This window comes from Microcoleus sp. PH2017_24_DOB_U_A (assembly GCF_020738205.1).
Lineage (GTDB): Bacteria > Cyanobacteriota > Cyanobacteriia > Cyanobacteriales > Microcoleaceae > Microcoleus.
Genome location: NZ_JAEQCT010000110.1, coordinates 1 through 49,889 on the forward strand (window position 1 = coordinate 1; position 49,889 = coordinate 49,889).

The following is a 49,889-nucleotide window of genomic DNA, read 5'->3' on the forward strand; positions in this document are numbered from 1 at the left end:
AATGTCTTTATCTCCACATAAACTGCCTAATTATCAACAAGGCATAAGAGCTATGAGCCTTATTCTATCAGCGTTATAGGCGACTTGTCACCCCGACAGCGGATTGAGAAAGACTTTGCCTCGTCCAGAATCGTATTTTACTTCTGGCACATAGTTTTGAATAGCACCGCCTCCTACGGGTGTAATAGAGAAAGCTTCGCATTTTTGACTTGTTAGTGTCACAAGCAAAGGTGTTACAAATAAAAACAGGGAATATCTGGGTAATGACATTTTTTTATCCTCTATAAAGTAGATATCTAACATTTATCAACCTTTGTTGGAAGTATCTTATAATGGCAATCTTGCAGCAATTTATGTTCAAAGGTGGACTAAGCTGATATTCTTTGAGGGAGTAGTTCCCCGACCTACCCAGATTTTTTCTTCTGTCCTTGGTACTTGCGTTATTAGTTCGCAGAGTCGTACTATTGTGCTGCGGACATCATACTCTAAAGCAATCGAGTACACGCCAGGACTGAGAGGCTCATAAATCCAAGGGGCACCTTGAGCATTAGTACCTTCAAGCTGAAGCTGATTATTCTGCCACTGAAGTATCCAGTTCCAAACGAAAGTTTCACTTTTTCCAGGTTTGATTGACGGACAAAGGGGTTTGTTTAAGGTCGGTGGATCAGATGAAATTACCTTGTTGGCTATTTTTAATTCTTGACCATCCATTTTTATAATCTTTGGACCAAAGCTAAGCGCCAAGGGGACGCGAATAGACTCTGATGTTTTGTTGGTAATGCGGACACCAAATTGCACAGGGGTATTTGCACCGTGCAGATTGGCTGGAATTGGCCATATCGGGTTAAACACCACAGTTTCTAAATGGATACCATCTACTTCAACTACATTGCTATGTGTTGATTCAAAGGATGTCAATTCAGTTGCCCTCCCCAGTTGGGCATCAACACCCCCAGCTAACAATCTGGGTACATGGCCGAGCGCGATTACACCAGAAGTGTCAGGTTGTTTTTTGGGGAGGGTCAATACAGGCTCTGGCATTATGCTTTCAAAGCGGATGCCATCAATTTCAGCGGATTTCAACTCAGCCACCCTGGTTATTCCTATATCAGAGGGCGTTGTCCCTCCTGCGGACTTATGGCTCAGTTCGATTACACCCGAAAGGATTAAAGCCAATAAAAACAAGGCAAAATGCTTAATCACATGAATTAGCTCTGCTTTTTTAAAAGTGACTCATTACTATTTGACGATATATATTAGGACAAATCTATTAATCTTTTAAGCGTAAAAATACTGAACTTTTTTAGACCAATTTTCCCTACTACCAGCAGTAGAACGGCTCTCTCGAATGCTTAGTCCAAAAATTAGCGATCGATACAATTCACCGCAGTTTTTTACCATATTTCCCTAGAATCTGTAACGTTTTATTTAACTATTGGAAGCGCAACGAGGCTGCCGTTTTATTCGTAATCTGAAGAGCGAGTTTTACAAGAGTTGTAGCATAGGGCTTATTTGAGGGGATTGTCAAGACACGATCTGGCATGAAAATTTGAAAGTGAATGCCATCTACTTCAACTGTATTGCTGTTAATAGATACAGGTGTATAAATTTCCACGATCGACCAAATTGATTATTTAGGAGATACAGCAAACCATCTGTTTCTCTCTTCCTCCTCGTTTGACTCACTTTAAGGCGGAATCAGCCTAAACTCCACAAAAGGTGTATTCACCATTCCCATCCAGAGGTCTTCACATAAAAACTCTAATTTTTCTGTGAGGGATCTGTATGTTAAGTGAATCTGGTATGTACCGAAGGCGAGATCGTTAAACCTCGAACAGGATCTACCTCCACCTGAAACTATCAGGCTTAACAGATTATTTGCTTGCCTTGTAAGGCTAGCTTTGAGAAATAAAGTAATGCTTTCTCCTGGTTTCACAAGTTGTAAGTCGGATTCTTGAGGAATAACCCATCCCAGACTACCGCCACAGTCTAGGCGAGGTATCATACCATTTTATCCTATTAGTTGGGGAATCAATGTATCAAATAAGATAAAGCGAAAAGGAGTTGAGGTATTGTTGGTAATTTTCATCCCAATCTGTACGGGAATTTTCGCAGATGATGCGGTTAGTGGAACTCTTAAGCTTGGCTCAGGAACTAGCGTTTCAAAGCACATACTATCGACTTCTACTCGATTGTTGTGATGCGGCACAGGTTCAATAAATCGTAAATTAATCGCAGGACTTGCAAACAAACTTCTCTCACTTTCTTCTACTCTAATTATTTCCCCTGGTGAATTTTCTAATAAGAAATTATCGCCCGGAGTTAAGTAGATGAATCGAAGCTGGTAAGTTCCTAGTCGTAAAGGTTGAAACAAATAAATTTTCTCAGGCCCAATAATGGTTGTGGTAGTAGAAAAAAGACTCGTTTGGAGTTGCAGGCAGTTATTTTGCCAAAACAGCTTTGCCATAAAAGACCGCACTATAGCTCTATTTTGGGGAATTGCTATACCCTTGTAATAGTTAGTTGCTATTGGTCTATCGCTCGTTTTTTGAGGGCGTATTTCTTTACGGTCAACAGTAAAAAGTTCGGGCGTTAAAAATTTATCTATGAAAGGAAACAATCTTGGTATATTATTAGTAATTTCTATATGAATCTGTACAAATGTAGTTGCATTCGTACTGTTCTTCGGTACTGGCACGACTATAAATTCGGGTTCCCAGATTTCTATATCAATACCCTTTTGTTCCACTGTATTGTTGTCACTTCAATTAAAATCTGTCATATTTATTACCCTTTATATGCCCCAAGTTTTCATTAACAGTAACTATTTTCTGTACTTTATTTAATGCCAGGACTCTAAAAATGATGAAATTCAATATAAACTAGAAAAAATGCTTGCTCACATCAATTAGCATTGCTTGTTGAAAGTCACTTCTCAGCTATTTGAATATGTATTAGGAGGAATGCCTTCATATTGGAACCGTAAAAATACGGAATTTTTTCAACCAATTTTCTTTCCGAAGAGCAGTAAAAACACTAAATTGCACTCTCATGTTAATTTAACAACCGCAGATATATTGATAATGCGTTATGATTGATTAATTTAATAAATAGCACTTATTAAACTTGTTTATGCTTCCACCAAATATGTCGCATCATACCCAACTGCTGCAACATTACTTGTGTCCGCAGCAAAAAAAGATGGATAAACAGGCAATAAAAATATAGAGGTGCGATCGCCCGCGCCTCTATATTTTACTAAAAGTTAAAATTCCATACCAAAGTTTTGTCAAAACTTTGTCTACATTCGGAACTGTTCTACTTCAGGCGTATAGCCGATCGGCAAAATGTAATCGAGATTCTCGTGGGGACGAGCAATTATGTGATACGATAGCAACTTTCCGCCATCGACCTTTTTAACTGATTCAATTCCAGCAGCAACGGCTGCTTGCACTTCAGAGATATCTCCTCGAACTATAATTGTCCAGTAAGCACGGGTTATTTTTTCATAGCGAACTAAAGTAACTCGGGCTGCTTTCACCATTGAGTCTGCAACTTCTACGGCAGCGGGAAATCCTAAGACTTCAACCATTCCAACTGCAACACCCATTACAACATTCTCCTAAGTTTCACAAGATATCTGAGACTCATTGTATGTGAAAGTGTTGACAGAAATTGGTTCGGATGATTTTGGTCAGCTAGAAACCCGATCGCCCAAAATTAAAAAAACTCCAGAAGCTGTTGCGACATTTAAATCCCACAGCAGTCTTCGCGCCGGAAAGCCCGCCACATCAGAGTTTGAATAAAATAAACTGCAAAAATTAGCTGCGCGACAGCTTAGTTTCTCACCGCCAGCAAGTTGGCTGACAAATTTGCCTGACGATTTTTGGGACTTTCAACTTAAAAAATCCAGCCCCGCCCAGACACAAAACTTTACAAGCTGCGAAGGGGCGATCGACCGTTGTGGTTTCCCTTGCAGCGAGCAGAACGCTCGCACTCCGGTATCATTCGGATATGACTGATGACTGATGACTGATGACTATTGACTGATGACTAATGACTCAAAACTCGTCAAGCAACCACTCCGAGGCTCTTTCGCCCAAATCCAGGGGAATGCTGACAGCTTTGCCCAAGCGCGGACGATCGCGAGTAGTGACAATATATTCTCTCACCTGTTCGGTGCTGCCCCAGCCATTGAGGTAATTGGCCACCGCCTCCAAATGCTCGAAATAATCAGCCTCCGTCATCGGAAAAGACACCTGTTCCAAATATTTCCACATCACCTGCACAAAAATCTTGCCCCGCGTCCGCCGCAATCTGATATCGTAAGACTTTCCCCATTTTTGTAGGAGTAGCTGGTGTAAATCCTTGCCCGTCATGGTTGCTCCTGAGTGAATCTGTTAAACATTAAAAGACAAAGTTCAAAAAATGTAATAATACTCTAATAAAGGCTGGAAGGCGCATTCTTAAAAGGAATTTTCGCTGCCTCAAATTTGTGCGAGCAGATTAGCACCGATAGTCCGAGTTGTCTGCACGTACAAGTTGGCTCACAAACAAACGTAACTTAAAACCGTAAAGGCAGGTCATGGCTCAAACTTCTGCTGGAAATCCCGATGTTCCCGATATGGGGCGTCGCCAATTTATGAATTTGCTGACGTTCGGTACAGTCACAGGTGTGGCACTGGGCGCACTTTATCCCGTTGTCCAATATTTTGTTCCTCCGTCGAGTGGGGCTGTTGGCGGTGGCGTGACAGCTAAAGATGCCTTGGGTAACGACATCATCGTTAGCGAATATTTGACTTCGCACCCTGCGGGCGATCGCAGTTTGGCCCAAGGCCTCAAAGGCGACCCCACCTATCTCGTGGTGCAAAAAGACTTAACTCTCGCCGAATACGGCATCAACGCAGTCTGCACTCACTTAGGTTGCGTCGTGCCTTGGAATGCTAGCGAAAACAAGTTTATGTGTCCTTGTCATGGTTCTCAGTACAACAGTGAGGGCAAAGTGGTACGCGGCCCCGCACCTTTATCTCTCGCCTTGGCCCACGCCACTGTCGCAGATGACAAGGTGGCCTTTACCCCTTGGAAAGAAACAGATTTCCGCACCGGCGAAGCACCTACCTGGTCATAGTTATTAGTCATTAGTTAGCAGTTAGTAGTTAGTAGTTAGTCATTAGTCGTTAGTGGTTAGCAGTTAGTTTCAATAACCAATAACCAATAACCAATAACCAATAACCAATAACTAATAACTAATGACCAATGACCAATGACCAATGACTAATGACCAATGACTAATCACTAAATTGTCTGAACCTTTGAGATTGAATACTCTGATGCCACAAACTAACTTATCTGCGATATTTCGCCGCAGTGCCAGGACGATCGCCAAAACTGCCTTAATTGCGATCGCCGCCGCCGGATTTTTTCTTAGTAGCGACATCGCACTTCCCCAAGCAGCATTCGCTTACCCTTTCTGGGCCCAGCAAACAGCACCCGCTACTCCCCGCGAAGCAACTGGCAAAATTGTTTGCGCCAACTGTCACCTCGGTGCCAAACCGACTGAAGTAGAAGTCCCCCAATCTGTTTTACCTGACACAGTTTTTGAAGCAATTGTCAAAGTTCCCTACGATCAAAGCGTGCAGCAAGTTACCGGCGACGGTACTAAAGGCGGCTTGAACGTAGGCGCAGTTGTGATGTTACCCGAAGGTTTCAAGATTGCTCCCGCTGACAGAATTCCCGAAGAAATGAAGGAAAAAGTCGGCGATCTTTACTTCCAACCTTACAGCGAAACCCAAGAAAATATTGTGTTAGTGGGCCCGCTGCCTGGTGAACAATACAAAGAATTGGTATTCCCAGTTTTGTCGCCAAATCCCGCAACTGACAAGTCAGTTCACTACGGCAAATATCTAATTTATGTCGGTGGAAACCGCGGTCGCGGTCAGGTTTATCCTACTGGCGCCAAGAGCAACAATACTGTTTATAATGCCTCAGTAGCTGGCACTATTTCTAAAATTGCTCAACCCGAAGATGGTGGCTATGAAGTGACAATTCAACCAGCAGAAGGTGCAGCGGTTGTTGATACAATTCCCGCAGGCCCAGAACTGATTGTTACTGAAGGACAAACAGTTGCAGCCGCCGAACTTTTGACGAACAATCCTAATGTAGGCGGTTTCGGTCAAAAAGATGTAGAAATTGTGCTACAAAGTGCCAATCGAGTTACAGGATTGATGGCTTTCGTAGCTTTGACTATGTTGGCTCAAATTATGCTGGTTCTCAAGAAGAAACAGGTGGAAAAAGTTCAAGCTGCTGAAATGAATTTCTAAGCAGGACTTTCATGAGTTGGGTAAGGCGTTCAGTTATCATTGTCAACAAATACGTCTTGTGTAGTGCCAGACTGCTGCCTTACTATTAAGCCTAGATCCCCCCTAACCCCCCTTAAGAAGGGGGGAACAAGAGTATTCTTAAAGTCCCCCTTTTTAAGGGGGATTTAGGGGGATCGAGACTTAGATACAAACCTGAGATACAAAAGGTTTTAGGCAATTGTTGAGACTAATGGTGCTTTGTGCGTACCCAACTATTAAGTAAGTAAGGCGGGGAATACCCGCCTTATTCTTTGATAAATAACAAGTAAAATAATGCCAATTGATGAGAAAACAATTCAAGTAGGGTCACTGGAATGGTTTTATCGGGAAGCAAATCCGGTAAACGAAAGTGATAAATCACCAGTGTTGCTGCTGCACGGTATACCGTCCCAAAGCTTTACCTGGACTGCGATTATGCCGGATTTGGCGACCCAGGGATTTCGATCGATCGCGCCGGATTGGGTGGGCTACGGGCGATCGACAAAACCAGACAAACGCGACTTTGCTTATACTCCCGATGCCTTTGTAGACGCCCTCACAGGCTTTATTCAAACCCTAGAAGTAGACCGAGTTTCCCTAGTCGTCCAAGGATTTTTAGCATCTGCCGGCATTCAATACGCTTTACGAAACCCCGATAAGATCGATCGTTTAGTCATTATAAATACACCAATTTCAGCAGATATCAAATTGCCTTGGAAAATGCAGCAGTTGGGACTGCCATTTATTGGCGATATGCTGACGCAAGACCCACTTTTGGTGGACAGAACCCTCGAAGGCGGAAGTCGCATCAGGGTATTAGACAAGGATTTAGATGTTTACCGACGCCCGTTTTTGAAGAGCTCGGATGCAGGGCGATCGCTAATGAACACCATCCGCAACATTCAACTGCCAAAGTCAATGGCAGAAATTGAATCCGGCTTACAAGGATGGACAAGCCCAACCTTATTTGTGTGGGGTTTAACCGACCCTTGGCTGAGTGTTGAACCAGCTAAAAAATTAGTCAATTCCATGAAAAATGCCGAGTTAGTCACCCTAGAAGAAGTCTCCCATTATCCTCAAGAACATTGGTCAGAAAAAGTTGGCGGTGCTCTGATAACTTTTCTGCGCCAAAAGGAGGTAAAATAATATTTTGTACCTAACTCTCGGTGCAAAGTAGGGGCGGTGTCCCGGTGCCGGCCCGCAACGAGAAATCTAAAATCTAAAGTCTAAAATCGCTATGACTCGTCCCCGTTCCTTTTTTGCCTTGATGATGGCATTTTTGATGGCATTTCTGGTTAGTTGCAGCAGTGTCGAAGCAAAAGTTCCCACGACTTACACAGCAGCCCAGATCCAACAGATTCAGCGCTATGTTCCTACTCTGACAGAGTTCCGATCGCGCATGAACAACCTAGGAACCCTAATTCAGAAAAAAAATTGGATTGATGCCAAAACTTACATTCACGGGCCTCTCGGCGAATTGCGCGGCACCATGAAAACCGTGTCGGGCAGTTTGTTGCCGAAATCTCAACAGCAAGCTATGGATTTGACCAAGAGTTTGTTTGCTGATTTGGTAGAGATTGATAACGCTGCTAAAATGGCTGACAATGCCAAAATCACCGCTAGTTATAGCAAAGCTGTGAAGGATTTCGATACTTTCTTGCAGCTACTTCCTAAAGCCTAATCGCTTTAGTTTGTCGCGCAGATCGGACGTAGGGTTGAAACCTGGTTTACACACAAAAACACGGCGGTTGAAACCGCGTCTACACAGACGAACACGGCGGTTGAAACCGCGTCTACACACACGAAGTCCGCCTCCGCGGACTGAAGAAAATAACGTAAAACGTAATTTTTACTGCCACGGCGGTTGAAACCGCGTCTACACACACGAAGTCCACCTCCGTGGACTGAAGAAAATAACGTAAAACGTAATTTTTACTGCCCGTTCTTCAACCCGCGGAGGCGGGTTTCGTTTATGTAGCCGCGGTTTCTAACCGCCCGGTATTCTTCTGTACAATCTAAAATCTAAAATCTAAAATCTAAAATTGAATGGTTCGCATTGCAATTATTGGTTGCGGTATTGTCGGGGCTTCGATCGCCTTTGAACTAAGTAAATTTCCCGAATTAAAAGTCACTGTATTCGACAAACAGCCCCCAGTACAAGGTTCTACAGGTGCAGCCCTCGGCGTTTTGATGGGAGTTATCAGCCACAAAACTAAGGGCAGAAATTGGCATTTAAGGGAAACCAGCCTTCAGCGCTACGAAACTTTGATTCCTGAATTGGAAGCAGCTACGGGGCGGAAAATTCCATTTAACAAACAGGGAATTTTGCTGCTGTGTTCGGAAGGAGAAGATTTAAGTAAGTGGGAAAAGCTAGCAGCAACTCGCAAGTCTCAAGGTTGGAAATTAGAACTTTGGGAGGTGGAACAAGTGCGCGAGTTTTGCCCTCATCTTGATTTAAATCATAACATAATTGCTGGGATTTATTCGCCTCAAGACCGGCAAGTCGATCCAACTACTTTAACTTTAGCTTTGGTTGATGCTGCTAAGCTCAATGGAGTTAATTTTCAGTTTGGGGTAGAAGTTCAAGGCATCAAGAGCGGGCAAGATGCCTGTTCCACAACAAACTCCCTATCTTGTGGAACAGGCATCTTGCCTGTTACTGAAAATAGTACCAACCCCACAATAAACTTAATATCTTGTGGAACAGGCATCTTGCCTGTTACTGAAAAATTCGATCAACTAATTGTATCTGCTGGCTTAGGTACTGCTGCTGTCACTGCATCCTTAAATCAATTGGTGGACATTCGCCCGGTGTTGGGACAGGCGCTGCATTTGCGGTTGAAAAATCCCTTGGGAAACCCAGATTTTGCGCCAGTAATTACCTGCGATGACATTCACATTGTACCTTTGGCAAATCAAGAATGTTGGGTGGGGGCGACGGTAGAGTTTCCCGAAAACGGCGGGGAAGTGCAGGCGAATGCTGAGATGTTGGATGAAGTGATGGCAAGGGCGATCGCACTTTGTCCAGCCTTAGCCGAAGCTGAAATCATCCGAAAATGGTCGGGATTGCGCCCGCGCCCCGAAGGACGCCCAGCCCCAATTATCGAAGCGCTTCCCAGTAACAGCAAGGTTCTCATCGCTAGCGGCCACTACCGCAATGGTGTTCTGCTGGCCCCTGCTACCGCGCGATCGATCCGAGAAGCAATTTTGCAATAATTAACAAATGTTAATATAATCAATAAAGCCATTCATATCTTACATCTAAAAATGTCCGAAAAACCCTTAGGAAAGCCACGCATTTTGTGGCGAGTAATCTTGCTATCTGGAGTCAGCTTGCTGCTATATTACGGCTGGTACAAATGGATTATTCAAGAAGAATTGCGGAGTTATAACGGCAAGGGTTGGTCGGGGACACTTTGCTTATTGCCCTTTGTTTTAGGAGTAGCCATCCCCCAAGCTTTGCGGATATTCGACCCCGACGTTCCCGGATGGTTTGGTTGGTTTTCCTTCGTAGGAATTGCTTGGATTTACATCGTGCAGTTCAAACTTTATAACACAGTTAACGAACTTTATCGCCAAGAAGGAATTAAAGAACCGCTAACAGTTTGGTGGATGTTTGTACCAGGTTTAAATTTAATTGTTGGCTTGCGGCAAATTCATTTCTTAAGCCAGTTTTGGGCAAGAAAACAGGGCATTGAAGTCAAGGATAACTTAGCCGAAAGCCTTCCTTTTCTGTCAGCTAACGCTTGAGGTAAAACTTTTCACACCGATATCATAGGTTTGTAGTGAGGACTTCAGTCCTTTCCATTTACACCGGAATATTGATTTTCCGACTGTAGTGCGATAGACAAATTAGGTACGTAGTTGCGATGAAAGCGCTCTTTATAAGATTAGGAAAGAGCGCGCTAAAGCGCAACTACGTACCTTGGCCCAAATGCGAGCCGACCTTTCTCTATGTTTGAGTTAGTTAATTAGGACTAAAGTCCTCACTACGAACCTTTCAATCAGCAAAACCGATTCGGTAAATTAGCAAGAATAAGTTTAAGTTCCGGTTCATTAACCCGCTTAATTGCTTTCGGAATAGTTACCCACTGTCGCTTTCTACAGCTAGCTTCCGGCCATTTTTCCAGAACAGTTTGTACTTGCAGTAAAAATACTTCTACCTGACAAATATAGCCAGACTTTTGGTACTCATAAGTTCCCAGCAAATCAGGGAACACCTTACCCAACAAACCTGCTTCTTCCCAAGCTTCCTTAGCGGCGGAATCTTGAGGAGTCATATCAGGTTCAATTAACCCTTTAGGAATCACCCAACGCTTACCCGTTGAAGAAGTAATCACCATTACTTCAATTTGTCCGTTTTGAATGCGGTAGGGAATGACAGCCGATTGTTCTACCAATACAATAGTTCTTGTACTCATGATTTATGCAATCTTTAGGGTGCAAAGGCTGCTTCAACTTGATTGACAGTTGAAGATTCAAAACAAAAAAGTTGATACACCCCGATTATCTATTAGAACTTACCCACCGATACAGCAAAATCAGTTCCTTTTATGAAAAATAATTGCTGAAAGCTATTTTTTCATAAAAAAAGCCCGGTTTATTTATTGAGTGGGATTGCTTAAGTTCTATTTGCGCTCTCAGTCGAGACAATAACTAAGTCAGAAATAGAAATATGTAGGATTTTACCTGTGCTTAAAATACCAAACTTCAAGGCAATACAGCTAAAAAATAAGATTATTTTAATAACAGGGCGATCGCCAATCGCAAACTGCACCCAACACAACTAACGGCGTTTCGAGACTTTTGGCAAATTCATCCACAAAATAGATGGCTGCTGTTGAGCTGGTAAAATGTCTTCCAGGATACCTAATGCTAGAATTATTGTAACTGTTAGCTGGTAGGGTGCGTCGCCCGAAACAATCCTCGATCGCAGCGACAGTCTCATAGCGACGCACCTTACCAGAAAGAATTGGTTGAAAGTCGGAACCCTGATCGGGAGAAATTAAAATCAGACTATTCATTACTCCAATCCTCTTCCTTCTAGGTAGAGGTCGCTCTCAAACTGTCAACTGTCAAGCGGTCAACTGTCAACTGTTGAACTAATCTTTCTTCGCCTTAGCCTCCAGATTTTCCATCCGACTCTTCAAATCTTGATTGTCCTTTTTCACCTGATCTAACTCCTCGCGCAACTGCTTCACCGCTGCATCAGAACCAGCATTTTTCTGCACTCTTTGCACAGCTTCATCAGCCATCATGCGGACGCGGCCGTCTGGAGTTTGGTCAGCTAAAGAACGTAAAATTCTGATAGCTTTGCGAGTTTCCATCTGTCCTAAACCGACAACAACAGATACTTGAGTCAAGAAAAAAGTCTCTTTAGAAAGTTCTGCCAATCGATGCAAAATCCGTTCCAAATTGAGCTTAGTTTGACCTGTCGAAATTGTCCCCAAAGAGCGAATTGCAGCCAAGCGCAAAGCTTGCGGAGTACCGACGGCTGTGTATTTCAAAATCAGGTTGAGCGCATCTTCCGAAGTTTTCATTTGCGCCAAACCGGAAATAGCACCCGATCGCACAACCTCATTCCAGCCCTCACGCTCCTTCAAAACCAATTTTAACTCTTTGAGTACCTGTTCGTCCGTGGGTTTTTCGTCGGGATTCGCCCCTGCGATCGAACCCATAGCACTCGCTGCGGCCGCTTCTACATAATAGCTGTCATCGCCTTTTTCAACGATCGACCTCAGCGCCTTATAAGTCTCGTGAGTCTTGATTTTACCCAGCGCATTCACCACCGCACGGCGCACCCGAGCATCTTTATCCTTCAAACCAGTTACTAAACCATCAAAAGCTTGGTCGAGTTTAATATCAACCAACTGACCGGCTACTTCCGCCCGCACAGCCCAAAACGGCTCTTTTTTGAGAACTTCTGACAGCGCTTTCACAGCTTCCAAGCCTCCCTTTTTCGCCAAAGCGTGGGCGGCGTAAATCCTAGAAACCGGGTCTGGATCGAACTGTAACTGAGCTTTAAGTTCGGCAACTCCATACTCTAGAGCAACTGTTTTTAGGTATTTATTGCCGACATCAAAACTGATATATGCGGGCTTATCTTCTAGGGGAAAATAGAAACTTTGCTCGCGTTCGTGAACTCGAACCGTGAAAGTTTTTATATTAGCAGCATTTCGCTCATCTGCATCTTTTTCTGGTTTGTAACCGAAGCCGAGCGGAATTTTTAGGTCAAAGACATCTTTGCTGTTCCCGTTACCATTTTTGTTGTCTTTTACCTGAGTTTGGGTAATAGTAACCTTGGCTAATTTGCTGTCGCCGTCCCAGGAATAAGCAACTTTGTAATCTGGATGACCGCCACGATAAACGTACTGGTCAAACAAAAATGTCAGATTGCGACCGGTAGCTTTTTCGATCGCCCTTAGCAAATCGATCGTTTCCACAGTTTGGTGAGCGTTATCGCGCACAAAAGTGTGAATTGCTTTGTAAAATAGTTCGTCGCCCAACTCGGCGCGGATCATGTGATACACGCAAGCGCCTTTTTCGTACAAATGGCGATCGTACAATTCAATCGCTTCGCGGTAAACGTGAGTCACCATCGGGCGGCGGTAGCGAGAACTGTCTTCAGCTAAATAATTGCGGGCTTCACCTAACATATAATAAGCCGCATCTTCTTTGCCGTATTCTTGGTCAGTCCACAACACCTCACAATAGGAAGCCATGCCTTCTTTGATCCAAGCATGAGACCAATGTTTAATTACGACTAAATCGCCGAACCATTGGTGAGCTAATTCGTGGGCGACCAAGCTTTCTGTACCGCGATTGTCCAGGCTGGCGCGTTCATCTAACAAGCACCTATCTGTTAGCAAAGTTGTCGAAGTATTTTCCATGCCGCCGAAGATGAAATCATCGACGCAGACTTGAGCGTATTTAGGAAAAGGGTAAGGATAGCCAAATGCTTTAGAGAAAAATTCAATCATTTTCGGCGTTTTGCCCATGCTGCGCTTACCGTCAGCTTCGCGGCCTTTTTCCACGTAATAATTAACTGGTTTGCCGTTCCATTCATCTTTGATTTCAGCAAAATCTCCGACTGCTAAGGTCATTAAATATGTCGGGTGGATTTGGGTTTGCGACCAGTGATAAATCTTGTCGTCGCCATCGTTTTTTGTGCTAACTAATTCGCCGTTGGATATTGCAAAAAGTTGTCTGGGAACTTGCACGCGAATTTCGGAAGTTGCCAACTGTCCGGGATAGTCGAAACAGGGAAACCAGAAGCGAGAATCTTCGTCTTCGCCTTGAGTCCAAACTTGTGTTGGTTTGTCGGGATAGTGTTTGTCTGGCCCGACAAAATAGAGGCCGCGCTGGGGTTTTTCGACCGAGTATGCGATCGCAATTGTAATCGGTTCGTAAGCTGTTGTTGGTTCGTGCAGTTGAATTTGCAGCACTTCGCCGTCGCTGTCAAAATTCTGCTCGGTTTCCCCGACTTTGACAGATTTAATGTTCAGGTTGACAGCATCTAAGGTTAATTTGTCAATACCGCTGCGGACTGGATTTATGCGGATGCTGCAAGTGCCGCGAAAACTTTGTTTGGGAATATCGAGGACTAAATCGAGGAAAATATGCTCTACTTGTCCGGGGCGATCTGGGTTGTAGTGGGGCCTAGCACCGGGCATCTCGAAGGATTTGTGGCTGTTTTCAGAATCAAAGTAAGTGTGTGACATTGTGATGGAGGAGTTGTGAGTCGATCGGCGATCGCAGGCAGCAGCTATCGGGCGGAACTGCCAGCTTAATTACAGAGTAGCGCGTCCTAGTTGCTGTTGTCGCTAATGTTGTTAAAAATTCAGGCGATCGTTGCCAGGATGGAAAAAAAGATTTTTCAGTTACAATATCAGTAAGGCTAATGTCTGCAATCATCAGCCTGCCATTGAAATTGAGAGGGTAAATCTGCATGACAGCTACACTATCAGTTCCCAGTGCGATCGAATCTTGGCTAGGCGACGAAGCCGAAGACTTGCTCACCCATCAAGCAAAAATTTCTAAAGATTTGTTGCACCTGCCGGGCCCGGATTGGGTCGATCGCATTTTCGCTCAAACCGATCGCTCTCCTCAAGTTTTGCGATCGCTCCAGCAACTATATTCTAGCGGACGCTTGGCAAATACCGGCTATTTATCAATCCTGCCAGTAGACCAAGGAATCGAACACTCAGCGGCCGCTTCTTTTGCACCAAATCCCATCTATTTTGACAGCGAAAACATCATCAGACTAGCAATCTCCGCAGGATGCAATGCTGTCGCGACAACTCTCGGAGTGTTAGGAAGCGTATCTCGCAAATACGCGCACAAAATCCCTTTCATTCTCAAACTCAATCACAACGAACTGCTAACTTATCCCAATCAATCCGACCAAATAATGTTTGCTTCCGTCGAACAAGCTTGGAATTTGGGAGCCGTTGCAGTCGGAGCCACAATTTATTTTGGTTCCCCGGAATCGACCAGGCAAATCCAAGAAGTGAGTCAAGCTTTTGCCCACGCTCACGAGTACGGAATGGCAACAATTCTGTGGTGCTACCTCCGCAATGATATCTTCAAACAAGACAAAGATTATCACACAGCCGCTGATTTGACCGGGCAAGCAAATCACTTGGGAGTGACAATTCAAGCTGACATTATCAAGCAAAAATTGCCGGAGTGCAACAACGGTTACGAAGCTGTTGCTAAAGCTAGCGGTCATAGTTACGGCAAAACCGACAAGCGGGTTTATACTGATTTGACGACGGATCACCCGATCGATCTAACCCGCTATCAAGTCCTCAACTGTTATGCAGGAAGGATGGGTTTAATCAACTCCGGCGGTGCTTCGGGAAAAACCGATTTTGCCGAAGCCATTCGCACGGCGGTAATCAACAAACGCGCAGGCGGCTGCGGCTTAATTTCCGGCCGCAAAACTTTTCAGCGTCCGTTTGAAGAAGGCGTAAAATTGTTTAACGCCATTCAAGACGTTTATTTGTCGCCCGAAATCACGATCGCCTAAAACTTCACAGCACACTAAAATTAGGGTGCGTGCCGCGCACCCAATGCTATAAGGTTCGTAGTGCGGACTTGAGTCAGTAGAATAAAAGCAAGGTTCGTAGTGCGGACTTTAGTCCGCAAGGTGCATCTCAATGCAAGCGAATATATCCGTAGGGGCGAAGCATGACCGCAGTCAATATGAGATGATAACTAATAACTTATATGCGGTCATGCTTCGCCACGAACCGTTTTTGTTATGCTAATCTACCGGACATGATATCAGTTCTAATCTCAAGCAAAAAAGTTGAGGAAACGGTCTGATTTCCATACTGTGCAACTATCAACTGTCAACTATCAACTGTGCAACTGTCAACTGTCAACTATCAACTGTCAACTATCAACTATCAACTGTCAACTATCAACTGTCAACTGTCAACTATCAACTATCAATGAGCGGTATAACCCCCATCAATTACCAATTCAGAACCAGTAACAAACTTCGATTCATCCGATGCCAGATAAAGAATACCGTAAGCAACATCATCAGGTTCACCCACGTGTCCCACCGGATGTAAGCTATCAAGAATTTTCCGTCCTTCAGTCACATCACCTTGTTCGGCCAACAACTTCTCTACCAGCGGTGTCCAGATAAATGCCGGATGAACTGAATTAACCCGAATCTTATTTTTGGCATACAATAGCGCATCTGTTTTGCTCATCAACCGCACTGCTCCCTTTGAGGCATGATAAGGAGGCATATCCGGGCCGCCAACCAATCCGTAAACAGAAGACAAATTAATAATGCTGCCACCTCCCGTTTCTAGCATCGAAATCAAAACGTGTTTAGTACAGAGAAAAACACCATTTACATTTATTGCCATCAACGAATTCCATTCATGTTCGGCGATTTCGTGGGTGGGTTTATTGATACCAACAATCCCTGCATTGTTCACTAAAATGTCAATTTTTCCCCACTTTTCTCGAACTTCAGACACCACCTGTTTAACGCTCGCTTCTTGTGTAACATTTAGATGCCAGTATTCTGCTTTTCCGCCTTTTTCGGTAATCTCTTCTACCAAACCTCTGCCTTCCTTCTCAGCTATATCCGTTACCGCTACACAGGCTCCTTCTTTCGCCAGCAACAGACAAGTCGCCCTACCAATTCCCGAAGCGCCACCTGTGACAACCGCAACTTTCCCTTCTACTCTATTCATAAAAACCTCTTCAAGAAATGAGTTAAAACTGTGACATCGGATACACCAACTTGGCTACAAGTATGATGTAGCGAAACTAACCAATTTGCCGATCCATCCCGACACCAACCAGGCTACAGGTATCATGTGGGGATTCTGGCGAATATGCTACGCAAATAGTATAGTGTATCAGGAACCTGCTTGTACGATGTGTGGGTTGAACCAAGCCACAATTACTTGTTGTAACTCAATCAATTTTTGTCGAAGTATGGCATTCGCGCGATCGTCCACGATCGGAAGCGAGAACCAGGGAGATATCAGAAAACTAGGATTTAACGTTCAGATTTTTATTTTAATTAAGAGAATGATTGCACGCATTTTTGAAAGCTGGTCAACCGCAGATATGTCAATACGGTTAACTTAACGCTTTTTGACGAATTTCCGAGCGCGATTTGATAGGCAATACAGGCATTTTTTGCAAGTCAGATTGTTCTTAAGTTAACCGTATTGGCAGATATCAGGCAGAGCGACGCAGATATTTTTGGGTGCATCTGGGTTTGGAAGAGGGCGAAGCATGACCGCATCTAAGTTATTAGTTATACTCTCATATTTGCTGCGGTCATGCTTCGCCCCTACACATATATTTGCTTGCACAAAGATAGACCCATAATCTTAAGAATATCCAGGAAAGCATCGGAATAAAATTGTTACAAAAATAACTTTTAAAAGTTTTGGTTGGCATCAAAATTCCCAAAAAATGAGCAGTCGATCGACCCGCCATACACAGCCTAGAAACTACCGGAACATGACTCCTAAAGTGATTGCTGCGGTTGCCAGCATCAATCCACCTGCTAGACCATAAGTTGTTCCTAAACTTACCCATTGGCTCAATGGTTGACTCACAAACGGTGAAATAAATTGACCTAGGAAAAAGCTGGTGGTAAGTCCGCCCAAAATTCGCCCTCGCAGAGATGCGGGAGTTGATGAAGTCAAACATACGTTCATATTTGGCATCAGTAACCCCACACCTAAACCAGCGATCGCCAAACCAATCAAAACTATCTCATAGGTGCGAGCCCAACTAATCACCAGATAACCAATCCCCATCAACCCAAAGGCGATCGCATAAATGTTCGTGAAGGTGAAACGAGCTTTCAGGCGTTGATAACTCAGGGCGCTGATCGAAGTAGCGAGAGTAGCAAGGGCGATCGCCAATCCACTTTGCGAAGCATTAGCACCCATTAACTGCTGAAGATAAAACGGAATCTGCACCGGAATCATTTGACATACTCCCCGGCGTAAACGCACGGGGATTCTAAGGTCAAACAGCAATTGCAGGCAAAACCTGTCTAACATCACCTAACTTAGCGGTCGATGCCCCAACCGCACAAATATTTCTAGCAGCATTTTCATCTCGTCCATTCACAGACTGACAAGATGGACAACGCCATTCTCTGACTGATAAATCCAGATTTTCTAGAACATGACCACAGGAAGAACAGGTTTTGCTAGATGGATACCATCGATCTATAAAAACAATGAGTTTTCCTTTCTTCTGGGCAACCCATTCTAAAATCTGGAGAAATTCTCCCAAAGCTAAATCTGATATCTTCCTACCCCATAACCTTTGCATTCCTTTCAAGCTCAAAGTCTCAAAACACAGGATATCAAATTTATCTGTCAGGTGATGGGCTAGTTTCCAGAACCAGTCAGTACGGTGATTTGAAACATCTTCATACTTACGAACTAAATTCTTTCTAGCCTTCTCTCGATTATTTGAACCTTTGACTTTCCTTGAGTGCTGACGACTAGCTTGCTTAATCTGGTTTAGGGATTGCTTGAGGAATTGGGGGGATTCAATCTTGGTTCCATCTGAAATAGTCAGAAAGGTTTTCAAGCCAAAATCAAATCCAGCGATTCTACTCGTCTCGGATTTGATTTTGGGTTCTCTTATTTCTTGGTCAACAACCACCATCATAAATAATTCCCCTAGGGGTGTGCGCTTAATGGTTAAGGTTTTGACTGTTCCTTCTATTTCTCTAGAGTTCCAATACTGATAAACCTGATTTCCAATCCTAACTCTATTGCCTAAGAGAAATTTGTATCCTGCTTGCTTGAGGGTGAAGGATTTGTATCTTCTAACTTTTTTGAATCCCGGTGGTCTTACCCCCTTTTTATGTTGCTTGAAAAATAGTTGGTAGGCTTTCTCAATGCGTTGACAGATATCCTGCACTGCTTGAGAGCCTACTATTTGCCAAAAGGGTTTACGCTTCCGCAGTTTGGCTAGATGAGCCTGAAGTTTGGAGCAGTTTAAGTGTTTTCCCCACATTCTGTAGTACCTTTTATGTAGGGCAATACAGTGGTTGTAGATAACTCCGGCGGCGTTAATTGACCGTTTGAGAAATCTATTCCGCTTATGTTGATACAGCTTAAACTTCAGGGTTTTCATGCTGGTATTTTATCTCAGATTCAGAGAAATTCAAAGAGAAATCAAGAGAAAGCCGTCAAGCGAAGGACGGGGCTTTATACCCAATTTTTCGGTAAAACACGATTTGAGTAAGCAGTGCAATACCGTAGGTTGTCAGTAGCAGCGTCCGCGGGACTGGCTCAGAGGCGATCGCACCCGTTTGTTGAACAGCATCTTGATGGCGATCGGGTTCAGGAAGTACCAGCAAAATCAATGGCAAAATCAACCACGCCATCAGGTAAATTAGAAACGGTTGCCGCCAATTGCGATCGGCCAAATAGCCGCCGAGGGTGAGAAAAATCATGCCGCCGAACCCCATGAAAGCTGCTTGCAATCCCAGGAATTGCGATCGAGCCGCACCGATGTAATAATCAGCAATCAGCGTGGTTGCAGTCGTCATAATACCTGCCACGCTGAAGCCCAGGAGCATCCGTCCCAGCAAAATTAGTCCAATTTGATCCAACAGGAAGCCAGAGCTGCCTGCGAAGCCATAGAGAAACACAGATAAACCCAGCAAGCCTTTGCGCCCAAAGCGATCGATCGCAATTCCGGCAATCGGCGCACCGATCGCGATAAACAAAGCTGGGGCTGTCAACACCAATCTCACCCAATAATCGGCATTAGGAACAGCCGAAAAGTGCTGCCGCATTGCTGGGAGGGAAGGGGCGATCGTGGCTCCTGCCATCACGGTTAGGGTGCTGACTAGCAGCAGGGTTGCTTTAACGAGAAAAGTGTCAGAGCTGCGTGGTTTCATAGATTATGAGAGGAAATTATCTGCCTTTATCTGTGTGGATCTGCTTGTCATTTGCGATCGACCTATCAAATTGTTACATACCAAGATTTTTTTTCACCCATCTGCTTAGATCGATCCCAAATATCAGGCAGGTAAACACAGATGAGCGCAGATAATTTCAGGGTATTTTGGAGATAATGCAATTTCTGTCTATTCAAAATGGTTGACTAGGGTTTGAAGTCGATTATAATCTCACATCTTGTACCATTCTGAATAACAGACAAGATGCCTGTTCCACAAAGAATGGATTTCTTGTGGAATGGGCTTCTAGCCCGTTCCTAAAAAGCTAATTGGGAATGGTGCAAGACCTCAGTTATAATCCTACTTGACCAATGTATTCTGCTACAGAAGTTACTGCGAGCGGCGGATATTGAATCTTCGCAATATTTTCTAGCTTGCCCTTACCATAAACCATCGTGAATAGATACAAATCTTAAATTTAAAATCTAAAATCCTAACTTATTTTTTTGAAAAAAGCTATATAATTAAAAGATGCCTCACAGCCTGATTTTAAACCTACTGCCAGTTGCACCAATCCCATCCCAATTTTTAACGGGACGGCATCTCCACGCCTTATTTCTCAACCTTGTGAGTGCTGTAGACAGCGATTTGAGCGCGTACCTGCACGACCAATCAAACGAAAAAGCTTTCACATTAAGCCCTTTCCAAGTAAGCAGAAAAGAAACTTACAAAACTAGCAACCCACAGCCACAAAAGAGAGTTTTGCCTCCGGCTGCGCGCACTATTTTGCAGGCCCTACAGTGGGAACACAAGCAAGCAATTGGGGAAAATACAGCGATTTGGTGGCGCATTTCTCTGCTGGATGACGGTTTGTTCGATCGCCTAACTCAACTGTGGCAGCAACTCAACTTCGAGCGCCCGTGGCATCTGGGCCCGACAGATTTGTACGTGACTAACATTGTCAGCCAACCCACTGCAAACCAGCCGTGGGTAAACTTTTCCAGTTACGCCGAATTGTTTGACAAAGCTTCGGAAACTGAGCGCCAAATTGCGTTTACCTTCTGCACTCCTACTAATTTTCGGCAAGGCGTGTACGATAGTGCGATGCCAAGTAGAGAAAGTGTGTTTGGCAGTTTGGCAAATCGTTGGAACAAGTATAGCGAAATTGCGATCGAACCTACTTTCACAGAAGCTATCTTTCCCAGTTTCTTCGATATCCGCACCGAAGTTTGTACGGATTCTCGCAGTAAATTTATTGGCTGCGTCGGCGAGGTTAGTTACCGAATTATGGGAGATGTAAATCCGCTTGCTGTCAAGCAAATTAATGCTTTAGCAGACTTTGCGCTTTACAGCGGAGTCGGGCGCAAGACGCCGATGGGAATGGGAATGACGCGCCGATTGCCAAATTTTTAATTATTCACTTTTCTGCTTAATTTCACTGACAATTTCATAAACATCAGTGTCGGGAATTTTTGCAAACAAAGGCGTCATCTGCTTCAATATTTGCTGATAAGATTCGCTTTGATTGGCAGCCATCTCTTCTACGCTTTCCCAAAAAATGATGGCAATACCTTTGTCTGTATTGGGCAATTGCAGCAGGTATGCTCCCTTAAAACCTGTGGCATAAGTCGCAACCGCTTTGCCAAAAAGTTCTTCGGCTTCTTTGAATTTTCCTGGTTTAAATTCGCCAATGGCAACGTAGGCAAACTGATGTCTGAGAAAGTCTAAAAATTCTGACATATCCTTATTCCTCAAAAAATCGTGATATACCAAGTTATATTTCAATAAAGTTCATTTAACACTGTTGCTCCCCCGGATATCCCCTCAATACCCTTGGTTGTAGCGGGACTTTGAGCAAGTTCTTGTCCCACCCTTTTTAAGAGGGGTTAGGGGCGATCGGTCTTAACTGAACGGTATTAAGCTGTATTCTACCCGATCGCCAGAAGTTTGTGAATAGTAACTTTACAAAGCATTATCTTTGGTCAGACGACCATCTTCCATCAGAACAATGCGATCGGCAATATCTAAAATCCGGTTATCGTGCGTTACTAACAAAATTGTGCAACCCTGTTGCTTAGCCAGCTTCTGCATCATTTCTACCACATCTCGACCCGACTTTTTATCAAGTGCAGCAGTTGGTTCATCAGCTAAAATAATCTTGGGACGACTTACCAAAGCCCTGGCAATGGCTACGCGCTGTTTTTGTCCTCCAGAAAGATTGTCCGCATAGTAATCAATGCGATGTCCCAGCCCAACTTCTTCAAGAATATTAGCAGACATTCGATCGATATCTTCTCCCAGGCGATCGTCGTGCAATTCCAGAGACATTCGGACGTTCTGCTTCGCAGTTAAAAAAGTCAGCAAGTTATGTGCCTGAAAAATATAACCTATCTGGCGCCGCAAATACATCATTTGCTGCTTGCTTGCACCGCAAATCTCCTGTTCAAGAATTTTCAGGCTACCAGATTGTGCCGATCGCAAACCTCCCATCAACGTTAGTAAAGTTGTTTTTCCAGAACCCGAAGGCCCGGTCATAATCACAATTTCACCTGGATTAATATCGAGATTTATTTCAAATAAAACCTGTTTGCGAAGTTCTCCATCGCCGAAGTAGTGATTTAGGTTGCAAGCAGAAATTACAGGCTTATTTGATGCCGATACATCAATCTGATTTGAGGGATTTAAATTTTGCATGATTGCGATAAATCTCAGAAAGAATACATGAAGTTACAAGTCAATTTTTAGCGAGTAATTCAGATTTCCGGAATCTGAGAAATAAACTCCTAAATACAAACACTTTGATGGTGGGAATATTTCAGAAAATATCAGCCGGATCGGCTCCCTGCAATTTGCCCATAGCAACAGTGCCAGAAACGGTACACATGATAATAGTTAAAACCAGCACTAAAATAGCTCGATTAAAAGTCATGCCAATCGGCAATAGGGTAGCAATTCCAGCAATCACATACAATCCAGATGAAAGAATAAATCCTGGTATAAAACCCAAAAATGCCAGAATCAAAGATTCTTGAATCAGGATACCAACTAAGTAAGAATCGCTGTAGCCCATCGCTTTGAGGGTAGCGTATTCAGGTAAGTGATCGGATACGTCGGAATAGAGAATCTGATAAACAATCACAATCCCGACAATAAAACCAATCACTGTTCCAAATCCAAAAATAAAGCCGGTTGGGGTACTGCTAGACCAATATTTCTTTTCGCGATCGCCAAATTCAGTGCGCGTCAGTACCAAAACATCGGCTGGCAAGTGGTTTCGGAGTGCTGCTTGCAGTTGCTTGAGGTTTGCGCCCGGCTGTAATTCGATTAAACCGACATCTATTCGATCGGATCTGCGATCGGGAAATAGATGTAAAAAAGTAGAATCACTGACAAACATAGTACCGCTAGCCCCAAAGGATACTCCAAGATTAAATAATCCTGTAACCCATAGCTGTCTGTCATTAACTTGTACGGAGAGCGGATTGGATTGCTTGAAAAGACTGGTAATATCTCCAAATTCAGCGCGACTAGCTCTGTCAAAAAGCACTCGATCTAAAGGTTTAATTCGATCGGCTTGCTGATTCACTTCTGGTAAGTTAAATGCTGATTTTGCTGGGTCTAATCCAATAGTTAAAACTATGCGTTCCTGTTCTTTTTGTTCGGGATTTTGCCATTGAGAGCTACCCATGTATACGTGATTGATTGATTTGACGGCCTCAAAGCCTGCTGCTTGATATAGCCGTTCTTTGGGAAAAGATTTCAGTGATACTACGGTTTCAGATATGGGATTGATTAGGAATAAATCGCCGTGTAATAGGTTTTGAATGCTAGCGGCAGATTCGTAGAGTGTATCATTGAGTCCGAGTTGGACAAACATCAAGACATCAGCAAAAGCAATTCCTGCCAAGGCTACAGCAAGTCGCTGTTTTTCTCGTTTGACCTGAAGCCATGCTAGGGGTGTTCTGCGAAAAGATTTTAGCATTTTTGTTAAAGTTGATGAGTTGATATTCATGGAAAAGCTAAAAATCAATGGCTACCTGAACTTGCAAGTTAGTCAAATCTGCAACTCGCTTACTACCTTCAGCATTCAGGTTAATTCTGACTTCTACTACTCGACGGTCTAGATTCTCTCCAGGTGTATTGCTGCTAATTTCTTGCTGAGTAACTTGCAGTCCAATTTGTCTAACTATTCCAGATATTTCACCACTGAATGATTGACTGGTAATAATAACTTTTTGACCAGTACGAATTTTGCTGATATCAGTTTGATAGACTTCTGCAACTACTTGCATTCGATCGGTTTGACCCAAATCGGCGATACCTTTTGAGCCAACAACTTCTCCCGGTTTGGCGTAAATTTCGAGAATGCGACCTGCTGCGGGAGTGCGGATGTAGGCTTTTGTTAAGGAAGTTTCAGCGCGTTTGAGAGAGGCACGAGCGTTGCTAACTTCTGCTGCTGCTGCTTGTACGTCGGTGAAGCGAACTTCTGCTGTTTGTGAAAGCGTTGCTTTGGCTTCGTTAATTTGTTCTGCCAAAGTTGCGATTGTTTTGTCTCGGTTGGCTTTGGCTTCATTAATTTGTTCTGCCAAAGTTGCGATTGTTTTGTCTCGGTTGGCTTTGGCTTCATTAATTTGTTCTGCCAAAGTTGCGATCGCCCTCGATCGATTTGCTTGACTTTCCAAAAATTGTTGCGCGGAAGTTTCCGCACTCAGGCGTTTGCGATCGACTTCTTGACTAGAAACAGCGCCTTCTCGGTACAGCGATTCGTAGCGCTGCAAGTCCGATCGAGCATTTCGCGTCTCCGCCCCAACTCGATCGACTGTTGCCTTCAAAGCTTGTTTCTGTCCTTGCAGTTCGGCTCGCAAGCGATCGATCGCCGCTTGCTGAGCCGTACTTTCCCCTTCCAATTGAGCCGTCAAACGAGCAATTTCGGCTCGCTGAGCGCTAATTTGTCCTGCAAGTTCTGCTTGCAAGCGAGAAACCGTTGCCCGCCGCGCTGCAATTTCGCCCGGTTTCGCTCCTGCTTTAACTTGAGCTAGCTTTGCGCGAGCGATATTAACTTGTTCTTTGGCTTGTTGCACTTCATCTTCCAGCCGATCGCGCGAGTCCATAACTGCGATCGCCCGATCGGCCTCAACCCGATCGCCCCGCTGCACCAGCAGTTGAGATATGCGATCGTTGCTCATCACCGCTGGTACCGACACGCGAATTACTTCGCCCACCGGTTCTAAACGCCCCAAAGTCACAACTTGCTTCGGGATGGGAAGCGTCGGTGCTAATTCAGAGGGTTTACTCGTCGGCCCAAACTGCTGGATTGCATAGAAAGCCCCTCCGCCTGTAATCGCAATCGCGGCTAAGATTGGGGCGATCGTCCATCTACTTGACTTTGACAGTAAGTTAAGGTTCATGTGGATTCTGGTTGCGAGCAATCCTCAGGCGGCATCTGCGCGCGGAATGCAGCCTTAACAGGAACTCGACGTATCTCAATATGTTGATATTTGCCATCATATATCAACATATTGAGATATGCAACCAGAATCAGAAACTTTGTGCAAAAAAAGTCAGAATGTAAGATAAATGCCCGTCACAGCTTGCCTCAAGCACGAAGTCGAAGTGAATCAATCCTCCAATAAGTCCACAATCATCAATTTTCTGCAAAGCTACTGGGCAGTTAACGCTGCTTTCGAGACAAGGCTCTCGGCCTACGGGCTGAGCGGGCCGCAGTGGGACACGCTGCGAATTTTGCGGGAACATCCGGGGGCAAACGGTGCGGACATCGCCCGCTTTGCCCGCGTGAGTCCCCAAGCGGTAGCAACCATGTTGCAACGTTTGGAACAAGCAGGGCTAATTTTTCGCCGCGCACCTTCGCGGGGTCGATCGGTCAAAAGCTACATTACCCCGAGTGGTGAAGCACTGCTGCGCGAGGGCGATCGTATTGCCAATGAGATTGAAGCACAAATCTTGTCCGACTTTAGCAGCGAAGAACAAGAGCATTTCAACGATTATCTTCGCCGCTGCACGGCTAACGCGAACTCCGATCGAGTCGAGTAAGCTGTTGTGCATCTAGATTGTGTATGGTAATTCAGAGTCCGATAAGGACAGGATTTGACGATTGTTGTTCGGTACTCGAAATATACAATTTAAATGCACAACAGCTTAGTGCAAAATCCGGGTTAAAAACCCCTCTATTGTTGAATAGAGAGAGGAGAAAAATCAGCGTTCAGTAGTCGGAGCATCTCAGTTTTGTATTTTTTTACAAAAGTGAGATTCTCGATGCTCGCCTGGTAGTAAACCAGGATTTGTTCAACAGTTGACAGTTGACAGTTGACAGTTGACAGTTTGAGAGCGACCTCTACCTAGAAGTCCGAGGATTCGAGTAATGAATAGTCTGATTTTTATTTCTCCCTCAAAGGGAGAGGCTTTCAACCAATTATTTTTGAAAAAAACTTAATCCGCCGCGCGACTGAACAATTTTTATAGAACTTAGATACCGTGTAACAAATGATACTAATTACTGTTTTGGTATCCTCTTGATTCTTTAGTCTCCCTCTGATGGGAGGAGACTTTGACTCTCTAACGGTTTCAATGGCAGAGTTTTACCGGAGATTTTTAACACTTGCGATACCAGCGGAGACGAGAGAGCACTTAACCCATAAAAAACGGTTTTTTGCAATAACCCTATTGAATTTATTAACAGCCATCTGGGAAAATTATCACATAGAAATACAAACAAAATAAATAGCCAGACCCAACAAATGCCAAAAATATTAGTAATTGAAGACAATAACTTAATCCGAGAAACCGTTTTAGAAATTCTGAACTTGGGCGATTTTGAAGCTGTCGGCGCCGAAAACGGAAAACTTGGTGTCGAGTTAGCGATCGCCCAAATTCCCGATCTAATCTTGTCTGATGTCATGATGCCGGAATTCAACGGCTTTGAAGTTTTCGCGATTTTGCGATCGCACCCTGTAACCGCCAGCATTCCGTTTATTTTTCTGACAGCCTCCGAAATGGAAAAAGCCCTCGAACTCAAAGCAGACGGCTATCTCAAGAAACCTTGCAGCATGACAGAAATCCTCGGGGCGATCGCAACTCAACTAGAAAAACCGACAGTTACCAACCCAAAATATCAAAAAATACAAGACAATTCCGCCCGCTCAAATCTCAGCTCGCGCGCCAGGAATCAAAAATCTCGCTTTGAGATTGCATCGCTTTGCTCCCAATGACGCCCGCAGTAACATTACTGATACATAAATTCAGGGAATATCAAATTGGTTCCAGCCGGAGGTGACTTAGACTGGGTATGTTGATTTGGTAAAAAAGTCATGAAGGCACAACCCAAAGGCCGCCTAGTTTGGAATCACTCTACCCACCTTCCCGGTTTGATACCAATTTTAGAGCGCCTCACTCTCATAATGGGCATTCAAACCGTTACCCCAGGCGTCATTAACAAAGTTAAAGGACACATCCCCCACATGACATTAAGAGTGTCAGTACCCATTCGCGGGGGATTTAAAATCATTGCCAGACAAGGCAAAACCGTACAAGAAGTCTTTATATTAACCACTCTCACACAAAGGGACTTGGAAGAGACGATCGCCCAAACCCTAGCCAAATGACAATTTTTCCTTAGCAAGCAAAGCCCGGGCTCTAACTGCCAAAGTTTCATCGCTTTGGGCTATTTCCTCAAGTTTTGCCGAAACTTCCGCTAACCAATCCGGTTTAACAGTCGCAGCACCAGCCAAAGCTTGCAAACCTCCCGCCGCTGCGTAGCGAACCACCCATTCCGGATCTCGGGACGCTTGCAGCAGCGTTTTCACAGTGCGATTTTGAGCCTCTAAAACTTGTTCTGTCGGCATCAATTCCCAGCAAATCGTCCCCAAACCCCTAGCCGCCGCCCGCCGCACGCTCAAAGCAAAGTCATTCGCCGCCGCATCCAGCAAAATCTCTAAACCCCTAGGATCGCCAATTCCCGCCAAAGCCCGAACAGCCCAAGCTCTCGCTCCGTAATTGTAGCCGTCAAGCTGTTCTAGCAGCGGCAGCACCGCAGGTTCTCCGAGTTGAATTAGTCCGTCAACGGCGGCCACGGCGGCACCTGGGTTGTTGTAGCCGAGGACTGTAATTAAGGTAGGAATTGCTGCTTTTGAGTCAGCAGCCGCCAGTGCTTTGACTGCGTTTAACAAGCCTTCGGAAGAATCTGCTTGTTCGACGGCGCGAATTAGTTCTAATGCCATTTATTTATAGTATTTACAACAGGTTTACAAACAATTTGAGGTTGGAGATTGCTAATTTTAAGAATATATGAATTATGCACGGATAGCCAGAAACCCGGTTTTCTGCGAGAATCCTTGAAATCGATCTCTATTGCTTGTTCCGACTTTGGCAGTCTATGAACAGACGATAATTTGCAAAAGTTATCTGCGTTTGGCGATCGGGAACGTTGTGCTACGATCCCTTACCTTGTCTCAAAATAATAGATTTCTTGCCTCAGTCATTTTAATCAAATTTTGGGACGCTGTTGGGAGCAACGTCCTAACTATTTTTGGAAGAAGTCTAATAACTAATCAAGTGGTGAAAACTACTTCATGCAATGTCTTCTGGTACTCGTTATTCGCTAAGTCGAGCATTTCTCCAAAAATAGGAGAGAACGGGCGGTTTGAATCCATCGCTGTATATTCTTCTAGCGATCGCCAATGTCCAAAATTGATGCAACGCCATCCATCCAAACTGCGGTGAGCATGGGTTGAAATCAGTCCCGCTTGTCCTGACACCATCTCAAGTGCCTGTCGAAATAACTCAATAAACCGAGGCTGATTTTCGGGCTGCTTCATCTTGAAAATTCCGAAGTTGATAAGTCCATCCATGCTCGGCGAGAGATGCAACTCGCTATCTTTAGGTTCTGCGGCAAAGATTTCAAACAGTTGAACATCTGGAAGTGCAAAATCTGTGAAGGGTTGAGTAGCGGCATAAGATTCTTGATCCGCCCATTGAACATAGCTTGTAACTCGCAATCCATCACGGCTACGGAGAACTGAACCAGAGGCAAATCCTTCCTTGTGTTTGAGAACAGACTCGATATTTTGAATTACGTATTCTACTAAACTTGCTTGGCTCTCAGGTTCTACAGGAAATATGGCGAACTCAGCTAGTAAGCCATTAACTTGGTTAACAATAGGCATTTGAAACCTCCGAGTGGACGACATGATAGAGATGAAACTCGTTTCGTGCTAATCCTTCCCAATAGGGTTTGTCGGGATTAAATCCTGCTTGCTTCAAAATTGCTTCAAACGCCTCTTGACTCTCCCACTGTCCGTAATTGAACATCCGGGTTCCGTCTAAACTGCGATGAAACGTTGCCGATATAAGTCCTGGTGAATTATTCATTGCTCGATCGAGTTCCGTCGTCGTTCGCTTCACCATTTCTGGTTGATTCGATGGCATCATCCGAAACTCCGCCAGATGGGTAATGCGCTCTCCTACAACAATCTCAACTTCTGCCGATATCGATTTACTTGCCGACACCTCTAACTGCACTGAGTCGGGCGGAAAAAACTCACTCAACACCACCGGAGGCTGCAAACTGCGCCGATCGAACTTGGGTTGCCATTGACTGTAAGTGAAGACGCGAACCCCATCTAAGCTTTGATGCACGCTAGCCGATACAAAGTCGGAATTTGACTTCCAGGATTTGATTTGTTCTTCGATCGCATTGACTAATCCCGATTGATGTCTCTGAGCAACCGTATACAAATCTAGCCAAACGATCGCGGTATTCGACCGATCGATCTGAACCATAAATAATCCTCAATGTGTTTCGGTTTGCACATTCTGACTTAATGTTAAACACCAATCCACAATCTGGCAACTACTACTGACACGATCGAGCGAAGTGGCATAATGTTCTCGCTCACTGGATGCGGATAGCCTTTGCATCTCAACGATAGCTTATAGCGGTTCTCACAAAGATTCGCGGACGTTGTTGGGCTTGGGCCCTCTTGATTTAAGCGGTTATATAAGCTGTCAGTCATACCTCATCTTTCTGAGAAAGGCTATATACTGCTGCATAAATTTAAAAAAAATTGCTATCATAGTTCCCTGGACTATTTACAAAAGGCTATCCATTAAATTCATAACTTGGATCGCTTCATCTGACAAAGATAGAGATGGTTGTTGATTGAGGTGATGCTCCAAAACTCCTTTTAGCGCAATCAATTTCATGCTATTTTCTGCTAAAGTTTCAGCAATAGCGGGCGCTGAGGGCAAATAGCCGATCGCCCCCAAGTCCATCAAAGCCGATCGCCTCAACTGCAAATTATCCCCATTCAAAGCAGTTACCAACCGATCTCCGTAAATGCGATCGCCAGTCAACTGATACATCGCTCGCGCCGAAGCGTACTGCACCCGCTCCACAGAATGCTCTAAAAAAGGTGAAATTAGCGGTATTGCCTCTGTCGCTTCCAGCGTACCCAAAGCTTCAATTACCGAGTCGTAAGGCTGCACGAGGTGCGATTTTCCAGGCACTCGCAGGGCTACAGCTACGCCCCCATCTAAGAGTTTCATCAGCGGTGGAATGGAATCGCGATCGCCCAGCATTTCTAGAGCTTGAGCCGCCGCTTCCCGCACGTAATAATCCGCGCATTCCAAACAGCGAGTTAGCGCCGGCAAGGCTTGTTTATCGCCCAATTTTCCTAGAGCTCGTGCCGCATTTCGCAGTAGGGAATAGTCGCCAATTTTTGTTTGTTCTGATTCTTCTTGCAAGGCGGCAATCAAAGCTGCAATTGCTGCGGGTTCCTTGACTCGAAATCTGCCTACCCACCAAGCAGCATAATAGCGGAGACTGTAGTCTTGGGAATGCAAATTTGCGATCGCCTGTTCTATTGTTAAAGACTCGCCCTCAGCTACACCCGCTGGTGGTGAGTCGGATTCATCATAATTCATAGTCATAATTCATAGTGATTAGGGAAATCGGCGATTGAAATCGCTGCTAGACAAACAAAACCCGCCTGCGCGGGTTGGGGAAACTCGGCGATTGAAATCGCGTCTAGACAAACGAAACCCGCCTGCGCGGGTTGGGGAAACTCGGCGATTAAAATCGCCCGTTCTAGCGGACTTTGCTATTAATTATGATCCGACGATGATGCAGGCAATGATTCTGCGATCGCACAGAACCGGACAATCATAAAAAATTGATTTCTGCATCTAGTCGGATTACACTAGCTATTAGACCTTAGCCAATGGCCATTAATCTCTAGTAAATTTACTAATGACTAACGACCGATGACTACTGTTCGCGAGCGGGGACAGCACTAATAACTGATGACTAACGACTAAATTGGAGTAATGCTGGCGATTTTCCCGCCCAAGCGTTGAAATTTCTGCATTTGCGAGGACAAATCCTCACCAGGTACGATAAACGCCTTGCTGCTGTGGCGCACCCTGGGATAGCCACCCGTCCGAATGCCCGACACTTCAACGCGGAAAAGCCGCCCTTCTTTACCGTAAGCTGCCGCACCACCAAAACCGCTGCTGGGAGTTACGTTTTGTGTCGAAGACCGGTATGCCCAACCTTCGTTGCCACCAGAAGGCCCAACTACAGCAGTAGCGCTGTTAGTGCCTAATTCGACAGCTAAGCGGGAGTTATTTCCTTCGAGTTGAGATGTATCGCTGTTGGCATAGCCGCGATATAGCCGGAACATCCGGGTAAAACCAACGGTTTTTTGACCTGTCTGAGTGTTAAAGCCCCGGTAGTAAGGGACGATATTATCACCGAAACTTTCTTGATACTCTACTGAATCGATGTAAGAATCAATATCAGCATCGTAGCCTTCTGTTTGGTACAAATCTAAGTGATAAACTACTTCAGATTCGTCGTAGGGAGCGCGACCGAGCAAGTGTTTGTAGTTTAGTTCGATCGTCCGAGTTTGGAAGCTGCTGTACAAAAACTTGGTTTTGTACAGTTCCGATTTTGCCACTGCCCGCACAAATTCTCGCACCGTTAAACTGCCGTCTCGCAGGAGAGATTCAGCACTTGTCAGGCGCTCGGATTTCATCAAATAGTCGTTGCCCAGCACCTGACGGTAAACTGCACGAATCACAGTTTCAATGTCGTCTTTGGTGTAGTTCGGGCGCAATTCTACCTTAGGTGCATCGCTCAATGCGGATGTTCCCAGTCTGGACGCTGCTGTGGAAATAGCCACCAGATTTTCTCCTAAATTAATAACAAAAATTTAAAGCTTGGTTGAACTTGAGATTTTTAGGACTAAGGCCAAGATGTGTCAAATTTGGGTGCACTCCCGGCGCAGCTTGTATGTACACATCAATTAATCCTAATTTGCTAAAGACGTTTCAAAAAACATCTTTACATACAAACTTTAAGCTGTGGTAATACTTACCACTTTGCCACCACGTTTGTTGATTTGCTGCAAGCGGGTCGAAAGTCGATCGTAAGACACGAGATATTCGGTAGTTCTACACCGCACTTGGGGTGAAAACTTAGCCGCCGAACCTTCGATTCAAAAAACTTTTTCCGTTGACACTCTCAGCGCTCTTCGCGACTGAGATTCTTAAGAAATTTCGTTCTTAATATCCCTATTGCTAGGGTTCCTGGGCGCAATCCTCTTACCAAAAAATGGTGGGCTGCTATCCTTGCCTTTGGGCAAGCTCCTCAAGCGTTTAAGGGGCTAAGCCCTTGGTAACGCGAGAGTCCCCGCGTACCTTTAATATATGGTAGGAATTTGCTTCTCAGGTTTGCACCTGTGTATCCATCCCAACAATAGAGTGTAACGGCAAAAGCCCTTTTTACACTGCTAAAAATGTGAAAAATCAAGAAAGATTCACGGCGGTTAAAACCGCCCGTGCCGCTTTCATGGAAGGTCTAAAGACTCGCTCGTTTTCCGCTTGCCGAACTTTTTTTATAAGTTTCGGACTCAGGAACTCCCGCACAAAATCTTTAACTGAAATCTGCCCTTCCAGCAGGAAAGATTTGGCACTGGTAACTCGTTCGCTCGACATTAAATACTCGTTACCGAAAACTTGGCTGTAAGCGACACAAATTACTGCTTTCGCATCGTCTTGCGTCCACCGAGGGCGCAGTTCTACTCGTCTCGCTTTTTCAAATGCTTTTATTCCTAACTTTTCTGCTTTTCATGCTTGAAAAACTAAAAAGTTCTGAAAAAAGTATTTGGAAGACTCCGCTAAGATCGCAGATGCCCGGAATCGTAAACAACAGTTAACACTCAAGCTAACAGCAGCTTACATTTCCGGGCATCACGCAAATCTAGCTTAGAGCGTTGACTGCGTAGTCGAGGTAGGAATTGGCTTCAGTTGCAGCATCGCCACTCAAACCGTGGTTGGCTTTGATGTACTTGAGAGCTTCAACATACCAGCTAGGAGACAATTCAAATGTCCGGTTGATTTCGTCAATACCTGCAATCAGGTACTCATCCATTGGACCTGTGCCGCCTGCAACTAAGCAGTAGGTTACCATCCGCAGGTAGTAGCCGATGTCGCGGGAGCACTTAGCTTTACCGGTTGAGGTAGAAGCGTAGTTTGGCCCTTGCATTTGTTGAGTGTACGGGAACTTGTTGTACACAGCTTGAGCTGCACCGTCGATCAAGCGCGCAGAGTTGGCGCTCAAAGACTTGGCTGCTTCCAAACCTGCTGCTGCTTGGCGGAAACGACCGAAGGCTACTTGCAATTCGGTGCTGCTCAGGAAGCGACCTTGAGAATCGGCGGCGGTTACTGCTTCAGTCAAAGGGGTTTTCATTGTTCTGGTGTCTCCCTAATGTTTTGTTTTGTTTGTACCAAAATGATTGCTTGCAAATAATGCGATCGCTCGCTTCTTTACAGGAAGAAATGTTCGGGCTCGCTATTTTTAGCCGACTGCATTAGCTGCGCGGTCGAAGTAGCTGCCGATTTCGGACATCAGCGAGCTGCAATCACCACGGGTAATGCCGTTGGGGTCGTTAGCAAGCGCGATCGCTGCTTCTTTCATTTTTTGTACGCCGGTTGCAACGGATGCACCTGGAGTTCCCAGAGCTTGGTATGTTTCGCGCAGACCGTTCAAGCAACGATCGTCCAAAACGCTGGCGTCGCCTGCAAATGTGGCGTAGGTTACGTAGCGCAAGATGATTTCCATGTCGCGCAAGCAAGCTGCCATACGGCGGCTGGTGTATGCGTTGCCACCGGGGGCGATCAACTGAGGCTGTTCAGCAAACAAAGAGCGAGCTGCATTAGCGACGATTGTGGATGCGTTACCGGTGATGCGGTTTACTGCGTCAATCCGCTTGTTGGCGTCAGAAACCATGCTGCTGAGAGCATCTAGTTGGCCAGCAGCCAAAAATTCGCCGCGAGCGTCTGCTTGGGAAACCACTTTTGTAAATGCGTCAAACATGAACGAACTCTCCTACTTTGAGTTAATTGAGTTTGGTTGCGGTATAAAACCGTTAAGTTAAATTTGTTTGCGCTGGCCGGCTCGATCTCTCCCTTTCCGCTACCTTCACTATTGTGACATTGCAACGGACATTTAAGAAACCTTAGAAAATTTTACATCTTTTATGAGATGCGACAAACCTTGTCAATCAGTGTTTTTGTTAACTTTCGCCTGTCGTTTCAACCCTCTGATAACCTTTATACAATGCTGGTTCCTCTTTGTTTATTACAAATTATTACGAAAACTTATTTCTGTGAGAAGGTAAATCGATGTGGGGCAAGTGGTGGCAAATCTAATCCCTGGGATAGATGCCAGATTGCAGCGGTAAACTGCCGATCGAGAGATTGTCTGTGATATTCGAGGGTTCGATGGGGAGAAAATCCGATGGGATTCGGGGATTAGGGCAGACAGGGAAAGGATTTGACGAGTTTCGATCCCTTGAAATATAGAATTCAAATGCAGCACAACATAAGTCTAGAGTTGGCTTCGATCGCCCTTTTTGTCACTCTGCCATCGCCCTGAATTGTCCCGTGGGCCGATCGCCTCTGTTGGCTTTCCCAGGGCAAAGCCGAATAGTGAAGAAAAGTTAACAAAATTTAAGTTTTGCTAAAACAAGCCCGGGGGAATAGGGAAAAAAGCAAAAATTATGTCCGATGCAGGATGTCGGCAGAATGTGGTGTTGGTAAAATCCAACAGATTGGCAGGGCGATCGGCACAACCTCAGCTTTTGAACGAAATATCACCATTTAAAGACAAAACTCAGCCGCTGGGTCTTGGGTAAAAGCCGGAGAAATTGCTAATTTTTAGTTGTAAGGTGGATAAGTGCTATCAGCGGTAGGTCTACAAACGGTGCGAGAGAGCCGCCAGACGCAGTGAAGTTGACAGCTTCCTGCTCTCTCGGCATCGAACCGGGGCCCAATACGAGTCTCAAGTTCAGCAGTTTTTGATTCAGAACTCAAAACTAAAAACTCTTTTACTGCCATCAGCCACATTCATCGGCTGTAACTTGTTCGGCCGCAGTCCCCTAATTGCCCCATGCTCGATCGTAATTTATGTCTTCAAATTCTCCATCTTCTTGGCACACCGTACCAATTGATAAAACCCTCCAGCAGCTAAGCAGTAACAAAGACGGGGGCTTGAGCAGCCAACAGGTGTCCGAACGCTTGCAGCAATACGGCCCCAATGAACTCGAAGAAACAGGAGGCCGCAGTGCTTGGTCGATTTTTGTCGATCAGTTCACCAACATCATGTTGTTGATGCTGATAGGTGTGGCGGTGGTTTCTGCATTCTTAGATATCAGGTCAAATACTTTTCCGAAAGATGCGATCGCCATTTTTGCGATCGTCATACTCAACGGCATTCTCGGCTATTTCCAAGAGCAAAGTGCCGAAAAAGCCCTCGCAGCCCTCAAAAACCTCTCTTCCCCCCTAGTCCGAGTCCTGCGGGACGGCAAAACTTCGGAAATCGCAGCCAAGGAACTCGTACCCGGAGACGTGATGCTGTTGGAGGCTGGGGTAAAAATAGCAGCAGACGGGCGCTTGATCGAAGCTTCCAACCTGCAAGTCAGAGAATCTGCTTTGACGGGAGAAGCGATCGCAGCTACCAAACAAGCCGATCTCGAACTTCCCGAAGATGCTTCGTTGGGCGATCGACTCAACCTGATTTTTCAGGGGACAGAAGTTGTTCAGGGACGGGCCAAGGCGATCGTCACCAACACCGGAATGCAAACGGAATTGGGCAAAATTGCCGCCATGCTTCAGTCAGTAGAAACCGAACCAACTCCCCTACAACAGCGGATGGGACAGTTGGGAAATGTTCTAGTCTCCGGCGCCCTAGGCTTAGTGGCAATTGTCGTCATCGGTGGGATGATTACCTTCAACAACGGCAGCATTGGGTTCGATACCAGCAGATTTGAAGAATTGTTAGAAGTTTCTCTCAGCATGGCTGTGGCTGTCGTTCCCGAAGGACTTGCGGCCGTCGTCACAGTTACTTTGGCGCTGGGAACTAGGCGGATGGTGAAGCGAAACGCTCTAATTCGCAAACTGCCGGCTGTAGAAACTTTGGGTTCGGTAACAACCATTTGTTCCGACAAAACAGGTACTCTGACTCAAAATAAAATGGTAGTGCAGCTACTATCTACAGGCGACTGCACTATCAGTGTTGCAGGCGACGGCTATGCCCCGATCGGAGATTTTACCGATCGGCATACCTCGACCCAAATTAATAATTTAGAAGAATATCCAGAACTCGAATCTTTATTAATTGCTTGTGCAGTTTGCAACGACGCAGTATTGCAGCACGAACAGCAAGAATGGAAGATTTTGGGCGATCCTACGGAAGGAGCTCTGCTATCTTTAGCGGGAAAAGCAGGCATTTATAGGGAAAAACAGTCTCAATTGCTGCCGCGCACGGCGGAGTTTCCTTTTTCTTCCGAACGCAAGCGGATGAGCGTAATTTGCGAAGTACCCGGACATTCGGGACATTCGGGCTTTCCCGCACCAAACGGACAGCAGCAGAATTATTTGATGCTGACGAAAGGTTCTCCCGAGTTGACTTTGGAGCGCTGTCAAGGAATTATAGTCGGCGATCGAGTACAACCTTTAAACCAGGAAATGCGCGATCGCATCCTCGCCGAAAACAATAACATGGCAAGCGGGGGTTTGCGAGTCCTCGGGTTTGCATACAAAATCTGGGAAAACGTGCCGCCCGAAGGTTCCGAGGAAATCAGCGAACAAGAGATGATTTGGCTGGGACTCGTCAGTATGCTTGACGCGCCGCGCCCGGAAGTACGGGAAGCCGTGGTGAAGTGCCGCGATGCAGGGATTCGGGTGGTGATGATTACAGGAGATCACCAGTTGACGGCACAGGCGATCGCCTACGATTTAGGTATTGCGACAGAGGGCGATCGAGTTCTCACCGGTCAAGAATTAGAAAAGCTCAGTCAAGAACAACTAAAACAACAAGTCGAACACGTCAGCGTTTACGCCCGCGTCTCCCCCGAACACAAATTGCGGATTGTCCAAGCTTTGCAAAGTTTAGGCAAATTTGTCGCCATGACAGGCGACGGAGTTAACGACGCGCCCGCCTTGAAACAAGCCGATATCGGCATTGCAATGGGGATTACCGGCACCGATGTCAGTAAAGAAGCTAGCGATATGGTACTCCTCGACGACAACTTCGCAACAATTGTCGCCGCCGCCGAAGAAGGACGAGTTGTTTATACCAACATTCGCCGCTTTATTAAGTACATTTTGGGCAGCAACATCGGCGAAGTTTTGACAATTGCCGCTGCACCTTTATTGGGTTTGGGAGGAGTACCGCTGACGCCCCTCCAAATTTTGTGGATGAACTTAGTAACAGATGGCGTTCCGGCTTTGGCCTTAGCCGTGGAACCAGCCGAACCAAACGTGATGAGAAAACCTCCTTTCAGTCCGCGCGAAAGTATTTTTGCCCGGGGTTTGGGTTCTTACATGATTCGGATCGGGATTATCTTTGCAATTTTGACGATCGCGATGATGTCCTGGGCTTACGGATATACTCACACTCCCGGACACGGCGATCCAGATGCTTGGAAAACCATGGTATTTACTACTCTGTGTTTAGCGCAAATGGGTCATGCGATCGCAATTCGATCTAACACTCAGCTAACGATCGAGTTAAATCCCTTCACTAATGTTTTTGTGTGGGGAGCTGTGATTGTGACTACTGCTTTGCAATTAATGTTGATTTACGTTCCACCGCTGAGAGCATTTTTCGGAACTCACTATTTAACGCCTTTTGAATTGATGATTTGCTTCGGATTCAGCGCCCTAATGTTTGTCTGGATTGAAATGGAAAAACTGTTCGTGCGCTTATACAAAGCTCGCAAATAGTGTTAACGGCTGACGGATAATGAGCGCTGTTTCATTATTCGTTAGGTCGCTGACACTTGGCAAGATTTTCAACACCATCAAGTCATAGCAAGCACAACGATCCGCAAAAAATGGAATTCCACCGATTTGCCCTTGAATTAGGTAAGGTACACAATGCACACCCTACGATGACTGTATTACCAATAACTAATAACGAATAACAACTAACCAATAACAATATTATGTATTTGAAAACACTGCACCTACGGCAGTTTCGCAACTACTTCGATCAAAAGGTAGCCTTTGACGCTCCCAAAACCATATTAGTAGGAAATAACGCCCAAGGCAAATCTAACCTGTTAGAAGCGGTAGAGTTGCTTTCGACATTAAAAAGCCACAGAGTATCGCGCGATCGCGACTTAATCCTCGACTCAAAGCCGATCGCCCAAATAGATGCTACACTCGAACGTCAAACCGGAGCGATCGACTTATCTTTAACACTGCGCTCCGGGGCGCGCCGCAGCCTGAAGCTCAACGGCGAACCGCTGCGCCGCCATTTAGACTTCTTGAGCGTCATCAATGTAGTACAATTTTCCTGTTTGGATTTAGACTTAGTACGCGGCGGGCCCGAAGGAAGGCGCAACTGGATCGATCGGCTAGTCATCCAACTAGAGCCGATTTACGCTCACATTTTGCACCAGTACAACCAAATTTTGCGCCAGCGAAACGCTCTGTTAAAACGTTCTAGAGAAACCAGAAAAACAGAATTTTCCCAAAGTTTGGACAAAATGCGATTTATCGGATCTGAAACTCCCGAAGACCAAAATATCGCAGAATCCCCAATGCCCAATGCCCCATTCCCAATGCCCAATGCCCAATCCCCCATTCCCAGTTCAGAATTAGCCTTGTGGGACGCACAGTTGGCGACAGCCGGGGCTCGGGTAATCCGCAGGCGCGATCGTATTTTGGAACGTTTGATGCCTTTAGCGCGCAATTGGCACGGTTCAATTAGCGGTTCCACAGAAGTTTTAGATGTCAAATACGATGCTAATATTGAAGTCAGCTCGGAATTAATCGGTAAAGACAATCTCGAAGGAGTGCGGCAAGCATTTTTAGAGAAAATTCAAAAAAGGGCGATCGCAGAACAATTTCAAGGAACCACCTTAGTCGGCCCGCACCGCGACGACATTACATTTACAATTAACAATACTCCAGCGCGCCAGTACGCATCCCAAGGTCAGCAGCGAACTCTCGTACTAGCATTAAAATTAGCCGAATTGCAGCTTATTGAAGAAGTCGTGGGCGAAGCACCTTTACTATTGCTCGACGACGTACTTGCAGAACTCGATCTGAGCCGCCAAAATCAACTTTTAGAAACAATTCAAGAACGATTTCAAACTCTGATTACTACCACTCACCTAGGCGCTTTTGACAGTCAGTGGCTGCGCCAGACTCAAATTCTATCCGTCGTTTCCGGACAAATCAATCAATTTTAGATTTGAGAGTTGAGATTGATAAATCATATTATGTCTGCTCACTTATCCCTAATAAAAATAGTTTGTAGTGAGGACTTTAGTCCTAGTAGTGGATGCGGACTAAAGCCCGAACGATCAAACCAATTTGATTGTGGTCGTTCGAGCGGATATGATATCAATCTATGTGAGATTGACAAATTTTACTTTTCATGGTATCCATGCAAAAATCTTGAAAAGTTGACATAATTAGGTCAATTCGAGATAGGATAAAGGTTAATTTTGATTGCCGCTTTCGCCTCCATTTTTCTAAGCCTTATGAAGCATTACATTTCCCGTCTGTTAGCTCTGGTATTAGTTGTTGTCATCGGCGTAGCAGGCTGTACCAATGTTCCTGCCACTCTGAGCGGAGACTACAGCAAAGATACATTAGCATTAGTCACCAGCTTGAGAACAGCGCTTACTTTGCCAGAAGGCACGCCGGAAAAAGCAGCCGCTCAAGCCACTGCTCGCACAAGTATCAATGATTTTTTCGCAGCATACCGCCGCGATCCCGCTCTTACAAAGCTGGCATCTTTCACCACAATGCGGACGGCATTAAACTCTTTGGCTGGACATTACAGTTCCTATCCAAACCGTCCCGTTCCTGAAAAGTTGAAAAAACGTCTTGAGTCGGAATTTCAGCAAGTAGAATCTGCTCTCAATAGAGGAGCTTAATCTCAAACATTAGGGATAAAAGATAATTTGAATAATTCATCTTTTATCCTTAATATTTGATAATCAACAATTTTTAGTAGAAATATCAACTGCTTTTAGCGCCGGCTGTACCCAGGCGCTTTTTTTGCAGGATTTTGCTGTAGGGTTAGCCGCCATTGACATTTGCATTGTGCGATCGACTTGTGCCATAACTAGGTCAGTCCATTTTAGATTTGAGATTGACTGACTCCACAGATTAGTCTGGGAAATTTAACTTTGATCTAAGATTAGGGTTCTCCACAACTCGATTGGGGGGCTTGCACCTGTTGTTGGACGGGGTAAACCTAAAAAAAAGTAGAAAATTTGTAGCTGTGCGTCTGCGCGATCGCCAAAAATGCGATCGCCACCCAATTTCAACTAAAAAACCAGATTCAATTATCCCATGAAAATTGCACCAACTCGCATCGCCAACTTTCAATCCCAGCGACGCTGTTTAAGTGCGGTAACTGCTGTTTTAACCAGTAGCTTCATCAGCCAGCTTGTTTTGCCATTTATCGAAAATCAACCAGCTTTTGCCGAAACATCAGCCTATTGTCAATTATCCAAAGAGCAAGTCAATCAAAAAGAAGACTTGCGCCGCGCCGCCCTGTCAGGAAAACCGGAATCCCAGCAAGCATATTTTGCCGTCTTGAGCAAACACGCACGGGAAATCGCAGAATGCCGCCAAAAAACTTGGCCCGAAACCCAAGCAGTTTGGTTGCGTTTATATCCCTGCGATGTCAGGCCCGGAGAGATCGATCGCGTATTAGACAAAGTTGTCAACAAAGGCTACAATCAAGTCTACGTCGAAGTGTTTTACGACGGTCAAGTGCTCCTCCCAGCCGCAGATAATCCAACTGCTTGGCCTTCGGTTTTGCGAAATCGCGGCTACGAAAAGTATGATTTGTTGGAAAAGGCGATCGCCAAAGGCAAACAGCGAGGATTAAAAGTATACGCCTGGTTATTTACCATGAACTTTGGCTATACCTATGCTCAGCGTTCCGACAGACAGCAAACCCTCGCCCTCAACGGCAAAAATCAGACAAGTTTAACAGTAATTCAAGACGCAGGTTTAGACGACCAAACCGGAGAAAGTCATGCCACCCACGCCTTTGTCGATCCCTACAATCCGCAAGCAAAGCAAGACTATAGTTTGTTAGTAAATCAAATAGTCAAGCGCAGGCCACAAGGAATGTTATTCGACTACATTCGTTATGTGCGGGGCGTCGGGCCTGCCTCAGTTGCTACCAAAGTTCAAGACTTGTGGATTTACGGTTCAGCATCGCAGCAAATGCTTTTGCAGCGGGCTAACAATCAGCAAGGACGAGACTTAATTCAGCGATATTTGACTAAAGGATTTATCAATACTAATGACGTTCAAGCCGTAGTCAAACAGTATCCAACCGAGCAAGAACCTCTTTGGCAGGGGCGAATTCCGCGAGCCATTCCAGTAGCAACTCCAGCTTCTAGAAGGGGAAATGCCACATCAAAAGCAGCTTCAATAACTCCCGCTACCAAATCGCCAAACCCTGCAACTCCCACACCAAAACCGACACCAACACGGCCGCTTCCCGATACCGGCATTCTGCAAAAAGACCTCTGGCAACTAAGCGTTGCTCACGCAGTTCAAGGAATTTTAGATTTTTTTGGGATGGCGACTCAACCAGCTCAAAGAATGGGGATTCCTGTAGGAGCGGTGTTTTTTCCTAATGGAAATGAAAAGATAAATCAAGGGGGATTTGATTCGAGATTGCAGCCTTGGGACAGGTTTCCGGCTGGGGTGGAATTCCACGCGATGTCTTACGGCAATTGTGGGAATGTAAGCTGTATTGTGCCGCAGGTGCAGCGGACGTTGAGTTTAGCGCCTCCGGGAGCAAAAATCATTCCTGCTATTGCCGGAGATTGGGGAAAATCTCTAAAAAATCGTCCGTCTTTGGAGATTCAAATGCGGGCAATTCGTGCTGCAACGCCCCAAATTAATGCGGTGAGCCATTTTTCTTTTGGCTGGCAAGAACCGGAGGATGAAAGGGCACGGCAAACTTGTCGGTTTTAGGAAATAATATCAAATGGGGGTTGATTATCGGCTTGATTGCTCGGCGGTTGAAACCGCGACTCTACAAACGAAGTCTGCCTCCGCAGACTAAGAGATTGAGGGATATTTAAGCAGGATTTGGGAATGTGGCTAACTGTTGGACAAACTCTTGATGTGCGTCACTGTTTAATCCGGCTTGAAGAGTTGCCATCGCACTTGGCATATCCCCGTCCAAGAGTGCTGAAACTGCCAGCCACAACCCCGGAAAAACGTGGCTGCGGATAATTCCTGCTGCATCTGGGAGCAGAGAAATATATTCTTCTTCCTGCAATGAAAACCAATCAATCCGGCGATTCATTACTTGCCAAACCAGATATTCTTTGACTCCATTGCGGCGGTAAACTCGCTTTTTGTCGCGCAGATCGATCGTAGCGGTACTTGCAGAAATTTCGGCAACAAATTCGGGTGCGCCTTCGATATATCCGTCATCGCTAAGGCAAGTTTGGCCGCCGCGTTGAGCATCAATTAGCAGTACAGCATCGGGTTGGGGTTCGTTATCTACATCGAGGCGCACAGTGGGATTATCGCCCAGACGCACGCCTGGAGTAGCAATTTTGTAAGTCCACAGCCAGCCCATTAAATCGGCATGGGGTTCGGCGTGGGGTTCAAAGCGTAAGGGTGAAGCCATATAAACAATTCCTTCAATCAATTCTGCTTTTTTGAGTGCTGGCATGGCTGTGTAGCGCCGCTCGAATTCGGCACGGGTAAGCAAATCGCCATTTTCCAAAGGGGGGATCGTAATGCGGCTGAGATTTGCCGGAGCAATCATGGCTTTTCTCCTATTATGATGTGTCGGTATCTTAGATTTTAACTAATTTTAGGTAAAGCTGTAAGCGATAATTAGAGCGTCGATCGCAAATAGTACAGTCAATGAATACCAGATTTACTAAGAAATTGTGGTTTAAAATCGCTATAATTATCAGTTTTATCTCTGTAATTTTGCTATTTCCCGATCGCCTAAAAACTGCGAATTCAAATTCGTTAGCCCAAATCCCCCCTTTTGGCAATCCCCCGCCCAACCTCCTCAAACCGCCCAAACCCCAAATACTTCCTTCTCCCGCCGCAACTCCGTCTCCGAAACCTGTCGTAGAACCTTTAGTATTCGCACCACCGGCGCAATTTCGCGGACAAATTGTTTACCAAGCAAGTATCAGCGACTCAAAAGTTATTGCCCTGACTTTTGATGATGGCCCAACTGCGGAAACTTTGAAAATATTAAAAATATTGCAGAAACATAACGCGGTAGCTACGTTTTTCTGCTTGGGTGCAAATTTGCGAGAGTATCCCGAAATTGCCAAACAAGTAGTAAAGGCCGGAAATGCGATCGGCAATCATACTTGGCATCACTTTTATCACAATGTCACGGAAAAAATAGCATCGGATGAAATTGATAATACAGGAGTGCACATTTATCGATCGACTGGGGCGAAAAGTTTGTTGTTTCGTCCTCCCGGTGGGCGCTTAAATAACGGTTTTGCGGATTACGCCAAAAAGAAAAATTATGTGGTGGTGATGTGGTCGATCGATCCTAAGGACTTTTCGCAACCTCCGGCGGCTGCTATAGCCCGTACTGTGCTGTCTCAAGCGACATCAGGGGCGATCGTATTGTTGCATGACGGTGGTGGCGATCGCCAGCAAACAGTCGAGGCCGTATCTGCAATTATTCCCAAACTCAAACAGCAGGGATACCGTTTTGTCACCGTACCGCAATTACTGGAAATGCAAGCAGCCCAAAAACAGGAAAAGGGCGATCGCAAATCCCAATAAACACACCTTGTATCTCATCTGCGTACCCTTCGGGAAGGCTTCGCCTACATCCGCGTTAATCTGCCTTTATCTGCGGTTCAAAATCCCGATCGTGCTAAACTTATGAATAACCATAAAAACTTTTATCAATCATCATGCAAAAACTACAAGCAAGAGATATCAACCTCCGCTATTTAATCGACAACTTCGGTTTACAGCGAGTGCGGAATCAAGAGTTTTTCCGAGAATGGCAAGAAAACTTGCCCGAAGTAACAGACTCGGAGAAACAATTGCTCGATCGCGTTCAAGACATATACTTTAACTTAGTAGACACCCCGCCTGTGTTGGAGAATGCAGTCAAGCTAACAATCATCAGCCCGATTTTGTTTATTGCCGGTCTCTTTGAGTCTCCTTTTCAAGTCAAAGCCGAAAAGTCGATCGCCATTCAAGAAGAAGACGAAGGCAGAATCATCGAAGGTAGAATAGATATCTTAATTATGAAAGCAAACCTATGGGTGACAGTAATTGAATCCAAACAACTTGCTTTCTCAACAGACGAAGCACTTTCCCAACTCCTGACATATATGCTGGCAGATCCGAATCCAGAAACTCCTACTTTTGGGATGATTTCCACAGGTGCTAACTTCTCTTTTGTCAAGTTAGTCAGAGGCGAAACTTTGCAGTATGCCCGATCGCCTGAATTTGTTGTTTCCAATCCCGGCAATGAATTGTACCGCGTTTTGCAGATTTTAAAACGCCTGAGTCAATTGCCAGACTAGCGAGAAAAGCCATTTTGAGCTATCTTTCAAAGCAGACAATCATCTAATATCTCAAATTTCAAACTGGTGCGAGCATGGTAAATTACTGGATAGTCGGCGCTGTAGCAATAGCTTCTGTCTTTTGGGCAGAAATCATCCGAGACTTTTATCACGTCGCGTCTCATTATGTGCCGCCACTGCAAAAGCTGCACAATTGGCATCACCGGGTTTTTCGCCCGAATTTGACGCCCGTCAGCGAGACAATTTACAAGCAAGCGCACTGGCGTCACGATGTGCCCGAAGCTGCGGCGATGATGGTTTTGGGCTTGTTGCTGTGGGTTTTAGCTTATTTTGCGTTGCCGCAATATCACTGGGGCGCAGCAGCGGGTTGTATTTATACTTTAAGCTTTTTGTTGAGTGCGATCGCCCGCGCGATCGGAATCAAAGGCGCAGACGAGTTAACCGACATCACCCACCAACCGGGAAACTTCCAAACTATCCCCGGTAAATGGTTTGTGAATAAACCTTACCACTGGAAGCATCATTTCGACAATCAAAATGCTTACTATTGCGGTACTTTCACCTTAATAGATAAACTTATGGGTACAGCACTTTCTCTCAAAGGCAAAACTGTCGCCGTCACCGGCGCATCAGGAACATTGGGGCGTTTGCTTCTGAAACACCTGCACAAAGCTGGTGCAAAAGTTATCGCCCTCTCCTCTGGAAATGAGGAAATTACTGTGAATGTAGACGGCGAGATTTTGCCTGTAAAAACCGTAACTTGGCAGGCTGGCGAAGAGGCTGATTTAGCTAAATTGTTAGAAAAAATTGATATTCTCGTCATCAATCACGGGATTAATTTACAGAAAGAAAGAACCGGAGAGGCGATCGCAAATTCCTACGAAATTAACACTTTTTCGGCATGGCGGCTGATGGAACTGTTTTTCTTAACAGTTCGCACTAATGAAAATATAGCTTGCAAAGAAGTTTGGATCAACACTTCCGAAGCCGAAGTGATTCCCGCTGTCAGTCCCCTGTACGAACTCAGCAAGCGTGCCCTGGGAGATTTAGTCACTCTGCGACGGCTGGATGCGCCCTGTATCGTCCGCAAACTGATTTTAGGGCCGTTCAAAAGCAACTTAAACCCGATCGGCATTATGTCTCCTGACTGGGTAGCGCAGCAAATTGTCAAACAAGCTAAAGCCGATGTCCGTAACATCATCGTGACGATTAATCCTTTGACTTTGATCGTTTTCCCAGTTAAAGAATTCTTTGTTTCTTCGTATTTCCAACTCTTCAGCCGCAAGACAGTTGCAGAGATTAAAGCAGCGGCGACAGCGGAAAAATCCAATGTTGAAGCTAAGATTAATTGACAAAGCATAAACGCAGAAAACCGGGCGGTTGGAAACCGCGGCTACACAGACACTCACGCCCCTCCGCGGGTTGAAGACAGGCCGTTAAATTTACGTTATTATCTTCAGTCCGCGGAGGCGGACATCGTTTGTATAGACGCGGTTTCAACCGCCGAGTTTCAACCGCCGAGTTTCAACCGCCTACTCCGATCTAATTACTAACCTCAGCCATTTCAATCACGCGCCCATCATAATCCTTAACCAAAAAATTAAGCGGCTTTTCCCGGCGAATTTTATAACTAATCCCGCGAGTTTGTACTCTCATTAATAGCTGATCCAAACAATCGCGATCGAAACAAACATGACGTTCGCGATTTTTTTCGCCTGCGCCAGCCCCGCTAATAATGTGCAGTTGAGTATTTTTCATCAACTGATACCACAAACCCTCGGGACTCCCCATCGTTTGAGAGCTCGTTCCCCTCCCGACATTGGGCGACAAATACAGGGGGTCGATACCCGTTGTCCCCAAGGTTTGTTCGTAATTGTAGTAGTAATGCAGTGGCACTTCTGCTACAGGGAGGCTTAGCATACCTTCATAGAACTCCCTCGCCTGTGCGAGATCCGATACCATCACCGTGTGTACCTTCGGAGCACTGGTGAGAAACATCCACATCGCCCCCGCATAGGCGGCTAGCAGCATCACCATGATCCCTTGAGTGGAAAACAAGCCGTCTAGGGGTAAGTCGGGCAAAAAAGAGCTCAGGTACAAGGGCTGAAGTCCAAAAGCAATAAAACTAACTGCTAGAGTCATGAATTATAAGAAAGGGTAAACAACGAAATTTATCAAGATTGCGGTCGCGATCGCCCGCGAGACTTAAACTATTAGCTTAGGCATCTAATATAGCAAAAACTAGCGATTAGGCCCTACCCGATGAAAGTCTTTGTCTACGGCACTCTCAAACCGGGGGAGTGCAACTATCTGCGCTACTGCGAGGGAAAGGTTGTGGATGCTTTGCCCGCGATCGCCCGCGGCCAACTTTTTGCACTGCCGATCGGCTATCCTGCGATGGTGGCCGGAGAGGGCACTGTCTATGGTTTTCTGCTGTGTTTCGCAAATTCCGCTATTTTGGACGATTTAGACAGACTGGAAGACTATCACCCGCAGCGGGAACCGACGGAAAACGAATATCAGCGGCAGGAAATCGAAATTTGCGATCGACACCTCAAACCCTTAGGCACAGCTTGGACATACTGCATGGTACCCGATCGCGTTCGTACCCTAGGAGGCATCTGGCTGCCCGATGGGACGTGGGAAAATCGGTTTTTGACAAAATAAGATCGGACGGCGGTTTTCTTCAACTTCAACCCGCTTGCAGTGGGTTTTGTTTGTATCGACGCGGTTTCAACCGCCGGGTTTTCTTCAACTTCAACCCGCTTGGAATGGGTTTTGTTTGTATCGACGCGGTTTCAACCGCCCAGTTTTCCGATCGCGAATTGCGATCGAACCTGTAACCATAATCCCGAACACATCGCTCGATCGCTTCTAACGACCAGCTTGAGTGCTATGTTGAGGTAGTACAGGCTGGAAATATTTAACGATCGACAGATAATTGCGGCGCTCAGAATTGTATGTATATAGCCTTTCTCAGAAAGATGAGGTATGCCAAGATATGCTGGAACTCCTACAGTGTAAAGCTTTTCATTTCAAGACACGATCGTCCTTATCAAAACAGTATTGATTTATTGGTCAATACCAATGAGGATTACCAAGCTCGAATGCTGCGCGGGGGTTCGTGGTTCCTCAGTCCGTGGCTCTGCCGCTCTGCTTTTCGCTACTACGATGCGCCGGACATCGACTTTAACGTCCTCGGTTTTCGGGTTGTGTATATAGCTGCGTGGACTTAAATAAAAATGTACCGCTAATTCGTAGTAGGATGTTGATGTAAATCATGGCAAAGAGAGGGCGAGTTTATGAGATTGTTTGTGGGTTTGATGGATGTCTGCGAACCCATCTCTGCAATTTAGTAATTGCGAATTTAATCAAATTTGTACCGACATATATTTATAAGACAATGTTTATTCACAGATACACTAATACGCTTGATTTAAGACTATTTTGGACATAAAAAGCTGTGAAAAATAAATACTGCGACTGCTTCGTCCCTCGGACTAAAAATGTCAACTCAACTGTATCGAGCTAGAATTATTCAAACAATGCTGAAGCAGTCTCCCCATTTGCATTAGCAGTCATGACAAAAAACTTTTTTCATGGTAAATTTAGGACTTAGGAATAGACCAAAGAAACCGCGTTTTTTCCTTAATATGCAGGTTAAAAGGCATCTTTTCGTAAAAAACCCGGTTTGTGGTCACCCGTGCGTACAGTCATGTTAGCGAAGGGTAAATCCCAGCTCGTTCCAGGTAAACGGACTTGTTTCTGCCAATTCTCCTTGCAGTTTTGCTTCCAAGTCAAAGGGCTTCCCACAATCCCAAATTTTGATTTCTAGGCGTTCTGGAAATACTGTTATTTCCAACTCGATTGGAGTTGCTAATGGCAGGTCTTTATGAGCATGGCGAACAGCATTTGTAAATCCTTCGATTGTTGCAAGTTTCCATTGGTGAAAAACTGCTTCTGGAATCTGTAGATGCTCTAATTGATCGACCCAAGATAAAACTTTAGCAACCGCCTTGATATCAGAATTACTTGTAAGGCTGATTTTTTGAAGTGGCTGGTTTGAACTGACCTCGGATTCGGTATCTCGTTGTTTTTGAAACCATTTATTTAAAACATCGATCGGTCGCTTAACACCACTAGCTTGAGTGCTGTCTTGGGGCTGATAATGTTTCATCAGGAACAAACAGTTTCGACTGTCATAAGTACGGGTATAGCTTAGCTGATCGGCTATTTTGCCAAGGACTTTTATGCCTATCCCACCCGACGGAATGTCATCCATGTTATCTCTCATTTGGTTGCTATCCTTTGTCATTATTTAATGGGTAATTTTTTAGTTAAAAAAGGAGTGGCTTTCTTTGACTGGAGTGCGAACATCTCGATCCCTGGAAATATAGAGCCAATTTGGCATATACAGGCTTAGCTGTGGGGGACGATCGCACTCAAGCACAAAAAACGAACGGTTTTTACGAAATAGGGATGCTCCCGTTGTAGTCCTTATCATTGTCTCTTGGTTGCTCGCGTCTTGACAAACTCAGTTGGCGATCGCTAAACCGATCGAAAACTGACATTGACAAATAAATAAGTAAATTATACAGTGACGGCCCTCAAAGCCTCGACGACCCTCAAAGCCTCTGAGGAGGGACGAGAAAGGATTAAGCAAGCTAGAAGTGAGAGGGGATGCACTATAGAAGAGCCCTGATGGCTGGTAGAAGCGAGTCAAGAGTTAGAGCGCGATCGCCCTTGGACAGAGGTCGGGCCCTATGCCGATCGCCTCTGGCTCCCTACTTAGGGGCGTTGGCGATCGAGTTTAATTGCGATCGATCGCCCTCCCGTTCACCTTTACACTTGAGACCCAGTAGAAATGATATAATAGCCAAAAGTTTTTATAACAGTTCGCTATCCGCTAAACACTGGACAAAGGTGGACGAGATAGCCAGTCTAAGTCTTTAACTAGGCTACGTTAGTAAGGTCACGACACCTACGAGTGCTTTCCAGCTTGTAGCTATGTCGCCGGAGATT

52 protein-coding genes are annotated in these 49,889 nt (G+C 45.2%); 22 read left to right on the forward strand and 30 right to left on the reverse strand.

Annotation, left to right across the window (positions count from 1 at the left end; all coding sequences use genetic code 11):
• Positions 1 to 87 precede the first annotated feature (87 nt).
• The 5 genes from JGK07_RS26945 to JGK07_RS26965 all read right to left on the reverse strand — a co-directional run bounded on the left by JGK07_RS26945 (position 88) and on the right by JGK07_RS26965 (position 3,610).
• Entirely contained in the window at positions 88 to 270 is a 183-nt protein-coding gene (locus JGK07_RS26945) for a hypothetical protein (protein ID WP_293214390.1), read from the reverse strand.
• Between the two features lie 87 nt (positions 271 to 357).
• Positions 358 to 1,203, reverse strand: a complete 846-nt coding sequence (locus JGK07_RS26950) for a hypothetical protein (RefSeq protein WP_293228904.1) — start codon at positions 1,201 to 1,203, stop codon at positions 358 to 360.
• Between the two features lie 484 nt (positions 1,204 to 1,687).
• A complete protein-coding gene (locus tag JGK07_RS26955) occupies positions 1,688 to 2,005 on the reverse strand; it encodes a hypothetical protein (RefSeq protein WP_293228906.1) in 318 nt (105 codons plus the stop codon).
• 6 nt (positions 2,006 to 2,011) lie between these two features.
• Positions 2,012 to 2,749 carry a hypothetical protein gene (locus tag JGK07_RS26960; RefSeq protein WP_293228908.1) on the reverse strand — a complete coding sequence of 246 codons (738 nt, stop codon included), beginning with the start codon at positions 2,747 to 2,749 and terminating at the stop codon, positions 2,012 to 2,014.
• 552 nt (positions 2,750 to 3,301) lie between these two features.
• Complete coding sequence (locus tag JGK07_RS26965) at positions 3,302 to 3,610, reverse strand: carbon dioxide-concentrating mechanism protein CcmK (RefSeq protein WP_106149684.1); 309 nt, start codon at positions 3,608 to 3,610, stop codon at positions 3,302 to 3,304.
• A 46-nt stretch (positions 3,611 to 3,656) separates the two neighbouring features.
• On the opposite strand from JGK07_RS26965, the gene JGK07_RS26970 reads away from it, so the two are divergent.
• Entirely contained in the window at positions 3,657 to 3,806 is a 150-nt protein-coding gene (locus JGK07_RS26970; RefSeq protein WP_293197480.1) for a hypothetical protein, read from the forward strand.
• Between the two features lie 255 nt (positions 3,807 to 4,061).
• On the opposite strand, the gene JGK07_RS26975 is transcribed toward JGK07_RS26970, so the two are convergent.
• Positions 4,062 to 4,379 (reverse strand): DUF3067 family protein, encoded by a 318-nt coding sequence (locus JGK07_RS26975; RefSeq protein WP_293214398.1) that lies wholly within the window; start codon positions 4,377 to 4,379, stop codon positions 4,062 to 4,064.
• A gap of 206 nt (positions 4,380 to 4,585) precedes the next feature.
• Here JGK07_RS26975 and petC point away from each other — a divergent pair, with 206 nt between their 5' ends.
• The 6 genes from petC (at position 4,586) to JGK07_RS27005 (ending at position 10,088) form a co-directional block, all read left to right on the forward strand.
• The gene (gene petC, locus JGK07_RS26980; protein WP_293184104.1) at positions 4,586 to 5,128 is read left to right on the forward strand and encodes a cytochrome b6-f complex iron-sulfur subunit; all 543 of its coding nucleotides are present in this window, start codon (positions 4,586 to 4,588) and stop codon (positions 5,126 to 5,128) included.
• 202 nt (positions 5,129 to 5,330) lie between these two features.
• On the forward strand, positions 5,331 to 6,320 hold the full coding sequence (gene petA / locus JGK07_RS26985) for a cytochrome f (RefSeq protein WP_293184106.1): 990 nt from the start codon (positions 5,331 to 5,333) through the stop codon (positions 6,318 to 6,320).
• A gap of 312 nt (positions 6,321 to 6,632) precedes the next feature.
• Entirely contained in the window at positions 6,633 to 7,484 is an 852-nt protein-coding gene (locus JGK07_RS26990; protein ID WP_293242542.1) for an alpha/beta fold hydrolase, read from the forward strand.
• A 91-nt stretch (positions 7,485 to 7,575) separates the two neighbouring features.
• Positions 7,576 to 8,019 (forward strand): photosystem II protein PsbQ, encoded by a 444-nt coding sequence (gene psbQ / locus JGK07_RS26995; RefSeq protein WP_293184111.1) that lies wholly within the window; start codon positions 7,576 to 7,578, stop codon positions 8,017 to 8,019.
• 365 nt (positions 8,020 to 8,384) lie between these two features.
• On the forward strand, positions 8,385 to 9,554 hold the full coding sequence (locus tag JGK07_RS27000) for an FAD-dependent oxidoreductase (RefSeq protein WP_293242539.1): 1,170 nt from the start codon (positions 8,385 to 8,387) through the stop codon (positions 9,552 to 9,554).
• A gap of 51 nt (positions 9,555 to 9,605) precedes the next feature.
• Positions 9,606 to 10,088 carry a hypothetical protein gene (locus JGK07_RS27005; RefSeq protein ID WP_293184114.1) on the forward strand — a complete coding sequence of 161 codons (483 nt, stop codon included), beginning with the start codon at positions 9,606 to 9,608 and terminating at the stop codon, positions 10,086 to 10,088.
• Positions 10,089 to 10,342: 254 nt separating this feature from the next.
• Here JGK07_RS27005 and JGK07_RS27010 read toward each other — a convergent pair whose 3' ends face one another.
• From JGK07_RS27010 to JGK07_RS27020, 3 genes are all read right to left on the reverse strand, one after another.
• Positions 10,343 to 10,759, reverse strand: coding sequence for an NUDIX hydrolase (locus tag JGK07_RS27010; RefSeq protein ID WP_293184117.1), 417 nt, complete (start codon positions 10,757 to 10,759; stop codon positions 10,343 to 10,345).
• A 321-nt stretch (positions 10,760 to 11,080) separates the two neighbouring features.
• Positions 11,081 to 11,362: a hypothetical protein gene (locus JGK07_RS27015; RefSeq protein WP_293197484.1), complete on the reverse strand. Its 282-nt coding sequence runs from the start codon at positions 11,360 to 11,362 to the stop codon at positions 11,081 to 11,083.
• A gap of 78 nt (positions 11,363 to 11,440) precedes the next feature.
• Entirely contained in the window at positions 11,441 to 14,059 is a 2,619-nt protein-coding gene (locus tag JGK07_RS27020; protein ID WP_293189849.1) for a M1 family metallopeptidase, read from the reverse strand.
• A 227-nt stretch (positions 14,060 to 14,286) separates the two neighbouring features.
• On the opposite strand from JGK07_RS27020, the gene JGK07_RS27025 reads away from it, so the two are divergent.
• Positions 14,287 to 15,369 (forward strand): class I fructose-bisphosphate aldolase, encoded by a 1,083-nt coding sequence (locus JGK07_RS27025; RefSeq protein WP_293184119.1) that lies wholly within the window; start codon positions 14,287 to 14,289, stop codon positions 15,367 to 15,369.
• Positions 15,370 to 15,793: 424 nt separating this feature from the next.
• Here JGK07_RS27025 and JGK07_RS27030 read toward each other — a convergent pair whose 3' ends face one another.
• From JGK07_RS27030 to JGK07_RS27045, 4 genes are all read right to left on the reverse strand, one after another.
• Positions 15,794 to 16,561, reverse strand: coding sequence for a glucose 1-dehydrogenase (locus JGK07_RS27030; protein WP_293184121.1), 768 nt, complete (start codon positions 16,559 to 16,561; stop codon positions 15,794 to 15,796).
• Between the two features lie 774 nt (positions 16,562 to 17,335).
• Positions 17,336 to 17,896 (reverse strand): MFS transporter, encoded by a 561-nt coding sequence (locus JGK07_RS27035; RefSeq protein ID WP_293184123.1) that lies wholly within the window; start codon positions 17,894 to 17,896, stop codon positions 17,336 to 17,338.
• On the reverse strand, positions 17,862 to 18,989 hold the full coding sequence (locus JGK07_RS27040; RefSeq protein WP_293184125.1) for a transposase: 1,128 nt from the start codon (positions 18,987 to 18,989) through the stop codon (positions 17,862 to 17,864). The genes JGK07_RS27035 and JGK07_RS27040 overlap by 35 nt, the downstream gene beginning before the upstream one ends.
• 55 nt (positions 18,990 to 19,044) lie before the next feature.
• A complete protein-coding gene (locus tag JGK07_RS27045) occupies positions 19,045 to 19,761 on the reverse strand; it encodes an MFS transporter (RefSeq protein ID WP_293197492.1) in 717 nt (238 codons plus the stop codon).
• A gap of 531 nt (positions 19,762 to 20,292) precedes the next feature.
• On the opposite strand from JGK07_RS27045, the gene cas6 reads away from it, so the two are divergent.
• Positions 20,293 to 21,174 carry a CRISPR-associated endoribonuclease Cas6 gene (gene cas6, locus JGK07_RS27050; protein WP_293224981.1) on the forward strand — a complete coding sequence of 294 codons (882 nt, stop codon included), beginning with the start codon at positions 20,293 to 20,295 and terminating at the stop codon, positions 21,172 to 21,174.
• Here cas6 and JGK07_RS27055 read toward each other — a convergent pair whose 3' ends face one another.
• From JGK07_RS27055 to JGK07_RS27070, 4 genes are all read right to left on the reverse strand, one after another.
• Complete coding sequence (locus JGK07_RS27055; RefSeq protein ID WP_293184132.1) at positions 21,175 to 21,501, reverse strand: antibiotic biosynthesis monooxygenase; 327 nt, start codon at positions 21,499 to 21,501, stop codon at positions 21,175 to 21,177.
• 222 nt (positions 21,502 to 21,723) lie between these two features.
• Positions 21,724 to 22,455, reverse strand: a complete 732-nt coding sequence (locus JGK07_RS27060) for a DevA family ABC transporter ATP-binding protein (RefSeq protein ID WP_293197508.1) — start codon at positions 22,453 to 22,455, stop codon at positions 21,724 to 21,726.
• Positions 22,456 to 22,576: 121 nt separating this feature from the next.
• Entirely contained in the window at positions 22,577 to 23,743 is a 1,167-nt protein-coding gene (devC, locus tag JGK07_RS27065) for an ABC transporter permease DevC (RefSeq protein ID WP_293197495.1), read from the reverse strand.
• A 37-nt stretch (positions 23,744 to 23,780) separates the two neighbouring features.
• On the reverse strand, positions 23,781 to 25,169 hold the full coding sequence (locus JGK07_RS27070) for an HlyD family efflux transporter periplasmic adaptor subunit (RefSeq protein WP_293224979.1): 1,389 nt from the start codon (positions 25,167 to 25,169) through the stop codon (positions 23,781 to 23,783).
• Positions 25,170 to 25,338: 169 nt separating this feature from the next.
• Here JGK07_RS27070 and JGK07_RS27075 point away from each other — a divergent pair, with 169 nt between their 5' ends.
• From JGK07_RS27075 to JGK07_RS27085, 3 genes are all read left to right on the forward strand, one after another.
• Positions 25,339 to 25,812 carry a MarR family transcriptional regulator gene (locus JGK07_RS27075; RefSeq protein ID WP_293197497.1) on the forward strand — a complete coding sequence of 158 codons (474 nt, stop codon included), beginning with the start codon at positions 25,339 to 25,341 and terminating at the stop codon, positions 25,810 to 25,812.
• Between the two features lie 704 nt (positions 25,813 to 26,516).
• A complete protein-coding gene (locus JGK07_RS27080; RefSeq protein WP_293197498.1) occupies positions 26,517 to 26,987 on the forward strand; it encodes a response regulator in 471 nt (156 codons plus the stop codon).
• Positions 26,988 to 27,086: 99 nt separating this feature from the next.
• A complete protein-coding gene (locus JGK07_RS27085; protein WP_293184136.1) occupies positions 27,087 to 27,380 on the forward strand; it encodes a DUF2103 domain-containing protein in 294 nt (97 codons plus the stop codon).
• On the opposite strand, the gene JGK07_RS27090 is transcribed toward JGK07_RS27085, so the two are convergent.
• The 10 genes from JGK07_RS27090 to JGK07_RS27135 all read right to left on the reverse strand — a co-directional run bounded on the left by JGK07_RS27090 (position 27,369) and on the right by JGK07_RS27135 (position 34,785).
• Entirely contained in the window at positions 27,369 to 27,995 is a 627-nt protein-coding gene (locus JGK07_RS27090) for a HEAT repeat domain-containing protein (RefSeq protein WP_293197502.1), read from the reverse strand. The genes JGK07_RS27085 and JGK07_RS27090 overlap by 12 nt on opposite strands.
• Positions 27,996 to 28,325: 330 nt before the next feature.
• Positions 28,326 to 28,940, reverse strand: coding sequence for an antibiotic biosynthesis monooxygenase (locus JGK07_RS27095; protein ID WP_293206911.1), 615 nt, complete (start codon positions 28,938 to 28,940; stop codon positions 28,326 to 28,328).
• Positions 28,927 to 29,556 (reverse strand): antibiotic biosynthesis monooxygenase, encoded by a 630-nt coding sequence (locus JGK07_RS27100; protein WP_293206913.1) that lies wholly within the window; start codon positions 29,554 to 29,556, stop codon positions 28,927 to 28,929. Before JGK07_RS27100 ends, JGK07_RS27095 begins: the two co-directional genes overlap by 14 nt.
• Positions 29,557 to 29,865: 309 nt before the next feature.
• Positions 29,866 to 30,705, reverse strand: a complete 840-nt coding sequence (locus JGK07_RS27105; protein WP_293206915.1) for a HEAT repeat domain-containing protein — start codon at positions 30,703 to 30,705, stop codon at positions 29,866 to 29,868.
• A 383-nt stretch (positions 30,706 to 31,088) separates the two neighbouring features.
• On the reverse strand, positions 31,089 to 31,958 hold the full coding sequence (locus JGK07_RS27110) for a phycobilisome linker polypeptide (RefSeq protein ID WP_293206917.1): 870 nt from the start codon (positions 31,956 to 31,958) through the stop codon (positions 31,089 to 31,091).
• A 174-nt stretch (positions 31,959 to 32,132) separates the two neighbouring features.
• On the reverse strand, positions 32,133 to 32,240 hold the full coding sequence (locus JGK07_RS27115) for a phycobilisome linker polypeptide (RefSeq protein ID WP_293184146.1): 108 nt from the start codon (positions 32,238 to 32,240) through the stop codon (positions 32,133 to 32,135).
• 343 nt (positions 32,241 to 32,583) lie between these two features.
• Entirely contained in the window at positions 32,584 to 32,886 is a 303-nt protein-coding gene (locus JGK07_RS27120) for a phycobilisome rod-core linker polypeptide (RefSeq protein ID WP_363319182.1), read from the reverse strand.
• 151 nt (positions 32,887 to 33,037) lie between these two features.
• Positions 33,038 to 33,526: a phycocyanin subunit alpha gene (cpcA, locus tag JGK07_RS27125; protein ID WP_293184148.1), complete on the reverse strand. Its 489-nt coding sequence runs from the start codon at positions 33,524 to 33,526 to the stop codon at positions 33,038 to 33,040.
• Between the two features lie 108 nt (positions 33,527 to 33,634).
• The gene (locus JGK07_RS27130; RefSeq protein ID WP_293184150.1) at positions 33,635 to 34,153 is read right to left on the reverse strand and encodes a phycocyanin subunit beta; all 519 of its coding nucleotides are present in this window, start codon (positions 34,151 to 34,153) and stop codon (positions 33,635 to 33,637) included.
• Between the two features lie 491 nt (positions 34,154 to 34,644).
• Complete coding sequence (locus JGK07_RS27135) at positions 34,645 to 34,785, reverse strand: hypothetical protein (protein WP_293184152.1); 141 nt, start codon at positions 34,783 to 34,785, stop codon at positions 34,645 to 34,647.
• A gap of 53 nt (positions 34,786 to 34,838) precedes the next feature.
• Here JGK07_RS27135 and JGK07_RS27140 point away from each other — a divergent pair, with 53 nt between their 5' ends.
• From JGK07_RS27140 to JGK07_RS27160, 5 genes are all read left to right on the forward strand, one after another.
• Positions 34,839 to 34,973 carry a hypothetical protein gene (locus JGK07_RS27140; protein ID WP_293184154.1) on the forward strand — a complete coding sequence of 45 codons (135 nt, stop codon included), beginning with the start codon at positions 34,839 to 34,841 and terminating at the stop codon, positions 34,971 to 34,973.
• A gap of 271 nt (positions 34,974 to 35,244) precedes the next feature.
• Entirely contained in the window at positions 35,245 to 38,064 is a 2,820-nt protein-coding gene (locus JGK07_RS27145; protein WP_293184156.1) for a cation-transporting P-type ATPase, read from the forward strand.
• Between the two features lie 221 nt (positions 38,065 to 38,285).
• A complete protein-coding gene (locus tag JGK07_RS27150; RefSeq protein WP_293184158.1) occupies positions 38,286 to 39,539 on the forward strand; it encodes a DNA replication/repair protein RecF in 1,254 nt (417 codons plus the stop codon).
• 294 nt (positions 39,540 to 39,833) lie between these two features.
• A complete protein-coding gene (gene psb27 / locus JGK07_RS27155; RefSeq protein ID WP_293184160.1) occupies positions 39,834 to 40,232 on the forward strand; it encodes a photosystem II protein Psb27 in 399 nt (132 codons plus the stop codon).
• 421 nt (positions 40,233 to 40,653) lie between these two features.
• Positions 40,654 to 42,303, forward strand: coding sequence for a family 10 glycosylhydrolase (locus JGK07_RS27160; protein ID WP_293206919.1), 1,650 nt, complete (start codon positions 40,654 to 40,656; stop codon positions 42,301 to 42,303).
• A gap of 106 nt (positions 42,304 to 42,409) precedes the next feature.
• Here JGK07_RS27160 and JGK07_RS27165 read toward each other — a convergent pair whose 3' ends face one another.
• Positions 42,410 to 43,111 carry a Uma2 family endonuclease gene (locus tag JGK07_RS27165; RefSeq protein WP_293224973.1) on the reverse strand — a complete coding sequence of 234 codons (702 nt, stop codon included), beginning with the start codon at positions 43,109 to 43,111 and terminating at the stop codon, positions 42,410 to 42,412.
• A gap of 101 nt (positions 43,112 to 43,212) precedes the next feature.
• Between JGK07_RS27165 and JGK07_RS27170 the strand changes: the two genes are divergently transcribed.
• The 3 genes from JGK07_RS27170 (at position 43,213) to JGK07_RS27180 (ending at position 46,219) form a co-directional block, all read left to right on the forward strand.
• Positions 43,213 to 44,109 carry a polysaccharide deacetylase family protein gene (locus tag JGK07_RS27170; RefSeq protein ID WP_293184166.1) on the forward strand — a complete coding sequence of 299 codons (897 nt, stop codon included), beginning with the start codon at positions 43,213 to 43,215 and terminating at the stop codon, positions 44,107 to 44,109.
• A 134-nt stretch (positions 44,110 to 44,243) separates the two neighbouring features.
• Positions 44,244 to 44,867: a restriction endonuclease subunit R gene (locus JGK07_RS27175; RefSeq protein WP_293184168.1), complete on the forward strand. Its 624-nt coding sequence runs from the start codon at positions 44,244 to 44,246 to the stop codon at positions 44,865 to 44,867.
• 74 nt (positions 44,868 to 44,941) lie between these two features.
• Positions 44,942 to 46,219 carry a bifunctional sterol desaturase/short chain dehydrogenase gene (locus tag JGK07_RS27180; protein ID WP_293189835.1) on the forward strand — a complete coding sequence of 426 codons (1,278 nt, stop codon included), beginning with the start codon at positions 44,942 to 44,944 and terminating at the stop codon, positions 46,217 to 46,219.
• A gap of 190 nt (positions 46,220 to 46,409) precedes the next feature.
• Here JGK07_RS27180 and JGK07_RS27185 read toward each other — a convergent pair whose 3' ends face one another.
• The gene (locus JGK07_RS27185; protein ID WP_293184172.1) at positions 46,410 to 47,009 is read right to left on the reverse strand and encodes a glyoxalase-like domain protein; all 600 of its coding nucleotides are present in this window, start codon (positions 47,007 to 47,009) and stop codon (positions 46,410 to 46,412) included.
• Between the two features lie 120 nt (positions 47,010 to 47,129).
• Here JGK07_RS27185 and JGK07_RS27190 point away from each other — a divergent pair, with 120 nt between their 5' ends.
• Both JGK07_RS27190 and JGK07_RS27195 read left to right on the forward strand, forming a co-directional pair.
• On the forward strand, positions 47,130 to 47,534 hold the full coding sequence (locus JGK07_RS27190) for a gamma-glutamylcyclotransferase (protein ID WP_293197506.1): 405 nt from the start codon (positions 47,130 to 47,132) through the stop codon (positions 47,532 to 47,534).
• Between the two features lie 293 nt (positions 47,535 to 47,827).
• Positions 47,828 to 48,103: an SUMF1/EgtB/PvdO family nonheme iron enzyme gene (locus tag JGK07_RS27195; protein WP_293187195.1), complete on the forward strand. Its 276-nt coding sequence runs from the start codon at positions 47,828 to 47,830 to the stop codon at positions 48,101 to 48,103.
• Positions 48,104 to 48,585: 482 nt separating this feature from the next.
• Here the strand turns inward: JGK07_RS27195 and JGK07_RS27200 are convergent, their stop codons facing one another.
• A complete protein-coding gene (locus tag JGK07_RS27200) occupies positions 48,586 to 49,161 on the reverse strand; it encodes an ATP-binding protein (RefSeq protein WP_293187194.1) in 576 nt (191 codons plus the stop codon).
• Positions 49,162 to 49,889 lie beyond the last annotated feature (728 nt).

Coding starts and splice junctions, on each gene's coding strand:
- JGK07_RS26945 (WP_293214390.1), bottom strand. CDS start 270: ATGTCATTACCCAGATATTCCCTGTTTTTATTTGTAACACCTTTGCTT.
- JGK07_RS26955 (WP_293228906.1), bottom strand. CDS start 2,005: ATGATACCTCGCCTAGACTGTGGCGGTAGTCTGGGATGGGTTATTCCT.
- JGK07_RS26965 (WP_106149684.1), bottom strand. CDS start 3,610: ATGGGTGTTGCAGTTGGAATGGTTGAAGTCTTAGGATTTCCCGCTGCC.
- JGK07_RS26975 (WP_293214398.1), bottom strand. CDS start 4,379: ATGACGGGCAAGGATTTACACCAGCTACTCCTACAAAAATGGGGAAAG.
- petC (WP_293184104.1), top strand. CDS start 4,586: ATGGCTCAAACTTCTGCTGGAAATCCCGATGTTCCCGATATGGGGCGT.
- petA (WP_293184106.1), top strand. CDS start 5,331: ATGCCACAAACTAACTTATCTGCGATATTTCGCCGCAGTGCCAGGACG.
- JGK07_RS26990 (WP_293242542.1), top strand. CDS start 6,633: ATGCCAATTGATGAGAAAACAATTCAAGTAGGGTCACTGGAATGGTTT.
- psbQ (WP_293184111.1), top strand. CDS start 7,576: ATGACTCGTCCCCGTTCCTTTTTTGCCTTGATGATGGCATTTTTGATG.
- JGK07_RS27000 (WP_293242539.1), top strand. CDS start 8,385: ATGGTTCGCATTGCAATTATTGGTTGCGGTATTGTCGGGGCTTCGATC.
- JGK07_RS27005 (WP_293184114.1), top strand. CDS start 9,606: ATGTCCGAAAAACCCTTAGGAAAGCCACGCATTTTGTGGCGAGTAATC.
- JGK07_RS27010 (WP_293184117.1), bottom strand. CDS start 10,759: ATGAGTACAAGAACTATTGTATTGGTAGAACAATCGGCTGTCATTCCC.
- JGK07_RS27015 (WP_293197484.1), bottom strand. CDS start 11,362: ATGAATAGTCTGATTTTAATTTCTCCCGATCAGGGTTCCGACTTTCAA.
- JGK07_RS27020 (WP_293189849.1), bottom strand. CDS start 14,059: ATGTCACACACTTACTTTGATTCTGAAAACAGCCACAAATCCTTCGAG.
- JGK07_RS27025 (WP_293184119.1), top strand. CDS start 14,287: ATGACAGCTACACTATCAGTTCCCAGTGCGATCGAATCTTGGCTAGGC.
- JGK07_RS27030 (WP_293184121.1), bottom strand. CDS start 16,561: ATGAATAGAGTAGAAGGGAAAGTTGCGGTTGTCACAGGTGGCGCTTCG.
- JGK07_RS27035 (WP_293184123.1), bottom strand. CDS start 17,896: ATGTTAGACAGGTTTTGCCTGCAATTGCTGTTTGACCTTAGAATCCCC.
- JGK07_RS27040 (WP_293184125.1), bottom strand. CDS start 18,989: ATGAAAACCCTGAAGTTTAAGCTGTATCAACATAAGCGGAATAGATTT.
- JGK07_RS27045 (WP_293197492.1), bottom strand. CDS start 19,761: ATGAAACCACGCAGCTCTGACACTTTTCTCGTTAAAGCAACCCTGCTG.
- cas6 (WP_293224981.1), top strand. CDS start 20,293: ATGCCTCACAGCCTGATTTTAAACCTACTGCCAGTTGCACCAATCCCA.
- JGK07_RS27055 (WP_293184132.1), bottom strand. CDS start 21,501: ATGTCAGAATTTTTAGACTTTCTCAGACATCAGTTTGCCTACGTTGCC.
- JGK07_RS27060 (WP_293197508.1), bottom strand. CDS start 22,455: ATGCAAAATTTAAATCCCTCAAATCAGATTGATGTATCGGCATCAAAT.
- devC (WP_293197495.1), bottom strand. CDS start 23,743: ATGCTAAAATCTTTTCGCAGAACACCCCTAGCATGGCTTCAGGTCAAA.
- JGK07_RS27070 (WP_293224979.1), bottom strand. CDS start 25,169: ATGAACCTTAACTTACTGTCAAAGTCAAGTAGATGGACGATCGCCCCA.
- JGK07_RS27075 (WP_293197497.1), top strand. CDS start 25,339: ATGCCCGTCACAGCTTGCCTCAAGCACGAAGTCGAAGTGAATCAATCC.
- JGK07_RS27080 (WP_293197498.1), top strand. CDS start 26,517: ATGCCAAAAATATTAGTAATTGAAGACAATAACTTAATCCGAGAAACC.
- JGK07_RS27085 (WP_293184136.1), top strand. CDS start 27,087: ATGAAGGCACAACCCAAAGGCCGCCTAGTTTGGAATCACTCTACCCAC.
- JGK07_RS27090 (WP_293197502.1), bottom strand. CDS start 27,995: ATGGCATTAGAACTAATTCGCGCCGTCGAACAAGCAGATTCTTCCGAA.
- JGK07_RS27095 (WP_293206911.1), bottom strand. CDS start 28,940: ATGCCTATTGTTAACCAAGTTAATGGCTTACTAGCTGAGTTCGCCATA.
- JGK07_RS27100 (WP_293206913.1), bottom strand. CDS start 29,556: ATGGTTCAGATCGATCGGTCGAATACCGCGATCGTTTGGCTAGATTTG.
- JGK07_RS27105 (WP_293206915.1), bottom strand. CDS start 30,705: ATGACTATGAATTATGATGAATCCGACTCACCACCAGCGGGTGTAGCT.
- cpcA (WP_293184148.1), bottom strand. CDS start 33,526: ATGAAAACCCCTTTGACTGAAGCAGTAACCGCCGCCGATTCTCAAGGT.
- JGK07_RS27130 (WP_293184150.1), bottom strand. CDS start 34,153: ATGTTTGACGCATTTACAAAAGTGGTTTCCCAAGCAGACGCTCGCGGC.
- JGK07_RS27140 (WP_293184154.1), top strand. CDS start 34,839: ATGTCCGATGCAGGATGTCGGCAGAATGTGGTGTTGGTAAAATCCAAC.
- JGK07_RS27145 (WP_293184156.1), top strand. CDS start 35,245: ATGTCTTCAAATTCTCCATCTTCTTGGCACACCGTACCAATTGATAAA.
- JGK07_RS27150 (WP_293184158.1), top strand. CDS start 38,286: ATGTATTTGAAAACACTGCACCTACGGCAGTTTCGCAACTACTTCGAT.
- psb27 (WP_293184160.1), top strand. CDS start 39,834: ATGAAGCATTACATTTCCCGTCTGTTAGCTCTGGTATTAGTTGTTGTC.
- JGK07_RS27160 (WP_293206919.1), top strand. CDS start 40,654: ATGAAAATTGCACCAACTCGCATCGCCAACTTTCAATCCCAGCGACGC.
- JGK07_RS27165 (WP_293224973.1), bottom strand. CDS start 43,111: ATGATTGCTCCGGCAAATCTCAGCCGCATTACGATCCCCCCTTTGGAA.
- JGK07_RS27170 (WP_293184166.1), top strand. CDS start 43,213: ATGAATACCAGATTTACTAAGAAATTGTGGTTTAAAATCGCTATAATT.
- JGK07_RS27175 (WP_293184168.1), top strand. CDS start 44,244: ATGCAAAAACTACAAGCAAGAGATATCAACCTCCGCTATTTAATCGAC.
- JGK07_RS27180 (WP_293189835.1), top strand. CDS start 44,942: ATGGTAAATTACTGGATAGTCGGCGCTGTAGCAATAGCTTCTGTCTTT.
- JGK07_RS27185 (WP_293184172.1), bottom strand. CDS start 47,009: ATGACTCTAGCAGTTAGTTTTATTGCTTTTGGACTTCAGCCCTTGTAC.
- JGK07_RS27190 (WP_293197506.1), top strand. CDS start 47,130: ATGAAAGTCTTTGTCTACGGCACTCTCAAACCGGGGGAGTGCAACTAT.
- JGK07_RS27195 (WP_293187195.1), top strand. CDS start 47,828: ATGTATATAGCCTTTCTCAGAAAGATGAGGTATGCCAAGATATGCTGG.
- JGK07_RS27200 (WP_293187194.1), bottom strand. CDS start 49,161: ATGAGAGATAACATGGATGACATTCCGTCGGGTGGGATAGGCATAAAA.